Here is a 57,671-nt window from a genome sequence, read left to right on the forward strand (position 1 = left end):
CATTTAATCCTGCGCGGGTCAGTTCTTCAGCCATAAGCGAACCGGCCCATCCGAGGCCGATAATAACGGCATCAGCCTTAGGTCTGGTGTAATTCATAATTTGCCTTGTCGGGTTTACGCTTTCAGAAGTTCAATAATGCTGATTGGTTCGATATTCAGTTTCTGTCCTTTTAACGGCGCATAATCACGATAGTCGTAACGTGCACCAGGGAAACCAATCATTTTCCAGCCGACCATATTGCGGTTACCACCATAAATGGGGTCAGCGAGGAATCCTTCCATCACATTCGACAGAAACTGTCCAAATAAGACCTCTGAAGAAAAGGTTGGGTATTTGAATTCACCCGATTCCATTTTTTCCAGGTAACTATCCTGGGCGTCATGAGACAAAGCAGTAAAGGATTTGCCAAAAAGCGACAGGCAATGGTTATCCAGTTCCAGTAAGCCTTTGCGATAAATTTCCGCAGGTGTGTAGGGGGTCTGGGTACCTTGAGATGCGGTGCCCTTTTCGAAGGGTCCCTGATTATAACGCCAGCTCGCCTTACCATAATCTCCGGCGAGTTGATTATCGATGAAGACGACACAACCCGCCTCGGAGGCAGCGGGGCTCAGTTCATCGGCGGGTATCAGGCGGTCAAAGATTGCTGTGACCAGGTTGTATTCGCGTTCATTCAGATATAATCGCTTTGTTGGGTCTGCGGGTACCGGCAAGGCCGTTTCTTTAGCGCGCCACAGTTTCCCACCTTGCAATACATTATTATTTTCAGCTGCACCTGCTGGCTTAAATACAGATGCAGCGGTTCCTGTTCCTGCCAGAACTAAACCTGCTTTAATAAAACTTCTGCGTTCCATACGATGCTCCAGGCAAAAAGAGTCACCGACTACATGAACACGCTCACTGATAAAATATTCAGAAGAATGTATCTAATAGACAGTGTTATTTGATTTTGAATTGAGTAGATCGAGTATGACGGTGATAGATTATTGGGTAATGGTCTCCTGTTATTTTCGCCATTATATAAATAATGGCGAAAGCATGGTTTATTTTCTAAGATGCGAGCGGCGCAGGCATAATTCTCCTTTCTGCCACTCCCCCCCTTCATCAATCCGATCATCCAGTAACCGATTGATGGCTTCAGCGGTCTGGAGGTCGGCTCGCTGATTCCAGCTGGTTAATTCCCAGGTACTGGTGTGAGATTCATCAATATCATCAAATCCCACCACGCCAATATGCAGATCCGGACTGAAATCCCGTATGGCCTGGATGGCACCGAAAGCCAGTACATCGTTTTCGCAAAACAATGCATCGATACATTGATCTGCTGGCGTTTCATGCAGATATGCCATCATGCATTGATAAGCAAGATCGCGGTCGTAATGCCCGGCAACCAGCACAACCTCTAATGACTGACCTTGCGAAGCCAGACAAGCTTCATACCCCTCCATTCTTAACAGATGATTTGAAGCGGTATCAGGCCCTTTCATATAGCCATAGCGCTGGTAATTCTCACTGATAAGCACTTGTCCCAGCGCCTGGCCCGCTTTGAATCCATCATTGTTAACCACTTCAACGTCAGCACTATCGGTGTTTCGGAACACATGGATAGCCCGAATATGGTGAAGCGATTCGGCCACCACCAGCAACTCATCACTGACAATGGTGGCCAGATAAATGATGCCATCAACCTGCAGCTGACCGGCCATTTGCAGTACCGATTGATAATTTTCCGGGGACTCAATATTCAGCAGCAGCGTCATGTAGCCACGTTCGTTGAGTTGCTGAGTCACCTCTTTTAGCATGCGCAACGTATGCGGATTGCTGAACTCATCGGCTACTACGCCAATAATCTTTGTGCTGCGCTGCTTTAAGCCGCGTGCCAGCAGGTTTGGCCGAAACCCCAGCTGGTTCGCCGCTGTTAGTACGGCCTCTCTGGATTCAGGGGAAATGGAGGCATTTTCTTTGAAAGCCCGCAGTACCGTCCATTTCGAAACACCAGCCAGCCTGGCAACGTCATCTGCCGTCGGTTGCTGAAATTTTCTATCACCGCTTTTCGCTCTACTCATACTCAATACACTGTGTCCGGACGCGTCATGGCACACAGCATAAAGTATCCTCTCCATGCGCCCAACTGCTTAGAGGGAGTGTTTCAGTGATTTACTCATCCCACACAGTCTGTGCGTGAAGTTATGTTGCGATTATGTTTTCCTTTGCTACCGTTGGCAACACTCTTTGCCAACGGTAGCAAAAGGGTGAAAATTTGACGTGAATCACGTGATGGAAAAAAGATGAATACAATCAGCTGGTTAAAAACGTGGAGTGGTGGTGTTAATTATTGATTTTGCAATTGTTAAAAATTGTAACGCAGATGAAAAGACCTGACATGGCCCTCTATTTTGCCTGTACGCCATCTTGTGTACCTTTGCTGCGCATACGATGACCAGCGTGCTGCTGTTCCATTCACATCCCACCAGACAAATAGCCTCTCACCCCAGGCTTCCTGACCTGAAGTTTTAATAAATCATTATATTTCATGTTGTTATGTTTGATGTGAGGTGTTTTTAAGCCTTGACAGTTGTTATTAACTATACATAGATTATACAGGCATGGTGTAAAATGTAACATCCTTTCTCAAGTTGCATTACACACCCGTAACCCTGACATCGCGATCTGCTCAGGATCTGCACATCGTCAGCTGTTTCTAATCACATACAACTCATCGGACATCTCCATGGATGAAACACATAAAGTAAATGTCAGACCATCGCGACTTAGGGCGGTGTGTTTACTGGTATTCGGTCTTTTGTTGATTTTGGCAGGTGCAGTACTGGCAATGCTGGGCTTCAGGCTGACACGCCTGTCTGGCAGCCCGTATTATTTCGTCATGGGATTGATCTGGTTGATAACCGGACTGCTGACGGTGTTCAGAAGGCCAACCGGACTTTATCTTTACGCTTTGAGCTTCGTTGCCACCCTGGTTTGGGCGTTATGGGAATCCGGTCTGAACGGTTGGGCATTGGTTCCGCGTCTCGATTTAGCGCTGTTATTCCTGGTGATTGCTGTGGCGCTGATGCCTGGCCGCAAGGCTGATGGCACACGCGGCTACCGCCGCTATGGCATCGGTCTTATTGTGGTGACTATTGTCGGACTGGCGGTGGCTATTCCGCTGGCGCAAAAACCTTATGCTGTCGAAGCGGCCACCACGCCTGTAGGCACTTATTTTGACAACGCGACTCAGCCAGCTGCCCAGGACTGGCCAACTTACGGCGGCGGGCATGGTGCCCAGCGTTTCTCTACTCTGGAGCAAATCACCCCGGCTAACGTCAGCCAGCTACAGCGTGTCTGGGTTTATCATACCGGGGAGGCGCATACGCCGAACTTTGGCAATGAACTGACACCGATCAAAATAGGTGATGTGGTTTATGGCTGTACTATTCGCCATAAAGTCTTTGCGATTGACGCAGCAACCGGCAAACAGAAATGGATGTTTGATCCACAGACACCAGCCGAATTCTCGCCACCAAACTCAGCATGTCGCGGTGTTGCTTACTACAACAATCCGCAGGCAGCACCGAATCAGGCCTGTGGGCAGCGTATTATCGTTGGCACCCTGGATGCCAAACTGGCTGCTGTTGATGCGCGTACCGGTGAAATTTGCCAGGACTTTGGCGATCATGGCTTTGTTGATCTGATGCAGGGTTTAGGCAAATGGCCAGCGGGTATTGTTTCTGTGACTGCGGCTCCGACGGTGGTGCGAGGGGTGGTGGTCACGGGACAGCAGGTGATGGATGGTCAGCTCCGTCATGCGCCTTCGGGCGTGGTTCGTGGTTATGATGCGGTAACGGGCCAGCTGCGCTTTGCCTGGGATATGGAACAACCTGATGTCACGACCACGCCTCCTGACGGTAAAACCTACACGCCAGGCACGCCCAACATGTGGTCCACCGCCGTTGCCGATGAGAAGCTGGGGCTGATTTATTTACCGATGGCCAACTCGGCAGGTGACTACTATAGTTCGACGCGTACCCCTGAAGAACGTAAATATAGCTCCTCAATCACCGCGCTGGATGTCACCACAGGCAAACCCCGCTGGGTCTATCAGTTTGTGCGTAATGATGTGTGGGATTATGACACGCCAGCACAACCCAGCCTGGTTGATTTCCCGACCGAAAAAGGCCTGGTTCCTGCGTTGATAGAAACCACTAAACAGGGGGATCTGTGGGTGCTGGATCGCCGCACCGGTCAACCGCTGCATAAAGTGGAAGAGCAACCGGCACCGCAGGGTGGGGTGGAACCGGCGGAGCGAGTGAAAGCCCAGCCTCGTTCGCTCTATAGCCATACCCAGAAACCCGATCTGACCGAAAAAATGATGTGGGGTGTTTCACCCATCGATCAGCTGGTCTGCCGTATTCAGTATCGTGAAGCGAATTATCAGGGGATCTATACACCACCAAGTGCGGATAAACCCTGGATTGAATACCCTGGTAACAATGGTGGTTCGGATTGGGGCAGCATTTCTGTCGATGTGCATAACGGCGTTATCATTTCTAACTATAACGACCTGCCGAGCTATTCGAAGCTGGTTACACGAGCTGCGGATGATGCGATGGGCGTGTTCTGGATGGGTGACCCGCGCTACAAAAAACCACCACCGGGACGTAACCGTCCACAGGCGGGTCTGCCTTATGGTCAGGATGTAAACACCGGCTGGGTATCCAATATTGGTGTGATTTGTAAGCAACCGCCGTTTGGCATGATCAAAGCCATCGACCTGGCAACCGGTAAAACGCTATGGGATCGTCCGCTTGGCACCGCCGAACGTAATGGCCCATGGGGACTGCATTCCATGCTGCCGTTGCAAATCGGCCTGCCGAATAATGGCGGTGTTCTCACCACGCAAAGCGGCCTGGCGTTTGTGGGCGCGACCACGGATGACTATCTGCGCGCGATCGACGTGAAAACCGGTGAAACCCTGTGGAAGGCTGAACTGCCTGCCGGAGGACAAGCCACGCCGATGACCTATGAGGTCAATGGTCAGCAATTCCTTATCATCATGGCGGGAGGTCATCACGGCATGATGACCCCGGAAGGTGATGAGGTTATCGCTTACGCGCTGCCGAAAAAAGCGTAACTCAGCAGGCGGCATAAATGCCGCCTTAGTTGATACTAATCCTCTCTATCTTTGCATCCATTCAGCGCAATTTTTCCCAAAAAAATGTCAGTGCCATGCCCCCCGGCAGAGAGGGGTGACAAATTGAGCCAATGTTAAATTTTGGTTATATATCTGTCATATAACGATATTTCATAACTAATCACGGCAAAAAGGTTGCCAGAGCTGAATGAATGTGGAAATCTGTCCGTCTGGACATCCAAACATCTAGATGATGACAACGATAAATAGTAAACATGACGCAACTAACTTTAACTAATGAAATCGAGCAGACTGAATCACCAGGCTCAGCTGTTCACACCATCCGCAGCGCTTCCGATGTCAGCCAGTTAGTCAACAACTCCACCCAGGCGCGGAGCAATGCACGCATCATTGTTGCCATTGCGCTCGGCGGTATTTTCCTGGATGCCTACGATCTCGGTGCGCTGGCCTTCGGGGTAAAAGACATCACGCGTGAATTCGGTCTTGGCCCTAAAGGCATTGGTCTGGTGGTCTCCGCGATCACCATGGGTGCCATTGTCGGCGCGCTGATCGGCGGTTATCTGACGGATAAAATTGGCCGTTATCGTGTCTTTATGGCGGATATGTTTTTCTTTGTCTTTGCCGCTATTTTGGGCGCTTTGGCACCGAACGCTGAAGTGCTCGGCATCAGCCGTTTTATTATGGGGCTGGGTATCGGCATTGACCTCCCGGTGGCGATGGCATTTCTGGCTGAGTTTTCCAGGCTAAAAGGGCGTGGCAACAAGGCCGCCAGTATCGCGATGTGGTGTCCGACCTGGTACGCAGCCATCTCGGTTTCTTACCTGTTGGTGCTGGGCTTCTTCTACTGGCTGCCGGAAAGTCAGACTGCATCCCTGTGGCGCTACATTGTCGGATTTGGGGCGGTACCTGCGCTGGTGATTCTGACGATTCGTAAGCGTTATATGACGGAATCTCCGGTATGGGCTGCCAATCAGGGCGATCTGGAGCAGGCGGCGCAAATCCTGCGTGTTTCCTACAACATTCCGGCCGTGGCCGCTCCACAGACGGAAGCGGCAGGCTCATCAACCGCTATCAAACACAAAGCAAGCTGGAAGAATTACGGTTTACTGTTACGGGGCCACTACCTGCGACGGACCATCCTGACCAGCGTGATGTCCTTCGTATCTCCCTTTGCTTACGGTGCCATTGCCTTTGGGTTACCGATCATCGTTTCCACGTTGTTCCAGCAGTCGATGCTGACCACCATTTTAGTATCGCTGGCACTCAACCTGTTTTTCGCCTTTACCGGGGGACTGGCCGCTGTGAGGCTGGTGCCGCGTTTTGGTGCGCGGGCGATGAGTATTGCAGGATACGCATGTCAGTTAGTGGCCCTGCTGGGACTGGCGCTGGCGGGACGACCTGATGATGAACTGAAGGCGGCCCTGTGCTGTGCTTATCTGGCGCTGTTTCTGCTGGGGCAGGGGTTTGGACCGGGTGCACAAACCATGGTGTATGCCTCACTGAGCTATCCGGCATCAATACGCGGCGTTGGGGTGGGGCTGAATCAGACCATCACCCGTTTCGCCACCACTATCGCGCTGTTTTTATTCCCGCTGCTGACCGCAAGTCTGGACACCGGCCTGTTCTGGGTGATTGCCCTGTCGCCGGTGTTGGGCCTGCTGGCACTGTTTGCAATTCGCTGGGAGCCTGCTGGCTATGACATTGATGCTGAAGATTATGCCGATGTTGTGCAGCGTTAATACGATAATTATCCAGGAAAGAAAAAATGTCTTTTACTGAAATTCAGGTAGTACCAGGGCCAGCTAATTATTACTGCTTTCCGGGCGCAATCCGTGAATTAAACAACTTCTATAGCGAATCTGACTTACAACATGCGATGTGGTTGTATGGTGAACAAGCGTTACAGGCCGCGCAGGCCTGGTTGCCAGAGGCGTTTGCTGTTGAATCCGCCGGTAAAGCTTGTATCCGTGAGCATTGTAATGACCCGCTGATTCGCCGTCTGGCGGAGCAGGCCGGACCACGCTGTAAAGTGATCATTGGCGTCGGTGGTGGCACGGTGATGGACAGCGCGAAAGCGCTGGCAGCCCGCATGCAATTACCGGTGGTGCTGATTCCTACTATTGCAGCAACCTGCGCAGCCTGGACACCGCTTTCCGTCTGGTATAACCCCCAGGGGGAGAATATCGGCTATGAGATCTTCAAACAGGCGAACCATCTGATTTTAGTCGAGCCAGAGATCATTCTGCAAGCTCCGGCACCTTATCTGCTGGCCGGGATCGCCGATACGTTAGCCAAGTGGTATGAGGCCAGCGTTTTGGTGGGTAATTTCCAGGCGTCTGAGGTGCCTTATCTCGCGCGCACCGCACTCAATATGGCGCGCGGACTTAAGGAATTGCTGCTGAGTGACAGTGTAACGGTATTGGCCGATCTGCATAATGGATCATTAACCGAACGATTCATTGCTGTGGTGGATGCAATCATTGCCGGTGGCGGATTAATTGGCGGGTTGGGCGAACGTTTTACCCGCGTGGCGGCAGCCCATTCGGTACACAATGGTATGACGGTACTGCCGCAGACGCATAGCATTCTGCACGGTATCAAAGTGGCGTACGGGATTCTGGTTCAGGTCGCACTGATGAAGGACGAGCAGGAACTGCAAATGCTGCTGGGCTTCTATCGTCAGTTGAAATTGCCAACCAGCCTGCGCGAGCTGGGCATCGATATCTCAGACAAAGTACAGATTGATGCGATGATTGCGCATACCCTGCGTCCGAAAGAGACCATTCACCTGATGCCGGTTAAAGTCACTGCCGACGTGTTGTTCGAAGCTATGGAAACCGTTGAGCAGGCGGCTGAGACAGTCAGCGTAGAATAAATCTAAAATTAGCCGGTAGTTATTATGCTACCGGCCTTCGAACAGCTTCCCCTCTAAACTGAATTACCTTAATTAAATTATTATCGATATATTTTCTTCTTGTCTTCGGTTGTGATTGTTAATATTCTGATGGGGTGCCGTAACCCACCCAATATCCATAACAATCTGGCAGCAAATCACAAACAATCCGCATGCTTCAGTAGATAACCATCCGTAAACCCATCCCGGGCATTAATTTAATTTTGTGATCCACTTCAAATAAATTCTTCAAATAACATAAAAACAGAGAAAATAAATCACTTTGTTATGCAAATGCACATTGTCTTGTTCTCCCCGGAATCCTATCGTATTCATATCAAAAGATACCATTATTAAGTCAGGTCATCCTGCCAGATGAAATAGAGGGATATTTATCCGGAGTACAAATAATAAATTAAATCAGGTTGTGCGGGATCTGAGTCATTCATTATTTGCATTTTTGATCTTCTAACAAGTTTAAGGTGGTGTCACATGGCTCAATTAAATGAAATTGATGACATTTCGCATGACAGGAAAACCAATGTCAGATGGCATGTCGTTATTATTTTATTTATCATAACAGCAGTGAGTGTGGGGGATCGCTCAACGCTGGCAATTGCAGGTAAAGATATGACATCTGCTCTGGGTATCAACCCTGGTCAGATGGGATGGATATTCTCAGCGTTTGCATGGGCATACTGTCTGGCACAGATCCCCGGAGGCTGGTTACTTGACCGCTTTGGTTCGAAAAAGATTTACCTGGCTGGTTTGTGCCTGTGGTCAGTTTTTACCTTGTTGCAAGGCTGTGTGGAAATTTTCCATGGTCTCGGTGCCGTTGTTTGTTTCACCATTCTTCTCTTCCTTGTCGGTTTGTGTGAAGCACCGGTGATGCCGGGCAATAGCCGTTTTGTTGCTGCCTGGTTCCCATCTAAAGAACGTGCTACTGCCGCAGCAGTCTTTAATTCTGCGCAATATTTCGCGACCGCTATTTTCGCTCCGATAATGGGATGGCTGACACTCAATTATGGTTGGCAATCGATTTTTATCTTTATGGGCGTGTTGGGTATTGTGATTACGTTTACTGCGGCAAGAGTGATACATAATCCGCTGGACCACCCACGAGTTAATAGCGAAGAAATTGATTATATCCGTCAGGGTGGGGCATTGGTGGATATGGATCAAAGCAAAACCCAGAAAAAAAGCGGATTTGATTTAAGCGCATTAAAACAATTAATGACTAACCGCATGCTACTGGGCATTTATCTTGGTCAATATTGCATTAACGTTCTGACTTTCTTTTTTATTACATGGTTTCCGCTCTATCTGGCGATGGAGAAAGGGCTGAATATCAAAACAGTCGGATTTATTGCTGCCATCCCGGCGATTTGCGGTTTCCTGGGTGGGCTGATGGGAGGCATTATTTCGGACCGTATTTTGCGCATAACAAAGTCACTGTCTGTTGCACGCAAGACACCGATTGTACTCGGCATGTTGTTGTCAATGGTGATGGTGTTCTGTAACTATGTCGACTCGATTTATCTGGTTGTCTTGTTTATGTCTTTAGCGTTTCTGGGTAAAGGTATTGGCGCACTGGGATGGGCAGTGATGTCCGATACCGCACCAAAAGAGATGGCCGGTGTTGCCGGTGGCATTTTCAACTTGTGTGGTAACTTCGCTGGGATTGTTTCCCCGGTGGTTATTGGTTACATCGTCAAAGCGACAGGCCACTTTGAATGGGCGCTGGTATTCGTCGCCATTCATGCGCTGATCGCCATTTTCAGCTTTGTGGTGATTGTCGGTCCGATCAAACGGCTCGAACTTAAAAAAGTGCAGTAACACGATAACTGTCTCGACCACTTCAGGCAGCGAGTGCCGGCTGCCTGAAGCGAACATCTGAAATGCCGAACAGTCTCTTTTTTAAAGAAAATGAAAAGATTATGCGAGATCATTTCCTGATGGCGAAATTAGGAATAATCTCACCTTTCGCTTTCTTTGGATTTGTTCTCATGCTTTACATTGATGCAGTTGGGGGTAGTAAGTACCTGATCAAAATGGATTCAATCCTGTATGTTAAAGGCGAGGGTCACAAAACCTACGTCTACATCAACTACATGAAAGAACCCATTGTCAGTTCAACATCTTTTGACGAACTCGTCGCACAGATTGCTGTGAAGCGAAATGTTGTCTATTCAATGCCTCAGCACGAAAAAATCGCAGGAAAATACGAAGAGCCAATACAACTAGTGCACAGCCATCGAAATTGAGTTTCAGGTGTGATGGTTAGTTCAGGGTGACATCTTAATCAAGCCGCTGTAAAAGTGCGGGTAATGATAGTTATGTTAAATTTACTATCCGAAAGCGCACTTCATAACTCACCTCACCCGTAGCGGCGTGATTTATCGCGCATCGTCCAGCCATGATGACGTACAAACTGCACGATAAATCGCGCCGCTACGGTTTGTGCCAATCCAGACAACGCTACGGCAAAACTCCTTACCAAACTCCCTGCTCTTTTCTCAGATTTCACGTAGCATCGCCTGTACTGATTAAGAGCGTATAGTCTTTCCTGAAGAACACTCATGTTGCACATATACAAAGCATCTGCATATACATAAGCATAGGTGAAAGACTCTCTGTATTGAAGTCAACCAACCAAAGGACTTCAGCTGGAAGTCTGGGCGAAATAATTTATTCTGAATCTGTGCTGGCTGCCCTTATCTCCGTTTCGTGGTTACACTCCATGCTGCAATATGTCAATCTGGCCACAATTTTCTCTCGGTAAGTCTAATTCTGAGAATTTTTATGCGTCTTAACCTCTTTTAAACCGCCATCTTATTGCTAACCCTGATAAAGTCAGCAGCAGGAATGAAAATAAGGTGTTCGCTATTGCCACACAGGATAAAAATACTGATTTTATTAAATTACCCTCCTGTATTTCTTGCGTGTTTTTAAGATTATCGAAAGGTTGAAATGTTTGCTTTAAAGTGAATATTAAGGAGTTGGTGATGTTTTTCCAGTCTATCGGCAAATCAACAGCGACCGTGTGAGTTCTGATTAACGAGTAAATAATTGTGAAAAATGGAATTGATAACAGAAAGATAATCAATGGTCTGCGATAGTTGGTGCCGTAATCTGACAATAAATAATACATATTGCTGATACTGAATAACCTATGTAGCTTATTTTTCGTGTTAAGTAAGCTCTCTTGTTCCAGTGAAAAAAACATCCCCTCCATATCGCGGTTTCTTTGTGATTCCATGATGTATCTTAATGTTCGATAACAAGAGGCATCATGCTCACCTTTTCTGCTAACAAAATATTTCCTTATAGGGAACTGGCTTCCTTCGGAAATTTTTGCGCCAAACATCTGAGGCGCGGTATTGAAAACGGTATTAGTTAAAACCAGCTCATGTACGATATCCCGGTAGCGTAAACTTAACTCATTAACAATCGATTCCGTAATTACAACGTTGTAGATGGCGTTTTTCTCATCATTTTCTATAGTCGCTAATTGCAAGAATCCTACTGAACTATCATTTATGATCATATTTTCAATTGAAGACATAAATAAGGATAAACGCAATCTACTCAGATTGGATTTTATTATCTTTATATCTATAATTTCCGAGTTGGCCGGGAACGTTATCGAGGGGTGAAACCTTTCGTCGGTACTGGTCGTGCGGCAGTTTTCAAGATGAATTGAAATTTTTGCATGGATGTTGATGTTTGTTTCAGTGTAATCCTGAAAAATGCAATCATAAAAAAATAAATGCTCGTGTTCTTCCTCATCATCACTGTCAGTGTTCTCTGTGGCAATCTTCGGTGTTTTTTTATTTTTGGTGAATCTAATCTTATCAATAAAAGACACATGCTTAAATACTGCTGGCATTTTTCCCACGCAAACACATGAATTAAATATGCACTCTTCAATGTCTGGTGATAGTAAGCCTGGTGAAATACGCCTCCCTTCCTGCGAAATTTCAAAGTAATTACAAACAACCCCTCTTATTTTAACATTGCCTAATAATAAATCTTGTCTGCAATTTTTTAAAATAACGCTCCTGCCATTTTTCAATCCGGATAGCTCAGTTGGTGCTGTGAATTTACATTTCTCAAACTGCATTGAACTTACGGCGTCAGGTATATCCAAAACGTCAGTTAGAATAGTGTTATTTTTTAAAATTACAGCGATATCATCAAGACCAGATAACAATGATTTCACATCATTCCAGACGGCGTCTGTTATGTTATCTTCGATATGAAGTGCCCCGTCATTAAGTTGCATACAGAACCCCATTCGCAATCCGGCCTTTATCGCGTCAGGGTTAAGATTTCCACACCTTACTCAGGAAGTCTATGCCCCTGGATCCGGGTTCCGGCATAAATAGCCAGCAGGCTCCCCAACACGACCAGCAATAACCCTGCTTTAAACGATATGCTCATCGTCGTTCCCAGAATAAACAGTGAAGCAATATTGCCCACCACAGGGACACCTAAAGTGAAATTGGACATCACAAAACTACTGACTTTTCGGCCACAAGAGGTTGAGATAACGAAACATATTGACGTTGCAACCGGACCGATAAATACCAGTAAGCTGAAAATTGATGGGGTAAAGACTATGGCTTTCGGCTCTCCTTCAAAGATTAAAGCCAGAATAAACATTGGCACTGTGGCAAACAGCATTTGCCAGGGAGCCAAGGCAAGTGGGCTTTGTACCCAGTGATGGTGGCGAACATGAAAGATAACCACTGACCAGCACCCAGCGGCCAGCAACAACAATAGGCACCCCTTCAACACACCTGAGGTATGCCAGTCTATTTCGGAAGGAGAACATACCAGCGCTATCCCGACCAAACCGGTTAATAATGCGCAGAGTTGTGCCCAGCTGGGGACCTGGCGGAAAAACACCCCGGAGATAACCACCCCCCATAAGGGTGTGGTATAGGCTAATAACGCCGCGCGGCTGACGTCGGTATACTGCATTGCCACCAGTCCCAAAGCAGTAAAAGCCAACATTTGTAAACCCCCAACGCTAAGCAGAATCGGCAGGTCCTGTTTCGCTGGCAGCGTTAATCCTTTTTTGCAGGCAAGGAACAGAAATAAACAAAGACTGCCACTCAGAAAGCGGATCACACCTAACCATAATGGCGGAATCACATTTAACGCCATCTTCATCGCGGGCCAGCTGATTCCCCATAACAACACCATCAGCACTAACAGCAGCCAGGTCAACAGCGTTGGGTTCTCTGCTTTCATGAGTACACCGGGGTCATCAGGCTAATGGCATCCAGTGCCTGCTGCATATCCGCAATCAGGTCATCGCTGTTTTCAATCCCTACGGACAAACGGACCAGGTCAGCCGGGCAACGCGACTGATCGCCTTCGGTACTTTGGCGATGTTCAATTAAACTTTCTGTCGAACCCAGAGAGGTGGAATGGCGGATCGTGCGCGTGAGAGTGCTGATCAGACTCGCCGCAGTCACGCCTCCGTGTAAGCGAAAAGACAGCATTGCGCCATAAAACCCATTCATTTGCCGCTGAGCATTACTGTACCACGGGTCCCCCTCCAGGCCGGGATAGTGAACCTCGCGAACGGCAGGATGCTGCAACAGTGCCTGAGCCAGTTTTTCCGCATTGTCACAGGCGTGTCTGAAACGTAATGCCAGGGTTCGCATACCACGCAGCAGCATCCAGGCATCCAGCGTTTGCAGCACCGTACCAGAACTGGTGCGGAACCACATCATCAATTCCCACCATTCATCAACCTCTCGGGTAACAAGAAACCCGGCAGTTAAATCGCCGTGACCATTAAGATATTTGGTCGCGGAATGCAGGACAATATCGGCACCCAGTTGCAGTGGATTAATCGCCAACGGGGTTGAAACGGTGGCATCGACCACCAGTCGGGCCTGGTAACGGTGCACCAGCGCGGCAACCTGCGCGATATCGATCACTTTCCAGAGTGGATTCGTGGCGGTCTCTGCCCATACGACGTTGACCTGATGGCAGCGCAGCACCTGCTCAAGCGCTTCGTTGTCATTCAGATCAACGAATATCAGCTGGATTTGATGCTGCGTGCAGTAAGCCAGCATGATGTTGCGGAACTCGTAGTAACATTCTTCTTCCACAATCAGGCTGTCGCCGTGCTTTAGTGTCGAGAGGACTGCCCAGGCGGCAGAGACGCCGGAATTAAACAACGCAGCCTCAGCCCCGGATTCCAGTTTGGTCATCAGCTTTTCGGCCAGCCGGGAAGTCGAATTTCCACTGCGGGCATAATGTAGCGCACCCTGTCCGGGCAATATTTGAGAGGTTACCGCAGGTTGAATTGCGGGAACGAGGCCGCCATTGGCATCATCAGTAAAATGATCCAGCCCGGCTAATAACGTTTCAACATGTTCCATTGCACATTCACTTATTGTTAATCCAGCCGCACGTCAGGCCGTTGGTTGTTACTGATGGGAGGCAAGCATCAGTGAAAATGTGCAAAAATTAAATGGAAAAAAAACACGGCTGAGACGCATTAAAATTAATGCATGCCGGTTAAGGTTTTTCGTTACACTCTGGCTATGATTCGGGATAAATAATAGCAACCCGACATTTCAGGGTATTAACAGGAAGATATTGGGCGCTATGCAGAATTTAAAAAAGTTACCCCCATTGAACTGGTTGCGTTCTTTCGAATCAGCCGCGCGGTTGCAGAGTTTTACGCTGGCTGCGGACGAACTGCATATGACGCAGGGGGCGATCAGTCAGCACATCCGCAGTCTTGAGTCCCATTTTAAAACCAGTCTTTTTATTCGCCATGCGCGCAAAATCGAACTGACCGAGGAAGGCTTGTCCTACCTGACGGTGGTGCAGGCTGCGATTCAGCGCCTTGAGGTAGCAACCAATGAGATCTTTGGCGAAGGCCATCGGCGACAGATCAAAATTAAAGGCAGCATTGCCTTCTTTACCTACTGGCTCAATGCCCGCCGATTGGGCGAATTTAGTCAGGAAAACCCGGATATCAACCTGCAATTCAATACCGATATCTGGATGCGTGAGGAAGATATTAAAGCGGATATGGAAATTCGCTGGGGCAAAGGCCAGTGGACTGGCGTTAATGCCGTGCGACTTAGCTATGATACCCTTTTCCCGGTCTGTTCCCCGCGTGTGGCCGATTCGCTCCCTCTGCAACAGGTTAGCGATCTTAAACACCATCACCTGCTGCATGTCATGGGTTATCAGGAAGGATGGGGAGAATGGCTGAAATTTGCCGGAGCTACAGATATCAATGCTTCTGAAGGTGTTCAGTTTGATACTTACGCCTGTGTGCTGAATCTGGTTGAGTCTGGTTTTGGTGTTGCTCTGGGCCGTCTTTCTCTGGTGGAAGATCAGCTACGCACCGGAAAGCTCATCGCCCCCTTCTCTGCACGTTTACAAAGCAGCGAAGACTTTTATCTTATCTTTCCTCAAACGGGTTTTACTAACCCCTATGCCCGTCGTTTTGCCGAATGGCTGGTTAAGCATGCGGTAGGCGGTAAACTGACAGAATAATTATTAATAACCATTTCTTATTACAGGCGTCTGGTGTTTACCCGGCGCCGTCCATTGTTCTGATATTGTTATCTGACCGGGCATCAAACACTTTTGGTTAATATCACAATACCTGTGTGATAATTATTTCATATGAGCACCCGCTCATTCCCTGTTAAATCCAGACCTATTAAAAAAACGACCCTGAGACAGGAGATAAATGGTTTTAATAAAAATAGCGTCTGGTGAATGCTGCGGTCATTAAGAAAGGCCGTGGCAGAGTAATTCATTCCACTCCCTGTCATGGCGAAATTTTCCAACACCAGGGGTAATGATGAATAACCTTCAATCGCAAGATTTGACGCTTCATATCAATAATAAAATTGCTGAACTCGAACCGCATTTAATCGCTATTCGTCGTGATATTCATTCCTTTCCTGAATTGGGTTTTGACACAGTCAGAACTGCGGAAATTGTCAGGTCTGAACTGGAGAAAATGGGCTATCAACCGAAAACCGGCGTAGGACGAACCGGCGTTCAGTTAGATATTTCAGGGGGCGCGACTGGCCCGACGTTATTGTTACGCGCCGATATGGATGCACTGCCGATGCAGGAGCAAACGGGTTTATCCTATGCCAGCCAGATTGCCGGGAAAATGCATGCCTGCGGGCATGATCTGCATACGGCGACCCTGCTGGGCGTGGCGGCTACCCTGAAAGATCTCACGCCGCAGCTGAAAGGCAATGTGCGTCTGATTTTCCAGCCTGCTGAAGAGACCGCAGAAAGTGGCGCCGCTGCCATGATCGCCGATGGCGCAGCCGACGGTATCGATCTGGCCATCACGCTCCACAATAAACCAGAGTTGCAGGCGGGAAGGATCGCGCTGACGCGTGGTGCCAGTACCGCCTCCAGTGATGAATTTGATGTGACGGTGAAGGGGGTATCAACCCATGCCGCCCGCCCCCATATGGGCCGCGACCCCATTATCGCCGCCGTCGGTTTAATCACTCAATTGCAGACCATTATCTCGCGCGAGGCCGATCCGGCAGATTCTGCTGTGCTGACCATCGGCCACATAGAGGGGGGAAGCACTCATAACATCATTCCTGACAGCTGTATTTTTCAGGGCACGGTGCGCGCGCGCTCTGCGGAACGTCGGAACCAAATTGAGGCCGCATTCCGTCGCATCTGCACCGGGTTTGCCCAGGCAATGGACGTAGAAATTTCGCTGAATTATCAACGTGGTGTCCCGCCACTGATTAATGACGAACATCTTATCGATCAGGTCGAAGGCATCCTTTCACAACATTTTGGTGAGCGTATTGAAGCCACGCCGAAGTCCAGTTTTGGCGCTGAGGATTTTTCATACTTCACGGAGCGTGTACCGGGTTGCCAGATTGAGTTCGGTTCAGCGATTGACGGGCGTCATGACCATTTGCACAACTCCGATTATCAACCTGATGAAGCCTGTATCAAAGTGGGTGCCATTGCCCTGAGCCGCATCGCTGTTGATCTCCTTTCCTGAATTTCTTTTCACCGAGGGTAATGAAATGAATAAAAAGACTTTTTTACCGGGAATCTTGTGTGCGGCTCTGATGCTTGCTCTGCCGGTGATAAGCCAGGCTCAAACTGCCCCTCTGCGCATTGCTACTGAGGGTGCATTCCCCCCGTTTAACCAAACCACACCCAATGGAAAAATCATTGGGTTCGAACCGGACATGATTGCTGAAATCGCCAAACGCGCAGGTTTTAGCTACGAAATCATTGCCCAGAAATGGTCGGGGATTATTCCTGGGCTGATGGATGGGAAATATGACGCGGTAGTCGATTCCATCACCATCACACCGGCCAGAGCGCAGGCGATTAATTTCTCGCGCCCCTACACCAATAGTATCTCGGGTTTTGTCACGCTGAGAAAAGGGGCGATTCCCGTCCTGCCAGGTGCTGACACCGTGATCCCCGCCAGTGATGAAGCTGGTATGAATCAATCTCTGGCACAACTGAAAAAAGCCTTCGCTGGCAAAACCATTGCTGTGCAGGTCGCCACTATCCAGGCTGACTTCCTCAATAAGTATCTGGCTGATGTTGCCACCATTCGCACCTATCAGGCTGGCCCGGAAACCTATGCTGACCTCAGCAATGGTCGGGTTGATGCGGTGATGGCGTCGGTGACTAACATGGCGGCATTTGTTGATAAGCATAAGGAAAGCGCGACGATCACCGGTTACCGCTATTCCGGCGGCGTATTAGGTGTCGGCTCCGCCATTGGCTTACGGAAAGATGAAGGTGAGCTGAAAACCAAAATCGATGCTGCACTGAATTCGATGATCAAGGATGGCACCTTAAAAGCCCTTTCCCTCAAGTGGTTTGGCACTGATGTCACGCCGGCGGAATAAATGAGGTCACGGGTATGAATATCGACTGGCAACTGCTGGGGTTTAGTGACGAAGGCTGGGGGATGGCACTGCTGAAAGCGGCCGGCGTGACTTTTTCGGTGTCCCTGTGCGCCTTTGTACTGGGGATGCTGTTAGGCAGCCTGTTGTGCTGGATGCAACTGAGTGGGGATCGCTGGCAACATAAAATTGCCAACGGTTATGTCATTGTGATGCGCGGTGTGCCTGAACTACTGGTCATTTATCTGTTCTATTTCGGGGGGCGTCAGGTCGTTGCGTTTTTTGGCGAGGTTCTGGGGTTGGCTGGCCCCTTTGACGTCAATGGCTTTATCGCCGGGGCAATGGCGATTGGCCTGATCTCTGGAGCTTATCAAAGCGGCGTATTTCGCGGTGCCTGGTATGCCATCCCGAAGGGAACCGTTGAAGCAGCGGTGGTTACCGGTATGACGAAAATGATGATATTCCACCGTATTATTGTTCCCCAGGCATTGAAAACAGCGGTTCCAGCGCTGGGTAATCAGTGGCAGTCGGTGATTAAAGAGTCAGCGCTGGTTTCCGTTACCGGGTTGGTGGAAACCATGAACCAGGTTTCATCTGCTTCCGGCTCGACACAAATGCCCTTCTTTTTCTACGCCGTCGGCGCTGTTATTTATCTGATCATCACCGTTATATCAGATCAGGTATTTCGCAATATCGAGAAATTTTCTTTGCGCGGACAGAAAATTATCAGTCAACAAGGGTAATGCCGTGGACAGTTCATTTTTTTTCGAAACTTTTATCAGCCTGATGAAAGCCTTGCCTTTGACACTGAATCTCACCGTATTGTCGCTGGCAGGTGGCGGTTGTCTGGCATTATCGCTGAATTTATTACGTCTTACACGAGCAGGGGCCTGGTTCTATCGTGGTTACGTGTTTTTATTTCGCGGCACACCGTTATTAATTCAGATCTTTATGATTTATTACGGGCTGGGAAGCCTGACATTTATTCATGAAAGCGTGATGTGGCCGGTGCTGCGTTCGCCTTACTGGTGCGGGCTGATTGCACTGATCCTCAATGATGCCGCTTATACCTCGGAAATTCTGCGCGGCGGGTTGAATGCCGTCACCCATCAATCTACGGAGGCCGCCAAAGTCAGTGGCATGTCGGCCTTCCTGCGGCTGAGGCGTATAACCTTGCCAATTGCTGTGCGCCAGGCTTTACCGGCTTACAGTAATGAAATCATTTCCATGCTCAAATCGACCTCACTGGTCAGCACCATCAGTCTGATGGAGATGACAGGTATGGCGGATGCCATCGTGTCATCAACTTTCAGGGCGCTGGAAGTGTTCCTGATTGCCGCAATTATTTATTTGGTGATTTCAGTTGTGGTGAGTTATGCCATATCCCGTCTGGAAAAACACCTTTCACCGCAGAATTTCGGAGTACATTAATGGCTATCCCAACGATCATGCTCAGTAATATTAAAAAGAGCTATGGCAACCATGACGTTCTTCATAACGTCAGTCTGACGGCAAATGACGGGGATGTTATTTCACTGATTGGTGCCAGTGGTTCAGGAAAAAGTACCCTGTTGCGCTGTATTCCCTTTCTTGAAGTCCCCCAGGCCGGGGAAATTGCCATTGGCAATGATATCGTCACCATCAATAATCCTGACGAGTCGTTGAATCGCTGGCAGCGTAGAACTATCAAATCTATCCGCATGCAGTTAGGTTTTGTCTTTCAAAGTTTTAATCTGTGGCCACATAAGACGGTTTTGCAGAACATTATTGAAGCACCGGTGTTTGTGCAAAAACGAAATAAACAGGAATGCATTGATGAGGCGGAAGCATTGCTGCATAAGGTAGGAATGTATGAAAAGCGTCATGCCTGGTCATCCCAACTCTCCGGCGGCCAGCAACAGCGTGTCGCCATAGCGCGGGCGCTGGCACAACAACCGAAAGCGTTATTGTTTGATGAGCCAACCTCAGCTCTCGATCCCGAACTGGTGGGTGAAGTGTTGCGGGTGATACGTTCACTGGCGGAAGAAGGCCGCACCATGGTTATCGTGACCCATGAAATGGGTTTTGCACGTGAGGTGTCCAATAAGGCAGTGTTTCTCCATCAGGGAGTGATTGAAGAACAGGGGGCACCTGAGCAGGTCTTCCTCGATCCCATCTCAGACCGTTGTCGGGCTTTTACCAGCAGTCATTTTAAAAGAAACCCTTAATTGCCCAGGTTTCACCTTTCCTGTTCGGTTGAACAGGAAAGGTGAACAATTTAGTTACAACAGGCGTATAGCGCAACCAAAACACCCGACCTTCAACGCCGCTGATCGGATGCACGGAGTTAAGGCTGGAGAGCAAATAACTTAAAGTTTGTTGTAACTATAATCCCTGCCGGTTATCTCTTCGGTAAGGATAAGAAGAAATCCGCAATCACTTCGCTGGCGTTAATCTGATGGCTGGGTTGTCCGGTAATTCGCGGATGAAATGACAGGTTATTTCCAGGCCAGACGTGGCCTCCGCCCCTCACCGAAAGGACGGCCACCTTACCCACAGGTGGACAACTGAGGTAATCCGTACGCACGATTCTGGTGGGATCGGACATGACAACAGCGGGAAGCCTGACGGATTTAGACTCACCTGCACATCCGTTATGCCTGGCCCAAAAAGCCGCGGTTTCTGCAACGGATATCACCTGCCCCCCTTCCCCTCTGCCGCCAAAATCTTCCACCCATCCACCACTGTAGGGCATGATCGGGTCAGCCATTCCGTTGATCTGCATCACCGCAACCGGCTTTGCAGGCCGACAAGCCGGAGCCAGGTCCGCAGGAAGTGAACCCGCCACAGGCGCAATCGCGGCGATGCGGGATGAAAGATCACAGCCCAGGCGCTCAGTAAACAATGCTCCGTTGGATATGCCGGTTGCAAAGATCTGCCTGCGGTTGACGGCATAGTTACGCTGAATCTGGTCAAGCAAAGCCGCGACGAAACTGACATCATCCTGCGGATTTTTGATCGTTGTGCGACCATCATTCCAGTGTTTATCGATGCCATCCGGATAAATGACGATAAAGCGGTCCTGGTCGGCCACCGCATTGAATCCCGTCATTCTCTCCATTCCTGCTCCTCTCATTCCACCGCCATGAAAGGCCAGAATCACAGGAAATCCGCCAGCCGGAGGGGTGCCATCAGGCACATGGAGGGCAAAGGTTCTGGCCTGCCCTCCAACCAGTACCTCCTGCGAACCATCTGCCGCCAGCGTCGCGCCCGAAATAAAAACAGCAAGAACAACAACAATCCTGAAAATATTTCCCATCACCTTCATTTGCTTATCTACCCACTATTGGTCGGTTTAGATACCAGGATCCTGACGGGATGATGTTCATTGATTTTCCCTATCACCGCAATAGTTAGCATGATCACAATACCCGCATTTATTGTTAATGTGCTAATGGTTACTATAGTTATCATTATTCCCATCGAAAGCAATCATGCTTTCAACCATACAAACCAAGGAATAAGACCATGAAAACTATCAAAGCAATGACCATCGCCGCCGCTGCCGCTCTTTCTCTGATGTCAGCAGCAAGCTTCGCCCAGAGCATCTCTGTTACCGCCGATACTCTGGACGGTGCCGAAGCTCAGGTTGCCGCTCAGGCCGCACAGCATGGTGACCAGTATAAAATTACCGAAGCCAACACCAACAACCGTGTGCATATGACCGCTGAACTGTACAAATAACAGATGGTCGCAAAAGGAAGTGCCGGAAGAGGTCGCCCCCAGGGGCGGCCTTTTTCGCTTATGGAATGTGTAGGTTGCCAATAAATGATGGGACATTGCACAGCAGTGTGCTGTGCAACTCAAGCTAACCTCTCATGAAAATCCAGCCCGTAGAAACATACCTACATTATATGATTGCTGTATGTTTTTTTATCCCTCATGGTTTTACCCTATGAGAGCAAACCATCCGCCCATCCGGACCGCGCGTTAATAGCCCCGCCAGCCGGGCAGCGAATGCCGCAAACGCCTGTTCATCACATCCCTGTCGGGTCATAAACTGAGTACCCACGCGCAGGGCAAACTTCCCGGGTACCTGCGGATCGTTGCAGGTGCCGACCAGCACGCCTTGCCGGGCCAACCTGTCGATGACCGCATTCGGCGGTAAATCGTCACTCATCGGCACCAGTAACTGGTGAGTAGCGATTTGTCCCGCGGTTGCCGCCGTTACCGTCACTCCCAGCCCGGCCAGCGCCCCAGCCATCGCCAGCGTATTGCGGCAAATTTGCTGCGCATAATGCGCCCCCTCTTCACGCGCTTCGCGCAGGGTGACCAGCAGAGACGGCAGGCATCCGGCGTCGGCATTGGCGATAAATCGCTGCCCAATAAGTTGCGCTAATTGTTTCCCTTGCCCGGCATCGCGCCCGGCAATGATGCTATGCGGGCGTCCCGGCAGCGTTTTGTAGGTGGAGCTGGTCAGTATATCAACGCCCAGCGCCAGCGGGTTGGGAAACACGCCGCCGGTAATCAGGCCCAGCACATGGGATGCATCGAACACCGTCACAGCGCCCACCTCGCGGGCCGCAGCGACCACCGGCTCCACGTCATCCGGTTTGATCATCACCGAGCGCCCCAGCATCACCATCGTTGGTCGTAGCAGCCGTACCTGGTCTGCCGCCGCTGCCGCGTCGAGGCAACAATTGTTCACCTCGAACGGCAGATCCGTCACACGCAGACCAGCCAGCGCCGGGGTTCCATCACGCCGCTGGCTGAGATGGCCACCGTGGGCCGCAGCCGGTGCCAGCAATAAATCGCCCGGCTTTGTGAAGGTGTGGAATACCGCCAGATTGGCGGTGGTGCAATTGGGCAGGCGCGTCTCGGCCCAGGTGGAACCAAGCAATCCATTGATTTCCTGGGTTAGCGCGACTTCCAGTGCCGAAACCAGCCCGGTGTCCGGTTGCTCTTTGTCAAAGGCCGGCCCCATCGCCGGATAAGCGCTGAGTCCTGGCGCATAGGCAGCCATTGCAGCCGGACTGGGCAGGTTGGCTCCAGCGTAGAGCACGATACGGTCGTGTTGCAGCACCTCAGTCCGCGCCGCTGCTGCGCGTAACAACGCGTCAGGATCGTTAGCAGACGAGGTGAAATCATGAGTATCAGGTACAGTCATCAGAACATCCGTCAAAGTGAAATGTCGTGCTAGCGCACAATGGAAATGCGCTTTTGCAGATAGCGCACGCCGCACGAAGCGCCGTAAGAGATCAGGAAATAAACCGCCGCCGCAAACAGATACATCTCCAGCAGGCGGCCGTCACGCTGCGCCACTTTCGCGGCGGCACCGAGAAAGTCGGTGATCGACAGCACGTAAACCAGCGAGGTGTCCTGAAACAGGATGATGGTTTGTGTCAGGAACAGCGGCAGCATGTTGCGCATCGCCTGCGGCAGTACCACGTAAAACAGAGATTGTGCCGGAGTGAGACCCAGCGCCAGCGCTGCATTGCTTTGCCCACGCGGCAGCGACTGGATCCCGGAGCGGACGATCTCGCAGAAATAGCAGGCTTCGAATAAGGTAAAAGTCACCACCGATGACCAGAACGGATCCACCCGGACCGGAAACGAGGAGCCGGTCAGCCATTGCAGCAGATAAGGCACCAGGAAATAGAACCAGAAAATCACCAGCACCAGCGGCAACGAACGCATCAGGTTGACGTATCCTGTTGCGATCATTGCCAGCAGCGGGTAGCGGCACAGGCGCATAATCGCCAGACCGGTGCCAAATACGATACCGATCACCGTGGCACAGAGGGTCAGGCTGAGGGTGAAGCGCATACCGGTCAAAATCAGATAAGGCAGCGCGCTGATAATGCTTTGAACGTCAAATCCTGACAGCATAACCTATCCTTTTTTTCCATAACCCGGCAGCGCAGCCCGCTTTTCTATGCCGCGCATCGTGAAGACGATGGTCATATTGAGCATCAGATACAGCAAGGTGGCGACGCTGAACGCCTCGAAGACCTGAAAGGTGTTTTCCTGCATGGCTCGGGCGCTGCCGGTCAGCTCAATCAGGCCAATAGCCAGCGCCACTGAAGTGTTTTTGGTACAGCTGAGGAATTCGGAGGTAATGGCCGGTGTCACGATGCGATATGCCACCGGCAGCAAGACATAGAGATAGGTCTGGGGCAGCGTCAGTCCCAGCGCCTGCCCGGCCATACGTTGGCCTTTGGACAGGCTCTCCAGCCCGGCACGCAACACTTCCGCCATACGCGCCCCGTGATAACAGCCCAGGCACAGCACCGCAGTATAGAACTGAGCGTCAGGCAGTTGCTTGAGCCAGTCTCCGGCCTCCTTTGGTAAGGCTTCCGGCAACACGAAGTACCACAGAAACATCTGCATCAGCAGCGGAATGTTACGGAATACCTCGACGAAGGCACTGCCGCCCCGGTTCAGCCAGGGTGACGGCACATTGCGCAGCACGCCAGCCAGCGAACCGAGCAGCAGCGCAATTGCGAAAGCGCCAACCGCCGTAGCCGCCGTCCACCCCAGCCCCATCACCAGCGTTTCCCAGTAAGTATGAGCACCGTCCAGCGACACATCGAAAAAGGCAGCCCAGTTCCAGTGGTAGTTCATGTATTTATCCTGCCCGCGTCTCGTGGCTTAGCGATACAACTCTGGATTCGGATCGTCGGTCGGATTAGCGATAGCTTTCGTCAACTGCGCCGACATCGGGAAGTTCATGTTGACGTTCATTGGCGCGATCGGCTGGGTAAACCATTTGGCATAAATGGCGTTAATCGCCCCGCTTTTATACAGCCCCTCGATGGCGGAATTCACCAGCGCTTTGAACTGTGGATCGTCGCGGCGCAGCATGATGCCATAAGGTTCTACGGATAAAGGCTGATCTGAGATCTGATAGTCGTCAGGTGATTTGGCGGTGGCGCGAGCCCCTGCCAGGGAAACATCATCAAAGATAAAGGCAGCTGCGCGACCGGTTTCCAGCGTCAGCATCCCTTCCCCCAGATCTTTCGCCATCAGGATGCGCATCCCCAGATGTTGGGCATTATTCGCCTCGTTGATGATCTTCACGCTGGTAGTGCCCGACAGCGTGACTACCGTTTTGCCTTTCAGCTCAGCCATGTCTGCCACCGGCGCGGATTTTTTCGACATGATGCGGACTGCGGCGACGAAGTAAGTCGTGGAGAACGTCACCTGCTTTTGTCGTTCAGCGTTGTTGGTAGTGGTGCCACACTCCATGTCGATGGTGCCATTGGCCAGCAACGGGATGCGCGTCGCACCGGTCACCGCCATGGTATCAACCTTGAGGTCAGGCTTGTTCAGCCGGGTTTTCACCGCATCCACCACCGCACCGCAGATATCCATCGCGTAGCCGATCGGCTTCTGGTTGTCGTCGTAATAGGAAAAAGGCACAGCGCCATCACGATGCCCGACGGAAATCTGTCCGCTGTCGGCAATCTTCTTCAATGTTCCGTTGAGTTCTTCACCGGCAACCGGCAAAGCAGACAATCCCAGGGTGATAACGGTTAACAGGGGCAGATATCGTTTCATGATCTCTCCGTGGTAAGCCAAATACTGCAATCAAATGAAAATTCGGCTGTTCCCACCTGGCAGCAGGAACAGAAGACGACAGCGCTGAAGGCCAGAATGATGCGTTGGCGAGGATCCCGTCAACGGAAATTAATAATGTATAATGAATTCATATTGCACAAAGGCAGCCAAAAGCCGCTGCGTCAGCAGCAAAAGAAAGCAAAAAAGGGGATAACGGCGAGGGAACCCCGCCGTAAATCGTCAGTCAGCCGCAGGTCGGCTGGCGTTCATCGCGTTGCGCACTGCGTTGGCGGTACTCATTACGTGCTGACGCATGGTTTGCGCCAGACGGGCGGATTCGCGCGCGCGCAGGCAGATCATGATCTCCTCATGTTCCTGCATCGCCAGCCGCCAGTCACCAGGCAACTGGCGCACGGTATGGCGAATATTACGGATGCGCTGCTCCAGGTTGCGGTAGAGCGCCAGCAGGGATTGATTACGGGCGGCAGCGAACAACGCAAGATGGATTTCCCGATTCAGCCGGGCGTATTCCAGTTTGTCCTGCTGCTGGTAAGTATGCAGCATAGCGGCGTGCAGCTGTTCGATAGCGATAAGCTCGTCATCAGTTATTTTCTCGCAGGCTAATTCACAGGCCAGCCCTTCCAGGCTGGCGATGATGGGAAACAGCTCGTACAGTTCTTCATCGGTCAGCATCGCTACGCGTGCACCGCGCTGCGGCAGCAGAACCAGCATCCCCTCGGTTGCCAGCACCTTGAGCGCCTCCCGCAACGGCGTGCGGGAAATGCCAAACCGTTCACAAAGATCTTTCTCCGGTATTCTGTCGCCCGGCTCCAGCTCACCGCTGACGATCATCTCCCGGATGGCATCGGCTATTTCACTGTGCAACGTGGTGCGTGAAATAGGCATTCCCTTATTCATAGATGGTTGCCCCGAGCGCATAGGACAGTTTTCTGGCTTCTTCGATTAACAACTGCTGGCTGTCGGGATTAGCCGGATCGAAGCGAATGATCGGGCCGGAAATGCCCAATGCACCCGCCAGCTGGTTATCGTGCTTAAAAATGGGAACCGACATCGAGGCAGTCAGGCTGGTCGGCAGGTTACTCCCCGCGCCAGTAGAGGTGAACACGCCCTGCGCGTAAGACCAGCCTTCCGGTATCCCCTGCTCAAAATGGCGTAAGGCTGTCGCTGCGGAGGTATCGTCCATCGGCAACAAGGTGCCGACAGGGACGCTGGAGCGAATATGTTGCGGCGAATCTTTCCGATACAGACACAGACGAAAATCCCCTTCACGCACAAAGAAGGAGCTGCTTTCCACTGTCACTTCCGTCAGTTTATTCAGCACCGGCATGACGTGTTCGCGCAGGTTGAAAGTTCGCTCGTAAGTACAACCTAATTGATAGGCGCGGGAACCCAGTTCATAGCAACCATCAACCCGCTTGGACACGTAGCGCTCCGCCTCCAGCGACAGCATGTAACGCATGATGACGCTTTTAAACAAACCTGTCGCTTCTTCCAGTTCTCCCAGCGTCATGCCACCGGGGTGATCAACAAAGGCATCTAAGATGGCCAGGGTACGCTTAACCGCTTTGACGGAACGATCGATATCGGTAGTTTTCTGCCTTGCCATAATTTCCTGTCAGGTAAACAAAAGCCGTTATTCAATGAAAAGTAATGTACTAGCATTAACATACCCTGCCAATCAGCTCACTGCCTGAGAAATACAATTCAACATTGTCCAGCATACGTTTCTGCTGCGCGGCTTGTGCATAATGGGTATTGGCAGCGATATGCGGTGTCAGAATCACGTTTTGCGTAGCGCGTAAGCGGGCGGAAACGGCGGGTTCGGATTCATAAACATCCAGAGCGGCCCCCGCCAGCTGGCCGTTGTCCAGCGCATTACATAGCGCGGTTTCATCCACCAGCATTCCACGCGCAATGTTGATCAAATACCCGTGCGGACCCAATCGCTGAAGAATATTGTCGTTGATGGCGTGATAGTTTTCTTCGCTGCCGCGGGTGGCGACCACCAGAATATCAGCCCAGTCAGCCAGGGCTTCCAGGCTCGCCAGATACTGATAAGGCACCGGCTTGCGACTGCGGCTGTGATAGCCGATGGACATATTAAATGCCTCCCCCAGACGGGCGATGCGGCTGCCAATTTCCCCCAGCCCGTAGATGCCAAGTCGGCAATCCTGTAATCCGGGCACGAGGTGATAACGTTCGACGCTGTTGCCTTTCCACAGACCGGTACGCAGAAAACGGTCACCCGCTAAAATATGCCGCGATCCGGCTAAAATCAGCCCCATGGCGAACTCCGCCACGCTGCTGGCATTGGTTCCGGCGGCATTGGTCAGGGCGATGCCTCGCTGTTTCAGATACTCGCAATCAACAAACTCCACCCCGGAGCCATAGCAACTCACCAGCTGCAACTTTGGCAATGCATCGATCAGTGCCTTATCGGTTTTAATGCTGCTCATGGTCAGCAGAACCTCGGCTGACTCCGCTCCTTCCGGCAAATCGCTGCCATCCAGACGGGTTAATGGGCCAACGAGGTGATAATGTTCACGTAACTGCTTAACCAACTCGTCCGGCAGCGTGCGCGCCATCAATATTGTTTTTTTCATCTGTTGTTCTTTCATTGCGTCGTTATAGGAAGGTGTTATTTCCACTTCAGAAGCCCCCACTGCCCGGCAAGCAAAACAGCCAGTGCTGCCGCCATCACCATAAAAGTCAGGGTGATATTGCCCACCGAGGCCAGCATGCCGACCAACAGGTTGCCGAGCGGCATGGTGCCCTGAAATGACATGCTGTAGAGGCCAACCACCCCGCCGCGCAACTCGGGCGGGCTGCGGTGTTGCAGGGTGGAATTGATCATGGTGGAGAAAAACGTCAGGGATAACCCCAGCAACAGAAAGCACAGGCAGGTCAGCAGCGGCTGATGGGACAAGGCGATGCCGCCCAGTGCCACAACCCCGCTCCAGGGTGCAACCTGCAACCATTGCAGTAGCTGCTGGTGTGACACCCGGCTGGAGATAAACACCGCCGAGCAGAGCGAGCCGACACCCGCGCTACTGAAAAACCAGCCGGTGTAGCGTGCGGTATCATGGAAACTCTGCGCCGCCAGTACCGGGATCAGCGACTGATAAGAACCGGCGAAGATCCCGACAAAGGCCAGCATCGGTAAAAAGCGCAGCGCAAAGCTATCCTGGGTGACGAAACGCAGCGCGTTGCGCATCCCTCCGGCGCGGCGTTGACTGTGTTCCGTTTCCACCACCTGAATGGTACGTACCGCGCAGAACATGGTCGTCAGCCCGCACAGAGAGATGACGAATCCCCCGACGGCTCCCACATGGTTAAAGCTATAGGCGGCCAGCGCTGGGCCAAACATCCGCCCGATGTTGAATACCATGGTGTTCATGGCAACGGCGTTATACATCAGGGATTTGTCGTGCAGGCTGCTGGTCAGCAGCAGTTGTCGGGTTGGCAGCTCCATTGAGGAGATGCACCCGGCGACTGCCGCCACCAGCAGCACGAAAGTCGGGCTGATGAAACCAAAGATCACACTGGCGAGCAGCAACGTGGTGATGGTCATCGAGAAACACAGGATGCGCATCATGATGGTTTTCACCCGTGCTGGCGTCAGACGGCTGCCAAACAGCAACGGAACCACCAGAGACGGACAGTACAACAGGAAGTTCAGCACCCCGAGCAGCCAGGGTGAATGACTCATCTGCCATAACAGTAAATTCAGGGTGACGTTTTGCGTCCATAAACCGAGGATTGATGCGGCCTGCCCCATTAAATACCTGCGGGTCATCGGTTCTTTAAACACAGGAAAAGTCGTGGTCAGCATCGTGAATCGGCCAAAAGATGTTCAGGTTGCAATGTGGCCCGGGTGGAAGCCCGGGCAGTGGCTTAGTGCAGGCTGCGGCAGAAACGCTGGATACGCATGCAGGCTTCCTGCAGTTGCTCCATCGACGCGGCGTACGAGAGACGGAAATTCGGTGCCAGGCCGAATGCGTCGCCGTGCACCAGCGCCACACCTTCACTTTCCAGCAGGGCTTCGGTGAAGTCTTTATCGCTGCGGATAACGCGTCCGGATGGTGTGGTTTTATTCAGCACACCGGCACAGGAGGGATAGACGTAAAACGCCCCTGCAGGCACCTGGCACGTCAGGCCAGGGGCCGCATTCAGTGCCTCAACCACATAATTGCGGCGCATAACAAAGCTGGCGCGCCACTCATTAAGGAAATCCTGCGGACCATTCAGTGCGGCAACGGCAGCCCATTGGGAAATAGAAGAGACACCAGAGGTGATTTGTCCCTGGATCGTTTCCATCGCTTTGATAAGCGTTGCAGGTCCGGCACCGTAACCGACACGCCATCCGGTCATGGCATAGGCTTTCGATACGCCGTTGATCACCAGAGAACGATCCATCAGCGCGGGTTCAACCTGCGGGAAAGTGTAAAACTGATTGTCGTCATAAATCAGTTGTTCGTAGATATCGTCACACATCACCCAGACATGCGGATGGCGCAGCAGAACATCAGACAGCGCACGCAGTTCCTCCAGGGAATACACCGCGCCCGTGGGGTTGGAAGGTGAGTTGAACAACAGCCACTTGGTTTTCGGCGTGATCGCCTGCTCCAGCGCTTCCGCTGAGAGTTTGAACCCCTGCGCTTCACTGACCGCGACGGTGACCGGCGAGCCGCCCGCCAGCGAGACCATTTCCGGGTAAGACACCCAGTAAGGGGCGGGAATAATCACCTCGTCACCTGCGTTCAGCGTCGCCATCAGCGCATTGGAGATAATCTGTTTGGCACCATTGGAGACGATGATTTGTTTAACGGTATATTCCAGCTGGTTGTCGCGTTTAAATTTGGCAACCACCGCTTCGCGCAGCGCAGGAATACCGGCGATCGGCGGGTACTTTGTTTCGCCCTGCGTCATCGCCTGCAATGCCGCCTGCTTGATGTGCTCCGGGGTATCGAAGTCCGGTTCCCCGGAACTCAGGGCGATAACATCCTTCCCCTGCGCTTTCATATCACGCGCCAGCTGGCTGGCCGCGTTGCTGGCGGAAGGTTTAATCCGGGAGAGGGTATTGGATAAAATGGTCATTCTTATTGGTCCTGTCAGTGGCGAATATCGGCGACAAATTTTTGCGCACGCGGATGTTGGGGATGATGGAAAAAGTCTTCTGGCTTAGCTCGTTCAAGGATTTCACCGCGATCCATGAAGATCACCCGGTCGGCCACTTCCCGGGCAAACCCCATTTCGTGGGTGACACACACCATGGTCATACCTTCCTTGCCGAGTTGCTTCATGACCTGCAGGACTTCGCCGACCATTTCCGGGTCGAGCGCACTGGTCGGCTCGTCGAACAGCATGACCGGAGGTTTCATCGCCAGGGCACGGGCGATGGCGACACGCTGTTGCTGTCCACCCGAGAGCTGATGGGGATAAGCATGCAGTTTCGCCGAGAGGCCGACTTTCTCCAGCAAGGCCATGGAAACCGCATCGGCTTCCCGTTTGTTACTCTTGCGCACCCGGCGCTGCGCCAGTGTGACGTTCTGCAACACGGTGAGGTTGGCAAACAGGTTGAACTGCTGGAAAACGAAACCGATGTTGCTGCGAAACTGGTTGAGGTCGGTGTTTTGCGCACGGCTGTCTACACCGTTGACCAGAATCCGTCCTTGCTGAATCTCTTCCAGCCGGTTGATGGTGCGGATCAGGGTTGATTTGCCAGACCCGGATGGACCGCAAACCACCACCACTTCGCCTTTTTCCACCACCTCGTTGACGTTGTTGAGGACTTTATTGGGTCCATACCACTTCTCAACGTTTTCAATTCTTAACATCTGCCTTCTCCTGCAGGTTAACTTAGTGTTTTTTCTTTAGAACGCTTTCAAGTTTTCCAACCAGCTGCGTCAGCGAAAAACAGATAATGAAATAAATAATTGCCAGCACGCCAAATACCTGGAGCGGTTTGGTTAACTCCAGCGTGTTGATTTGATAAGCGGAGTAGGTTAATTCGGCAACACCAATAACATAACCCAGTGAGGTATTTTTAATCAGGTTGATAAACTGATTCAGAATACTGGGGATCATATTAAATAATGCCTGCGGCAAAATAATTTCAAACATAGTTCGGGTATAACTGATCCCCAGGGTACGGGCAGCTTCAGTTTGTCCCTTTGGAATCGCATTAATACCGGCCCTGACCACTTCCCCTAAAAATGCCATTTCGTAAATAATCAACGCCACCGTCAGCGTCTTCACGCCCGAGATAGAATGGCCGGAAATTAACGGCACTGCAAAATAAGACCAGAACACCAGCATCAATACCGGCAGGCCGCGAATCACGCTGGAAAATAATGTTACCGGTACATAGATGATTTTATGTTTGCTGGTGCGGGCAATGCCGATCAATATCGCCAGCGGGAAGGCGCAGATTAAACCCGCCGCCGCAATCAGCAACGTCAGGGCTAATCCGCCCAGCGGGCCGTCGGGATAACCCCCCACCAGAATCAGGTCGCGATAGTTCACCACGATTGAAAGCATATCGTTCATCTTAGCGGCTCCCGGCGTGGTAAATGAAACGATCGTAAGCAAAGCCGACGCCAACGATCAGTAACGAACCCAGCAAATAAATCACCGAGACAATGGCGAACGCTTCAAAGGTCCTGAAGGTTTCATTTTCAATCTGTTTGGCCGCGTAGGTGAGCTCTGCAACGCTGATCGCCATTGCCAGGCTGGTGGCTTTGTACAATGCCAGTGACTGATTAATGAGTGGCGGAACAGAGACGCGAATCGACTGCGGTAAAATCACATCCCGCATGGCCTGGGCAAAAGTTAGCCCCAGCGCCCGGCAGGCTTCCATCTGGCCGCTGGCAATGGAGCGCAAGCCACTGCGCAGATCTTCAGACATAAATGCCGCGGTATTCAGCGTCAGTGCCACATAGGCAAAGAAGAATTCACTGCCGTGCTCATTGACCCACTGAGACAATATATCGGGTAACACCGCCGACAGACCAAAATACCACAACAGCAACTGAACCAGTACCGGCACATTACGGTGATATTCGACATAAATAACGACAAACCAGCGCAGGGGGGCAATACCTGATATACGCATCGCGGTCAGAAATAATGCCAGAATAAAGCTGGAGATCAGACATAAAGCAAAAAGGCTTAATGTTGTTTCCAGACCTGTTATCAGCCACTGCAAATAAGCACCCTGCAGCAGTGAAAGTGGATCAAAACTTACCATTGCAACTCAGCTCCTTAACGCAGTGAGATCCGTAATAATCAATAATCATCATGATGAGATAACTGCGTATAGAGGTTGATATTCGTTTCTTGCAAAACAGGCGTAATGATTACCGCACCGGAATCAGATGCGGCATTATCATCATCTATTTTTCGGCGATTTATTCTGTACTGAGTTTGATTTGCTCGATCGGTTCTAATTTATGTTTCCGCGGCATATTATAGACGGTGCCCTTACCCAGCCATTTATTCCAGATGGCATCCAGTTTGCCTTCCTGCTCCATTTTTTCCAGTGCGCTGTTAACCGCCGCCAGAAATTCAGGTTCGCCTTTTCTGACGCCCAGCGCGTTGGGTTCCCAGCCAATCGGCTGATCGATGAAGGTATATTTCCCTTTCCCGGCCTGCAGATAACGGATGCCGGAGGTTTGTGCGAATGCCTGCCCGCTGATTTTCCGTTGCTGAAGTGCCAAAAATGCTGACGGGGAATCGTGATAGGTAACGACGCCGATTTTCGGGAAAGATTTGCGCAACCAATATTCAGAAGTGGACCCGGAAGTCATGCCGACACGTTTATCGTCCAAATCCGCCAGGGATTTATCGCCATCGCTGACCGGCACCAGCACTTTCAGGGGTACCTGGAAATGTGAGGAAGTGAAATCAATCTGTTTTGCCCTTTCTGCTGTGTAACCGAGTGCGGCGGAAAGGATATCAACCCGGCCAATCTGTAATTCCGGAATGCGTGCTTCCACTGACAGGGTTTTCTGCACCATTTTCACGCCGAGTTGATCGGCCAGTGCCTGACAAACATCAACATCAAATCCGACAACTTTACGGGTTTTGGCATCGGTAAACCCCATTGGCTCGGTGGTGGAGAGCGTGCCGCACACCATCTCACCGTGTGCTTTGATGTCCGCCAGTTCGTTAGCAGATGCGGTGCCACTGACTCCAGACAGTCCGAGTACGGCGCTGGCCAGCACAACGGCGCTGAGGGTTTTTCTTTGCCAGGTACAGCTGATTGCATTTTTAGCCACAGGGAGATCCTCATAGAAGCGAAACGACGCCAGACGTATGTCCAGGCCTGCTTAACCCACACTCACTCAAAACAAAGTGCATTTTCATAATGCCATTATGATTTTGATAATGCATAAAGAATGCCATCTTGTGACATTAAGGTCAGGAATATGTTTATTGATTATTTATCAGAATGTTGTGTGATATTTTCAATGATACCTGGACATACTGACGGGTATCTCTCAGGGAAAGGATCGCAGAAAATAGTGAGATCCAGCGCACTATTTTAGGGATGAGGATGCTCCATAACAGGGCCAGTAAGATATTCAGGCATGGCTGGCATTATTAAAGATAAAAAAAAGCCGGGCAAAGATGCCCGGCTTGTTAAGTAATGATGATCAGAACGACACACCCAGTCTGACCTGTCCATAGTAGCCGCCGGATTCCGCGCCGTGCAGCGCATCAGACCAGCCACCCTGCACACCCAGCGTCACGTTCTGACGGATGCGTGCGTCCAGACCCCCGTTGATCCCAACCCCGGTACCCGACAGGTTGCTCCTGAACGATGCTTCCGATCCCGCCACACCCGGCACCGATGCCGTCACGCCGCTGTGGCCGCCGTAGCTCTGCGTTATCGATGGCGTAACCCACCAGCTCAACTTCGCCTTCGCATCCTGCGACGAGCCAACCTTCAGACCTGCACGGACCGACTGGCGATGGCTGTTGGACCAGCTGAGTGATGCTGCTTCATCCTGTGCGTCATCCACGCTGAGGCCCTGCACTGTGTACTGCAACTGCGGTTCCAGTGACAGGTTTGATCCGACGCTGAACGCCTGTCCGACTTCTGCCGAGGCCAGCCAGCCGGTGCCATCGGTTGACAACCGCGTACCGTCGTTCGAGTTGGTAGACAGGCTGTGATGACTCGCCTGCAGCACCCCGTCAACATGCAAACCTGCATGGCTGTGGCCCGACAGATACACGCCACCGGTATAAGAGGTGTCGCGATCGGTACCCGCCGCGTGGCTGCCGCCGTCACGCCAGACATCGCTGCGCATCAGGCCGGTGGCACCGTACAGCCCTGCCCGCCAATCGGCATTGGCGCCGTCAAGCTGCCAGAGATCCCCACCCAATTGCAGGAAACTATACGCGCTGCTGCTTTCCGGCACGCTGCCGCCTGTCAGGCTGCCGCTGTCAGCATGGCGCAGATGGCCCGCCACCAGACGGCCCCAGACCCGGCTGTCCGGCGCGTAATGGAAGCGCGTATCCGCCGAGCCTGCCACCAGGCGATCGAAATCGAGTGACAGCGAAGGCAGCGCCGCATAGCTCCACATGCCGTCACGGTAGTTGGTGGTACCGCTGACCGGCGTAGTGTCACTGCTACCTTCATCCGGCGTGGTGCTACCGGTATCCGTCGCAGGCGTTTGCGTCAGCTGTGAAGTCAGGTACCAGCTCTGGTCAGCGTTGCGATACAGGCTGTAGGAATACGCACCCGCCACCAGCGGCTGGTTCAGGGTAAACGCGCCGACATCGGTCGTGCCCCCGTTAATGGCCTGGATCACCGCGATACCATTGCCGGTGGTCTGGGCACCCAGCCCACCCCGGTTCAGCACCAGCAGGCCGGTGCTACCGGTAGCCTGGCCGCCATCAATAACGACTTTATCGATCGGTGAGCTGCTGTCGCCCGCCACGGTATAGAGGGTGATGGTGCCGCCATTTCCGACCAGGTTGGTCACAGTCAGCGTATACGGGGTAAAGGCTCCCTGCGACGGTACAAATACGATGCTGCCTGCATTCGTCAGGGTATCGACCAGTGAGTCACCGGTGATATTCCAGCTACTGCTCTGGTCAATGTTCACGTCAGTCGGGTCGATGATACCGGTCAGGGTGGTGCTGTTGACCAGCGACAGCGAGGTACCGGACTGCGCGACAATGTCCGTGGTAGCCTGCAGGCCGTCCATGATCAGTGCGCCGTCATTGAGGTTAACCTGCGACTGGCTGAAAGTGCCGCCCAGCGTAAGCGTACCGGAACCGTTCTTGGTGAGCTGCCCACTGCCGGTGATATCGGTATTCAGCGCTGCGCTGGTGCTGGTGTCATAGGTGGTGACACCGTCGTTGACGAAGCTGCTGTTTGCCAGTGTCAGCACGCCACCATCCGCAATATTCAGCAGACCGCCCGCCGCCACCGTAGTGTCAGTGGCGGTACCACCACTGCTGACTGACAGAAGCCCGCCATCGTTAATGATAGAACTCGAGGCAATACCGCCGTTAAATACCGCAAGCGTACCGCCAGAGTTAACGGTGGTTGAGGTGGCACTGCCCGAGACATCCTGCTCACCGCCGGCGTTAACGACGGTGCCGGTAGTGGTGCCGCTCACTGTCACGGACTGCACGCCACCAGAATTCACCGTGGTGCCGGTAGTACTGCCGTTGACGAACTCCCAGCCACCCTGGTTAATCACCGTCCCGATCGATGAATCGCCAGATTTGACGTTCAGAAAGCCGTTGTTCTCCAGCAACACGTTTTGTGCCTGACCACCGCTGATGGAAAATGCCCCCAGCGCGTTGGTACCCGCAAGAGCAGCACCGGTACTGGTAACCAGCACCGCGCCGGATGCCAGCGTCAGACCGGTGGCGCTGGCACCATCATTGGCATACAGCGTGCCCCCGGAGTTGACTGTGGCACCGGACGCCGTGCCGCCGCTGTTGATGTTCATGTAGCCGTTATTGGTCACGGTAGTCCAGTTCGCCGTGCCGCCGTTGTAAACATACTCCGCGCCGCCAGACGTCACCGTGGTTGAGTTGGCTGTCCCATAGATACCCTGAGCCGCGCCGCTACCTATCTGCGTACCGGTCGCCGTGCCGCTACTGTAAACATATTGGGCACCGCCTGAATTCAGCGTGGTTGACGTCGCTTCACCAAACACCTGCTGAGTTCCCCCCGACACCGTGGCCGCGACGGCTTCACCGCCAGCATATATCGCCTGGTAGCCACCTGAGTTCAGCACAGCTGAAGTGCTTGAAGTACCTGAATTGACGTATTCGATACCGCCAGAATTGATCTGGGTCGCATTGGTTGAGCCGCCACTGTAGAGGAACACTCTTCCGCCATTATTAATCGTGGCGGAAGTGACACTACCCAAGGTATTAATCTGTCCACCCGAATTCACCACGGTATCCATCGCCGCCCCGCCGCTGTAGACGTACTGATTACCGCCCTCAACGGTGGTTGCACTGGCGCTGCCGCCGCTCTCAACATATTGTGTGCCGCGGGAATTTACGATGGCAGAAGTGGCACTGCCATAAACTTCCTGAATCCCCCCGGAATTCAGGATAGTGCCGGCAGCCACGCCACCTGCGCTGACGTATTGCACCCCGTTCAGGTTCACCGTAGTCCCTGTCGCCGTCCCTGTTACCGTTTCCTGTCCGCCATTAAGGACAGAAGAGGAGGCTGAGCCGCCGGCAAGGATTATCTGGCTGCCATTGCTGGTTACGGTAGTACCGAGGGCCGTTCCGCCGCTGGCAACTAACGCCGCTCCCGCTGAGCCAACGGTGGTGTTTGTCGCACTGGTGCCAGACAGAACAGATAATACGCCCCCCTTCTCCAGCAGAAGATTATTTGCCACGCCACCACTGATAGAAAAGGCCCCCAGGCTGTTGATGCCGTAGATCGTGGTGCTGGTGTCGGCGGTTAATGATCCCCCGGACAGCTGAGTGATATCGGTCACCACAGCGCTAACCACTGCACTTAAGTATCCACCCGAGTTGAGCACGACGGCACTGGCTGAGCCGCCAGCAATATTCGCCCGTCCGCCTGAGTTAATCGTAATACCGGAGGCCGTTGCACCCGGATTCAGCCCGATGCTTCCTCCGCTATTCAGCGTCGTTAAGAAAACAGAGCCCCCTGAATAGACATACTGCCTCCCCCCGCTGTTGACCGTTGTGCCTGAAGCCAGGCCACCACTGCTGACGTACTGGAAAGACCCGCTGTTGCTGATGGTGGTCGCTACCGCAGAACCTCCGGCATAAATCACCTGATTACCGTTATTGGTGATGGCCGTTGAGGTTGCTACAGCACCGCTACTGACATATTCATAAGCATTGTTGGTCACGGTGAGGCTGCTCGAGCTATCACCACTGTAAAGCGTTATCGAGGATCCGGCTCCCGTAAGGGTTCCGCCCCAAACCACCGCTCCTGCTGGCAGCGACGCCACACCACTCCCCAGCAGCAGGACCGCACATGCCGCTTTCTTCACCGCCAGCGGCGGACGTCCACCACTTCCGGCACGCTCTGACGCCACCACCCATGCCTGACGCGCCGCGCTCCAGACAATTCTGTAAGCTTTATTCATTGCCCTGTCTCTCTTGTTTTAGTGTTTGCAGGTGAACGCATCACCTTGTGTGTAGTTTTTATTGCGTGATTCACTGCCCATGCAGCTGTGCATGGAGCCGGTCAGTCACGCCACAGACCTGTTTTCCGGTAATCAGACGGGTGCATTCGAACTGCCGATCGGTTCCCTTGTGACGGGGGCACCAGAAAAAATCCTGGTGGTCGAAAGTTTCATGCAGGCTGTCCCAGCAGCCGCTGCAACCATGGCTGCTGAACACCCGCCAGGGTGTGTAAAATTCGGCCCCTGGCAGGCTGAAACCGCTGATCAGCACCACCGGTATCTGCGCCGCCCAGGCGAGCCAGGACAGGCCGCTGGCCAGGCCGATAAAAAAACTGGCGTGCCGAAGCAGGTCTACCCGTTTCTGCAAAGGCAGATTGCCGGTGAAGTCTTCAGCGCCGTAAGGGATGTGGTTCCAGACAAAACCGCGCCCGGTACGGGCCTCACGGTCGATACACAGCACCCGGTAGCCGAGCGCCTTCAGATGTGCCACCACCTCCGCCCAGCCGTGTCCGTTATTCCAGAACTTGGCCTGGGAAGTAGACTGAACAGCGATGCAGACGTATGGCTCGGTAATGGTGCGCGCGGCGCTCAGGTTGAGGCGTGGAGCCTCCTCCCGTGGGTCAACGCCGAGGATGTGTCCGGCAATGCGGTGAAAACCTGTCTGGCGGAAGTCGATTGGCTGGTGCGTATCGTTGCCGCCGAAAAACAGGCCGATGCGATAAGTAGCATACGGGGCGCGCTGCACCACAGCGTCCGGCGCGGAGAAGCGAATGTGCGGATACTGCCCTTCCAGCAGGCTGATGATGTTCGGTGCCATCGCACACTCAAGCCGGCAACCGTGCAGCAGGCGGAAACGTTCCGCGTAGTGGAACCAGCCAAGCAGATCGCCCAGCGTGCCGGTGGGGAAGGAAATCAGCACCTCCCGGTCCTTCAGGGACAGGGTTTCATCCAGCAGCGGAGCCACTTCATCGCCACGCCAGACCTGAATGCGGAAACGGACAAAATACTTTTTGGCAGATGTAACCCAGCCAGCACCGGACTCACAGCTGAACAGGACGTTGCCTGAGTCATCGTCCAGTAAGGCAACGCGCCAGCGCCCCGCGGGCAACAGTATCCTGGCCCCATCATTAAAGTCGTAGAAGATGCCTGCTGGCCCCTTAATGGAGGGACGGTCTGGCGGAAGAACGAATGGATAAGCGACGGGCGCTGCGGTATGAACTGGCGCAGACGCAGTAATATCAACAGCCGGGATAATTTCAGTCATGGCAGGCCCCCGCTGTGTTTAACCTGCAACCAGCGAACCTGCCACTCTGACGGGTAAGTCATTCCTCTCACACGCACTCCACGATGCTCTTAAAATAAGAACATTCTTAATTTCACGACGACATGGAGGGGTTATCGGAGGGATTGGGGTTTTCAGTAGGCCTGCACAATAAAAATAGTTTGCACACTAAGGTAAGCGCCATCGCGATAGCGTTTTAAAGAGAATTTTTCCTGCTATGCGGCGCTGTGGTTTTATTAAAAAAAGAAAAGCAACCTTATCTGAAGCCCCTCCTAAACATCGCGAAAACGCAGAGAAAATGTGCAGAAACTACCACAACGTTTCGTTAGATGATTCAGAGCAGAACTCTCTGAATCATCTCATCACTCCATATCGATTAAGCAAGAAGGGCTTGCCTGGTTTTTTTATTCTTTTTAGAAGGCGGTGAGCTGCTCGGGGATGATTCAGCTGGTGCTTGTCTTTCCGGTTCTTTTTCCTCCACTGGTGTGGGCTCAGGAGCCGTAACCAATCCACCCCAGCCACTTTCAGTTAATTCATTAACAATACCGGTACCGATAGTATTTATCTGCTGAAAAGCAGCCAGATAATCTTCAAGAGCATCTGCATAAATCCCCCTTTCACATTGTTCCAACACAGAAAACAATAAATCCTCATATTCTTCTTCAACGCCGCTTTCTAACAACTTAATTGTTTTGTCCCAGAGTTTATGTAAGTCTTTAACAAGGGCAGGACGTGATATGTTATCAGAGGCCTCTCGACGAAGTTTACCTTCACCGATCATTGAAGAGATATCATGACCAGCGGGGCGTGCCATACTTGCGGCATCACCACTTGCCCCTTTAATAGCGGAATCAGCCATAGCGCGAACAAAAAAACCATCAGTAGCGACATCAGATGTACCAGGTAAAGGTGCAATACGAACCTGACGTGATTCCCATTCTGCAGTCTTAACCGCATTACTTTCATTTGCTACGGCAAGCATATCGGCAGCTAATCTATTTAAACTCCTTACAACTTCAGGTTCAGGTCTGTGTAGTTTGGCTGTGGAAATGATATCAGCAGAGACTTTAGATTTTACGAAATGTTTACGATAAGCCACGAACGCATTATTTTGTCTCTCATAGCTTTTATTATCTGCCAGTTGCGATTCCCGTAGCATTTCAGATGTAATCTCCCGATGCCCAAATTCATCTCTACTTAAACTCTGAGCAACTCTCTCAGCGTCACTTCTTATCTTAGCAAATGACGCAATCTTTCTATGCTTAACATCCATTAACCTGCCGCTTTCTAAAATTTCACTGGATTTTTTATAAAATGCCAGTGGCAGGTGATCTCGTAATTTTCCTTCTCGCGCCGCCGTGATTTTGGGAAAAACAGAACGATCATAAACGCTAGCGACGCGATCATAAAAATCACTTTTCTCTGAATTCGCACGTTCGATACTGGGTACACAAGAACGTTTAGACATAGAATCAACTAAATCAGAACGAGTTGCCTCATCTTTTTGTGCGAGTTGCTCCATTAACCGTGTCAACCTCACACCCGCCGGTTTCAGCATTAGCTGGGGAATAACCGCCATGATAAATTCTTTAGTTTGTGGCGGAAATAACGCTTCACAAATCCGTTTGGCGGGAACAGCGCCTTCTTTTAATAAATCAAGCAAATCATTTGCCAGATCTTCCAGAAGTAATCCGCAGCTGGTTACTGACTGGCCACTGAGAATACCCTCCGCCAGACGTTTCGCCACATCTGCTTCATCCAGCCACTGCAGAAAAGTATCTGGACCTAATTCTTTGGCTTTTTTCAGTGCTTTCTGCATATCTTCTGTGGTGGTTGATTCCTTCTGGGGATCAAGGTTATCAAGGGCTTCTCTTACTGGTGGAGGTAATTTCTTAGTGAGTTCTTTTTCAGGATCTTCGTGTTCTAGTTCACTGTAAACCGATTCAGGTAACATTTGATGTTTACTTCCTTCAACAACTGCATTAACCCACTCCGGATTATTTGCAAATACCCAGTCCACATTAGTACGTATTGCTTTGCCTTTATTGGTCCATTCATCCATCTTTTTTATGAATGTCTCTGTATACTCACTGGCTTTACATACAATATTTGCCCAAGGGTCTACTACCCAGCAATTATCATAATCGGAAAAGTGAATGCTATCTTTAGCATAAGGAGAAGGTTTACCGACAAGCGTAAAGGCATGGGTACCTTTCTTGTCAACTTGATATTGCCTTGAATATCCACCACTCTGATTTATGATTTGATCAGCAATCCCTGACATCTCACCACAATTTCCTGCACCTAACTTCATTGCCAGAGTTGTATCAGGATAAAAAGGTGGCATACGATTATGTCCCGAGACTCTATCTAAGCCGCACCAGGCTTTCTTTTTGTGATCAACAGCCTTATCAATATCAAACCAAGCTTTTATTATCCTGGCGATGCTATTAGGATCATTTATACGCATTTTATTTTCGCTTTTTGTTCCTACCTGTTTAAATCGCTCTCTAATGATTGTATTTGCACTTTCCGCAAAATATTTATTCTTGTTAAATCCTGATCTCTCAAGATGCCTATAATCAGGAATTGATGGAAGTGTATAAATCTCTTCAGATTCGTTTCTTTCAACCGGTGGACCATCTAATAATCTCTGCAGATTTTGTATATGGCGCGCCTCTGCAATATTGCTATCCATCGATTGAGGGGGATGATTAAGGGAATTGGGAATGTTGTGGTTGCCAGCATGGACCGGGTCAAAGAAATCGTTAAGCGTTGAATTGTAAAAATTACTATTCCCTATCCCACTATCTTGCAATGATTTGACCACCCCATCCATAAACTGTAATTTTTCGTCTGGAGTCAATTGATTGTTATTGGTGACAAATGATATAAAGTTATTTTCATTTTGGCCATTTAAATATTTTTCAACGCCTGCATCTGTCCACTGATTTTTCAATCCCGAGGTTACCGCCTGGCTAATATCCATTTCACCGAATTCAATACCTGAAAAGTCGATGGGTGATCCGGGAGTAAAATTTTTAACAACTTCCCCGAGAGCATCAAACCTCTCAGTCATGATTGTTTCACGCTCATAATCACCAAGGTGATCCGGTACAGGTTGCCTTAAAAACTGCAGCGCATCACTACCTGAAGAACTGGAAGGTGTAGTGCTTGCCTGATGGGTGGATGTTGAAGCCACGTTCTCCGCGTGGCTATATGTTGGAGTATTGTTAAGTATCGGATTCATGTCATTTCACCTTAAATTAAATTTGGTAAAATCTATCTGAATCACTTTTTATGACTTCCGTTTTTCTTCAGAAGTTTATAGTTTTCGCCTGAAGTTAGAATTATCTTTAAATACTTAAAACACGCCCTCCCGCTAATAAATTGCATTCATCATCATGATGTTCAGTTTTATCTCCAGGCGGCCATGTTGTTCCTGATACTTAGTCTGATTACACAATTGCATTTCACGGCGCGGTCACATCCACTGCATTCAATCCGCCATTGATGCGGAAAGCGACCCGTTGCGGATGGTTCACCGAAACCAGATATTCAATCGGCTGACGCTGGTTGTCATAAATCACACCCCGGTACACCAGCGCCGGGCTTTCTGGTTTCGCCTGCAACAACAGATGGTCCTCTTCACTCATTGCGGCAGCGCGGAGGGTCCCTTCATCATAAACATCATGAATAGCGTAACGTTCCGCCAGCAGACGATAGAGGGAGCCTTCTTTTTCTAACATCTCTGCACTTAAATCCGCGACACGCGCTCGCGGTAAGTAACTGGTTTCAATACAGAAGGGATGACCATCGGCCAGACGCAGGCGTTTGATCATCACTAAGTCATCCCCTTCTGCAATCTGCAGCAAGCGTGCAATGCGCGCGCTGGCCGGAGAAATGTGAAAGAAGATCAACTGGCTGCTGGGCACGGCACCATTGAGTTCGAGAATTTTACTGATCCCCAGTGCCGGTTGCAGCGGACGTTCAATGGCGGTATCGACCAGCCAGGTCCCCTGATTTCCGCGCCGTTCCAGCACATCTTCATCAATTAATTCTGCCAGTAGCTTGCGCACCGTCATCCGGCTGATCCCCAGCATCTCGCTCAACTCGCGTTCTGCCGGGATCTGATCACCGCTGTTGAAATCGGGTGAATTTAGTATTTCGAGTAAGCGTTTGCGCGCATCAAGATAACTTCTGCGCGGCCTTCTGGTCTGCTTTTCTGGACTGTTCATGGTCTGTTTTGTTCTGGTGTCAGTAAAAAGAATTTAAAAACCAATCATTTGATTTAGAAAATAAAAATGATTGATAAGCTTGTAATTTGATAAATAAGCATAACATACCACGATAATTTTTTTACGCCTTTGCGGCGAATTGTTGTTGCTATATACATCAAATTGCGTGTAAATCAATCTATATGGTCTGTTTTTAGGTATAAATACAACACCAGGGAAACAATAATGAAAATAAAAAAAACCATCTCCGTAATAGCCGCAACAATAACCTTATTTGGTTGTGTCCACACGGCGATGGCCGCAGATCCACTGCGTTTAGGCATCGACCCCACTTTCCCGCCATTTGAATCGAAAAATGCCAGTGGTCAACTTGTCGGTTTCGATATTGACCTTGGTAATGCGATTTGCGCGGAAATGAAGGTGCAATGCTCGTGGGTGCAGAACAGCTTTGATGGGCTGATTCCGGCACTACAGGCAAAAAAATTTGATGCCATCCTTTCTTCTCTTTCGATCACCGACGAACGCAAAAAAGCCATCGCTTTCAGCGACAAACTGTTCAACACCCCTGCCTTCCTGATTACCGCCAAAGGCAGTTCGCTGACCCCCACGGCACAGTCGCTGAAGGGCAAACGTATCGGGGTGCAGCAGGGTTCGGTGTTTGAAAACTACGCCAACAAATACTGGCGCAACGCCGGTGTGGAAGTGATTGCCTATCCGGATGCGGAATCGGTGTATGCCGATCTGACCAACGGTCGCCTTGATGGCACCCTCGACGATGCCGTGGTGGTCACCGAAGCCCTGCTCAGTAAACCCCAGGGTAAAAACTTCGCGCTGGTGCAACCGCAGGTGAAGGATGACGAGATCTTCGGCCCCGGCACCGGTATCGGCCTGCGCCAGAGTGACACCGCGTTACAGGCTCGTTTCAACCAGGCCATCGCCACCATTCGTGCCAATGGCACCTACGACCGCTTAGCTAAGAAATACTTTGATTTCAATATTTACGGTGATTAATTCCATGCAGACCCAATCGATTATTTCCTCCCTGATGAGCGGCCATTTTCAGCATAAACCGGTGCGTCAGGTGTTCCTTGTGGCCTGCGGGGGTTCGCTGGTAGATATGTACCCGGCGCATTATTTCCTGAATGAGCAAGGTGAAAACCTGCGCTCGTGGATGATGACAGCCAATGAATTTGTCTATGCCACCCCTCACGCATTAGGTGAGTCGTCAATCGTTATCGTCTGTTCACATGGCGGCAATACGCCGGAATCGGTCGCTGCCGCCCAGCTGGCGAAAACGCGCGGAGCCGCCACCATCACCCTGACGCACAATGCCGAAGCGCAACTGCTGCAATGGGCCGACCATAACCTGCTGTATAAATGGGGTGATGACACGCTGGTCACTGAAAACCCGATGGCGCTGATCCTCAGCCTGTGCGTTGATGTGCTGCGTCAGGTGGAAGACTACGCCGGATGGCATGATTTCCAGCAGAGCTTTGGTCAGATCGATCAGGTGATTCGCCGGGCCCGCAGCCAGGTCGCCGCCCGCTGCGCCGACTTCGCGCAACAATATCAGCATGAATCGCTGTTTTATGTGCTCTCCAGTGGCGCCTCATACGGACACGCCTATGGTTTTGCTATTTGTTCCCTGATGGAAATGCAGCGTCTCGATGCCGCTTCAATTCACAGCGGGGAATTCTTTCATGGTCCGTTTGAAGTCACCGATAATCACGTTCCCTTTATTCTGTTGATGAATGAAGGCCGCACCCGTGGTTTAGATCAGCGTGTGCTGGGATTCCTCAATCGTTACAACGACAAAACCGTGGTGGTGGATGCCCGCGAGCTGGGTCTGGATACCCTGCCGGTGTCAGTAGTGGACTACTTTAACCCGGTGCTGTTTTACAGCATCATGTGCGACTATCGTGCGGCGCTGGCTGATATTCGCCAGCATCCGCTCTCAACCCGTCGCTATATGGGCGTAGTGGAATACTAAGGATCGCGGGCAATGAAAGTGATTGGCGTAGGCGACAACGTTGTCGATAAATATGAGCACCGCCGCGTGCGCTATCCGGGTGGCAACGCACTCAATTTCAGCGTGTATGCGGCGATGCTGGATGCCTCTGCTGCTTATCTGGGTATCTTCGGCAACGATGCGGCAGCAGACCATGTGATGCGGACGCTGGCAAAACGGGATATTGATACGCGTTATTGCCGGAAGGTTGAAGGCGAAAATGGCTATGCGCGCCTGACCATCGAGCAAGGCGAACGGGTGTTTCTCGATTCTAATCTTGGCGGCGTTCGCCAGACGGAATCGATGGATTTCGTGCTGCAACATCGCGCCTGGCTGGCGGATTTCGCGCTGATCCACACCAGTAGCTACAGCTATATCGACGCGCAATTGCCTGAGCTGGCAAAGCTTCCCGGCTGGCTGACCTATGATTTTTCCGATGACTTCGTCATTGAGCAGGCATTGCCATTATGTCGCTGGCTCGACGCGGCCTTTTTCTCCTGTGCCGGATGGTCGCTGACAGCCACGCGCGACCTGCTGATGCAGGCGGTGCAGGCCGGTAGCCGCTATGCCGTCGCCACGCGGGGTGCAGAGGGGGCCATACTGTTCGACGGAGAAAACTGGTATCAGCAGCAACCAGACGCAGTCACCCCGGTGGATACCTTAGGGGCCGGTGATGCCTTTATCACCGCCTTTCTGCTGAGCCTGCGCGCTCAGGGAAATATCCCGGCAGCGTTACAGGCCGGGGCGCATTTCGCAGCGAAAATTTGCCTGTTAGAGGGAGCCTTCGGGGAAGGCGAATCTTACTGAATTAATGCTGGTGATATGCCAGCGTTTGCCATCACCCCGCAGGGTCGTGATACTTAGCGGGGCGATATCAATCAACTGAAAAGCACTGACCGGTGCACCCAGCAGACCAATAACCATTGCCCGAATCACCGCAGCTGACACGATGGCGCACTGCGGTTGACGCCCGGCAACGCTACCAGACAACCATGCGCCGGTGCGCGCGACCAGTTGTGCCACATCCTCTCCGCCAGGTGCGGCCCCGCCTGCTAACCAGCGATGAAAATCCTCACCATGCTGCGTGATCACTTCTTTGATCGGCATCCCCGCCCAAAGCCCACAGGCCGGTTCGGCCAGTGCCTGCACGCTCCGCCCCGCTAACCCCAGCGCCAGTGCCGTTTGCTGCGCCGCTAATTCCGGTGCCAGCCATATCTGGCTGGCTGGTTCGATGCATCCCTGCATCTGTTGCGCGGTCAGACGGGAAGTTTCGCTCAGCGCATCATCAGCGGGAAAACGTGAGTGGCGATTTGCCAGGGTTTCCCCCTGGCAAATCAGTTGCAGAACAGCGACCATCAATATCCTGCCGTCGCGTAGCGGTGACGGGGATTCTGCACGGTCTTTTCGGCAAACACGCCAAACAGCAGCCCGGTGGCGCACCACAGGGTCAGCTGCGTGCCGAACGAACTCAGACGGAAACGCCAGAGCACATCGGCAGAGAAGCCATGCGGGACCTCATTTATCGCTGGCATCAGCAGGCAGGCCACGATCAGCATCGCCAGCCCGGCCAACAGGCCCCACAACGCCGCATTCCAGCTTCCCAGCCGCGCCCGCAGCTGATGCGCGCTCCAGGCAGCGGTGACCACAATCACGGCGGAGACCAGCAGCATTACGAAGTAGAGCATCGTTCGGTAGCCAATGGTCGATGCATCACCCACCGCCGGTGGATTAGGTGGATATTTAAGCCCCGGCATCAGGCTCATGATCAGAAATCCCCCCAGCGCCAGCGCCAGAGCCAGTGCTCTCGCCCCGGCCGGACCGGTGCGCTGCCAGCATAATGACCAGACCAGTGCCAGCGCACCGCCCATCGCCGCACTAAACAGGATCATCCCGCTCAGCAGACCTGCACCGGACTGCGTACCGCGACTGAAAACTTCACCATCAGCATCATGATCATGGTGATGCTCACTCCCGGCGCTACTGTGCTGTGCTGCGAGGGTTTCTTCGAATGAAATCGCCCGATCAACCTGCGGTTCACCAAAGAAATGGGCAAAACTGAAGGCGATGATGCCAGCGAGGATCCCTGCCATCATCCCGTTTAACAGAAGTTTTCCGGTCATGGTGATGTCCTTAGTGGCAGGGGAAACCCAGCAGATGCCGCGCATCATGAAAATATTCATGGATCTGATTGCCGGAGAACACCGCAGTGGCCCCCTGCTCAGCACCAATAAAATACACCGCCAGCAGCACCATCAGCGTAATAAAAGCCGCCCAGGGTAATACGCTATTGAACGGGATCGGGGCCTGACCTGCATGAATATCATTAACGGTACGTTCCATTTTTCTTCCTCATATCTGGCTGATAATAATCAATTCAGGGATTGGCGCGCGCCACTGCCGGGCTGACCGCCACCGGGACGCGCAGCACCGGGTGGTGATGGTCATGGTCATGCGCGGGCGGGCAGACAGCGCTGGATAGCGTCACCGGCATACCATGCGGAGTATTGAGATACGCCTGCCGCCATTCATCGGTGCGGCGGGCAATATCGGCCTGCCCGGTCAATTGCAGCAACAGCAGCATGTGCTCGGTGGCGGCGACCCACTGACGGTAATAAGCATCATTAACGCTTTCATGTTCCTGTATTGGGTGCGCTTTGATTTCGGTGCTGAACACATCCACCCACTCTTTCCAGCTGAACTTGCCGGCCTGATGCAGACAAACGATCAGGGAAAACACCTGTGCCTGCCATGGATGCTCAAACGGCGCGTTTTCCGCATCATGGTCCGTAAAGGATGTACTCATAACGCCTCCAGATAGTCGTCCCACAGATCGATACGCACCGTGTCTTTCGACGGCGCGTTATCACCCCACAACTCGGTGGCGGCAAAGCTGACGCTGTACACGTGCTGCGGATGTTCACCCAAGCCGTGAGCAACGGTGTCCGGGGTAACAAAGACACCGTGATCAATCACGATGGTGCCGATTTTGTCGCGCACATAGCGTGGCAGGCGGGTATGTCCGCCGGGATTGATGTTTTTCGCCCGGACGCGATCACCCACCCGGAAACTGGCGGGTACATCAACATCAACGCGCGCCGAGGCACCGGTGGTGACCACCGCCTGTACCATTTCCTGGCGCAACACCGGTGTTTCCGCCGATGCGATAACGGGCTTGACCGCCCCAGACAACTCATCAAGGGTGATCACCCCCTTCTCCAGCAGCAGCGTTTCGAAAGCGTGCATCCAGTGTTCGTAATAACTTTCTTCGAGATAGTGCGCCGGATTCATGCGCTCTATCGCATGGCGGAACATATCCACATTGAAGTGACCACCGACAAACAGCGAGGCAAAAAAGGAAAAGGCGCGTCGCTCCCATTCATGATGAAAAGGAGGTTCGTTTTCTTCGGTAACAACAGCACCCATACCGTGCATACCGCCCAGATCATGTATCCCGTTCATAGCGTCTCCTGAAAAGAAGGGTTTAGTTACCCGGTTGCAACGCCACGCCCGTGCCGATCATGGCATCGCGCGTGACCAGCGAGGCGAGCTGTGCTTCACTCCAGCCCTCGGTTCCGGCCGGTCTTTCCGGCAGTACCAGATAACGCAGCTCGGCGCTGCTATCCCAGACGCGGATTTCCCGATCTTCACTGATGTGCAGGCCAAACTCAGCCAGCACACTTCTCGGCTCAATCACGATGCGCGAGCGATAAGGTGCGGATTTGTACCAGGCAGGCGGCAGTCCCAGCGTCGGCCACGGGTAGCAAGAGCACAGGGTACAGACCGTGACGTTATGAACATCGGCGGTATTCTCCACCACCATCATGTCTTCCCCCTGCACCCCGGAAAAACCCAGCTCAGCAATGGCCTCAGTGCCATGCGCCAGCAGACGGGCCTTGTAATCCGGGTCGCTCCAGGCTTTCGCCACCACCCGCGCGCCATTGCGGGGTCCAATGCGGTGTTCGTAGGTGTCGATAAGTTCATCCAGCGCGACGGGATCAATCAGCCCCTTTTCCGTCAGCAGCGACTCGAGCGCTTTCACGCGTAGCGCGATTTCCGCAGGCGGCTCGGTGTGGTCGTGATCATGTTCCATGGTGTTTCTCCGGGAAAGTAAAGGTGAGTACTGTGATGACATCTGCTTCCAGTCACTGCTCGCTTCAAACGCAGCAGAGGGCTGATTACTGACCTGAACATAACGCGACTGCACAACACCTACCTGGTTGAGAAGGACAGTCACCTGGTCAGGAAGGACAGCATCAGAAAACGCGGGCATAACGCAGGTTCAGGCGGAAATCCTCTTCCGCGCCATTTTCCACGCGCAGGTCCCGACCTAGCTGAATCTGGAACTGGTCGCGCGGGGTGACAAATTTGGTGGCGGTGATGCGTACATTGGTGGTCTGCGCCGGGTTGTCCTGTTTCTCACCGTCAACGGTGGTTGCACCGCCCCAGGTCTGACCGAACCCCAGACCGAGCGCCAGCGTCGGATCAGGCATATAACGCCCCATAATCTGCGCTGCCCAGGCGTTGTCCTGCTGCAAACGGGATGAGGCGGTTCCATAGTCGTTATTGTTGCCGTACCAGATGGCGTCACCGACCACATCCAGCGCCCATTTTTCCGTGAAGAACTTGACCCAGGCGGCCTGCAAATCCACCTTCCAGCGGTTCTCTCCCAGATTCAGGGCGTCGTTATGGTCATAGTTACCGGTGGGAACGTAGAGATAAGGGGCGAAACCAAACACATCGCCGCCTTCGCTGAGTTTCACCTTTAACGGCACGGTCAGAATTAAGTCGCCAGTGCCATTGGCGGAACCGAGCGCCGCAGCATCACCACCACCGGAGATGCGGCCAAATGGCAACAGGAACTGTGGATCGAGGGTAGCGGATTCGCTGATCTGCACGGTATGCAGCAGACGCAGCATGCCGATATCGGAGGTCAGGTTGTAATCCGAGCTGACTTTGTCACCGCGCGAGTGCGCCGAGCCGGTTGAAGCGTGCTGGTAATAAAGCAGCCCTACCGTGGTGCCGTCGGGAAATTGACTGTAGTCGCCGGGTGCCACTTCCACGGCGAGCGCAGGTAAAGAAGCCAGCAGGGTGGCAGGCAGGAAAAAGCGTAATGCGTGCATAAGGTAAACCCCAGAAAGTGATCGATGGATGAGATTTCGTCGTGTTTTCAGCGCAGTGCGTCACGCAGCATCCCGGTCTGGGGATGGCAGTTGATGTATTCAAAGGTCTGATAACGGGCGTCAGAGACCGACACTTCGTGGTAGAGCCGTAGTTTTTGCAGTCCGGTCACCACACGGAAAAAGGTGGTGAAGATACGCAGGTGGGTGGGATGGGATTCTGCCCAGCGTTCAAGCCGGTCCAGGGATCGCCAGAAACCAATGTCGTAGGCAATATCCAGCAGGTTGCCGTCTTTATCGACGTTGCGCACAAAGCGATTGCTATAACAGCCAAGTGGCTGCCCTTCGTCGCGCAGAAAATCCATACCTGCCTGTAACGGCGGCAACATTTCCGTGAAGTACAGCTGACGCTCCTGTTCGTCGGCCTCCACCCAGTCCTGGCCGGAGCGGATCAGCGTAATGTTGTCATGGCCCTGCACCACCACCCGACCTCCGGCAGCGGGATCGCCGGCAATCACCCGCAGCTCCCCGTCCGGTTGCAGCCAATCATTTTGCGAGGCCGGAATGCGATCGCGCACCGATCCCCAGTAGCCGTGCTCCTGAATCTCACCGCTGAGGTTATCCATCACTGCGCCGACACCAGGCAGATCCTCTTTAAAGGCGTACAGGGTTTCGAACTGTTCGGCGCGCGGGGCAATAATCTCGCGGAAATAACCGAGGCCTTCGTGCAAACGATCATCAGCGGACCACCACTGGTCGATTTCCGGCTGACGGATCCAGCGACAGTACGCCGCCGGATCGCGCCAGTAGCCCACCACGATAAAGTTACCGTAACCCTGGTTATCAACATGGAAGGTGATGTCATGATTGCCCGGTCCGTTATCGAGGCTGAAGCTGGCAACGATGTGCTGCATGGCGCTGACGGCTGATGCCCGCTGTTCTTCACGAAACTGCACGCCCAGATACGCCATCACCACCTGAGTCAGGCTGGCATCGGCCCGGCCAACGAACATCGGGAAAGGCGGTTGATAGTCGTCATGAACCCGACGGGACAAGGTGCGCGGACATTTCAGGTGTTTATCAATGGCAGATTCCATACAGACTCCCAGGTAAATAGTTTTCAGCGATGGGTTAATTCGCCATTGATACTAAGGAGATTTTTTCTGGCTTCCTGGCTTAGTCGGACAATCACCTGGCTGGAAAGGACAACCCTGATGACGCAGGTGATGATGGAATGAAACGGTGCAGCGTTGCCCGCCAATAGTGCGTCTGCGCCGCGGCAGCGCCACTGAATAGTCAAATTATCCCGCCAATTCATATCGCCATCGTCATGGCGTAAAAATTGCTTTCAGTTTGAAACCATCAATCCTGATGCGCAGTTTTCATATGAGGTGTCGCTGTGAACAGTCATTCCACACCCAGGGATATCCGCTATTCCACCGAACATGTTGCCGTGCCTCAGCGCTTTGAATACTGGAATGATGTCATTCTGCGTCACTGCATTCCTTCAGATGGTAAGCCGCTGGCGGAGGGGCGTTTTGAGGGTGAGCTTGCGGTGCGGGAGGTCGGTCTGATCGATGTCTGCACCCTCACCTCGACGCTGCACTACTGGGAGCGTAAGTCACAGCATCTGCGCACCGGACCGGAAGACGACCTGTGGCTGGGTTATATCCAGGGTGGCTATGGTCAACTGGAACAAGGGGGACGTAAAGCCAGCCTCGCGGCGGGGAATCTGGTGCTGTACGATGCCGCGCAGACCTTTCGTTTTAGCATTGGCGGCAAAAATAACCATCTGATTCGCATCCCGCGCCATCTGCTGACCGGGAAAGTACCTGCCAGCGTGGGTTTCACCGCCACCATCCTTGATGATACCCGCCCGGGGATTATCCCGTTGCGGGAGATGATTTATCAGACGGTGCAGACGCCGGTGCTGATGAATAACCCTGATGTAGCTGGCCGCTTTTCGCAAACGCTGCTGGATCTGCTGGTGCTCAGTCTTGAGCTTCAGGATCACGCCAACGCGGCGTCTGAGCGCGATCTGTACGCCAGAATGCGCAACTACATTAGCCGAAACCTGACCAATCCTGAGCTGAGCGTAGAAAGTATGGCGCTGGCACATCACGTCTCCGTGCGTACCGTGGCCCGGACCTTTGCCCGTAAACAGAAGACACCCGCCGCCGTCATCTGGCAGGAAAGATTACAGGCCAGCCGCGATGCACTGGAGCAGGGCCGGGTAACCAGTGTCTCTCAGGCGGCACTCGACTATGGATTCTCTGATTTTTCTCACTTTAGCCACGCGTTCCGTAAAGCCTTTGGTGTCACACCTAACTCGGTTCTGAAGCAAAGTGTGCAGGTTTTTATCCCCTCGCCGGATAAATCCTGATGTTCTGCAACGGAACCAAGGGGTTCCGTTGCGGTTATTTGTCTTAATTTTAGCTCTAATTGTCATGCTATTGTTAAAACAAAGGCACATTACACCAGGTGTGATACGATATATTTTCACCGGGATATCCAGCTAACATTTGGTTTGTTTAATGATGCAGGAAGAAATAGAACAATATATCGCAGTCATTCTGCAAGAATGGCGTCCATTACGTGCAGCACTTCCGCAAGATGTTATCGCTATTTTACGTCAGATTGCGGAAACGCAGTCCGATAATCTTGCTCACCGCTTTTATGAAACATTGCTCAAAGATCCGGCTATTTCCAGGCATTTGTCTTATGAACTTGTTGAGGAGCGACTCAGTAGTTCACTGTCGAAATGGGTTAAGGCCATTCTGACCGAAGATGAAAGCCAATTTGAAAACCTGGCGCAGCTGCAATACCACGTCGGCGGCGTACATGCCCGTATTGGTATTCCGGTTGAATTTGTTCAGCGCGGTGCCCGGCAGCTAAAATACGGTATTTTTGCTTATGTTGCCCAGCATGATATACCGTATCCCCTCAGTTTACAGGTGATGCACTATGCCGCGATGGCAATTGATATTGCCATCGAAATGATGAGCCATGCCTATGCGATGTCCCATTATCGGGCCACGCGTAATGAAGAGGCTTATCGTATGCATGTACTGATGAATAATGCCTGGCAGGAACAGGGCAAACAGCAATCTGCCCTTTCCAGCTGGGAAAACTCGGTTATCTATAATCTGGTGAGTGGCGTATCGCAAACGGAACAACTGCTGAATATTTCCGAATCTAACTTTGGCCTGTGGTTCCGCCATAAATGCGTACGCCAGTTTGGTGAAAACCCCCAGATTCAACAGATGCGCCAGCTGATGGCGAAGATTGATGCAACCATGGCGGGCATTGATTTAACCACGGCCATACCGGTAGAAAAATTGCAGGAACTGTTGCGTGTTATCCACGCTAACTGTCAGAAAATTAATACCTATATGGAGATGTTATTTAACGACGTCTCTCATATGCAGGATGGTAAAGATGCGCTGACTAATTTACTCAATAAACGTTACCTGCCGATTATTTTAAAACATGAAGTCAGCCTGGCAATGGAAAACCGTTTACCGTTGAGTGTCGCCATCATTGACGTGGACTTCTTTAAAAAGGTGAATGATGAATGGGGACATTCGGTTGGTGATCGCGCATTAACGCATATCGCTAACCTGTTGAGTGATAATATTCGTGCCAGCGATTATTTATTCCGCTATGGCGGTGAAGAGTTTTTGATTGTGCTGGTTGAGGCTGGTCAGTCGGAAACTTATACGTTATTAGAACGGATTCGCCGCATTGTCAACAATACGCCTTTTGAAACCGTGTCCGGAAAAACAATCACTCTCACGGTCAGTATTGGTTATACATTACATAGCGGTCACCCGGATTATAATTTATTACTGAATAAGGCCGATACTGCGTTATATGAAGCCAAACGCGGTGGCAGAAACCGTATTGTTCAGCAATAAACTTGCGTATTTGCACACATTCGTAGCGGCGCGATTTATCGCGCTGTTACAAATAGCGCTGTAATGATTGCCGCAACATGACAATTTCGTCATCCTGGCCGGATTCACTCTTAAAACTGGCCCCTTTAAGTTTTCCTTAAGAAATGCATGGCTAAACTCCAGTGATACACCTGGAGGTGATAACCGTGATATTAACCACTTTTTCATTGCTCAAAGAAAAGACCCGTTATATGCAGGCGTTTATTGCTAACCCCCGCGCCTTTGGCTCGATTGCTCCCTCTTCACCCTCCCTTTGTCGCAGAATGTCGGATGCGGTGGATTGGGAGCAGGCGCACCATGTCGCAGAGCTGGGTGCCGGGGACGGCGTTCTGACGCGCCATTTATTAAACCGTATGCACTCCAGCGCCACTCTGTCAGCTTATGAAATCAATCCCCGGCTGGCGCTGAAGCTCTCCTCGCTAAACGATAACCGCCTGACCGTGTTCACGGATTCTGCAGAACAGGTCGAACAGGGATGCGATGCCATTTTTTCCTGTTTACCCTTACTGTCGCTGCCGGAACCGCTGCGCCATCGCATCCTGCAACGTGTGGTCGCCTCGCTGAATCCCGGCGGCGTATTTATTCAGTTCCAGTACACCTCGCTGTCAGAACCGTTGCTTTCCGGCTACTTCCACTGGACGCGCACCAGAGTGATGCGCAACCTGCCCCCGGCGTTGGTCTATCGCTGCCAGAGCGTCGGTGTCTGTGCTGCCTGAGGCCATTTATGACGACTTGTTCTTACGCGCACCAGGACGGGTCAGCGCATTGCTGATCTCATACAGCTTGCTCATGCTGGTCATGGTGGCAACCGGTGCTGCGGCGGCCAGCCCCAGCACCAGGATTTCCAGGCAGATCATCGGCGTGGCATGTACTGGCATTTTGTCAGCCGAACGACTGCGCGGAATCTCAATCATCACATCGGCATGCTGCGCGAAAATGCTGTCGGGCGTGGCGGTTAGCAGCACAATTTTCATCCCCAGCCGCTGAGCTTCTGCCAGAGTCACCAGCCCTTCCGGGTGCGCACTGCTCTGCACCAGCATAATCAGCACATCCGCGTGGCGCATATCAGCGATCTGTTCACTCAGCGAAATGCCGGTGCGGTTAAGCACGTACGAAGGGGTGCCATTGCGTTTGAACAGCCGCGCGGTGTAATCCGCCAGGATGGCGGATGCGCCAATACCGAAAATCGCCACCCGCTCCGCCTGCTGCAACAGCCCGATGGCCTGCTGAATGGCCTGACGATTGTCCGGTGCCGCCAGCATCTCGCAACTGATGCGATAACTGTCGAGCACGAAATCGATGCTGCCCCGCGCATCCTGCGAGAGTTCATTGACGGTCACCGCCACTCGCGCCGGTGAACGGCGGGTGACCCCCAGATATTCGGCAATCACAATCTTCAGATCCCGGAAGCCAGAAAAACCCAGCGCCTGGATGGCGCGGATCACCGTGGCGTCAGAAGTCTGGGTATCAATCGCAATCTCCAGCGCGGTTTTATCCAGCACGGCACTGCGATGCTGGTGAATGTACTGTGCGACTTTTAACAGCCGGGGAGTTAACAGATGCTTATTGGCGTGGAAGCGTTCGCCATAGAGATCATAGGGTTTTTTACTGATTTTGGGATTGGACTCAGTCACCGGAGTTAAACACCTTATAAATTATACAGTTAATCAGCCTTTTCTCATTTATTGTCACGTTTTCAGGCTAACTTTCGGGCCGTTTTGCTTAATAGTAAAGCCTGAACAGGCCCGCTAAGTAAAGAATGGTCGATGGTTATTTAGTCAGCCGTAGCGTCGCATTCGCTCATTATTCTTCTGAATATTAAGAATACCTTAATTTATGACTTAATAAATTCAACGCAATAATCCATCAAAAGTGTCGTCGCTAATCCCTTCCTGCCAGAGAAATGTAGTGTAATGAGGGAAAATATTATTATGCTACATCAACTACTACATTTACAACATATCATAATGATTTTAAATCATATTATTTACTACATTATATTTGTCATTATCAGGAAATAATGTTTTTTCCTGCGTGAAAATCTCCATTTTTTATTTAGGTGAATGATTTATTTTCCCTGAAATAACAAGAAATGGTTGTAAATGAAAATCAATCTCATTAGTATCCAGCTTTCAAAATAATTCTCTTTGATGCGGATTTAGTTAAATGAAGTATCTTTCTTTCTTTTCACCAGCGGTAAAATATACGCTCTCTGGGTCACAGGTCTTACTGGCATCAACGCTTCTCTATGGTCATTCTGCCGCAGCCGCAGAAACCACCCAGGATCAAACCCTGACAGTGACAGCCGATCAGTCTTCTACCAGCAACACCGGCAGTTATAACCAGGATGATGCGGCGGCAACGCTCAGAACCAATACGCCGCGTAATGAAACGCCACAGTCAATCAGCGTGGTGACACCCCAGGTAATGAAGGATTACCAGGTCACCAGCCTGAACGATGCCATGAAGTTTGTCAGTGGCGTGACCCAGGGCAACACACTGGGCGGCACCGAGGATGGCTTCGTGAAGCGTGGATTCGGTTCCAACACCGACGGCTCGATCTTTATCGACGGCGTGCGCAGCAACCAGGGACTGACCATGGACTCCAGCATCGACCATGTGGAAGTGCTGAAGGGTTCTTCCTCCCTGCTGTACGGCATCCTTAACCCAGGCGGCATCATCAACCTGGTGAGTAAAAAGCCGCAGTATGAATGGAACACCCATATCAGCGGCGAGTCCAGCAGCTATGGCGGCGGCACCGGCATGGTGGATATCACCGGCCCGCTGGGTAATGGCTTTGCCTTCCGCATGGTGGCGGAACGCCAGCGCGAAGATTACTGGCGCAATTTCGGCGTGAATGAACACACCCTGCTGGCCCCTTCACTGAGCTGGTATGGCGAGCGTGCCAC

52 protein-coding genes (2 of these 52 only partly in view) are annotated in these 57,671 nt (G+C 51.9%); 19 read left to right on the forward strand and 33 right to left on the reverse strand.

The window, feature by feature from the left end; genetic code table 11:
• The 3 genes from RCF31_RS27600 to RCF31_RS27610 form a co-directional block, all read right to left on the reverse strand.
• A protein-coding gene (locus tag RCF31_RS27600) for a GMC family oxidoreductase (protein WP_416414588.1) crosses the window boundary here: on the reverse strand, positions 1 to 97 show its beginning. 1,676 nt of this gene lie to the left of the window's left edge; 97 of the gene's 1,773 nt are visible here — the first part of the coding sequence; its start codon is at positions 95 to 97; its stop codon lies beyond the left edge, outside the window.
• 17 nt (positions 98 to 114) lie between these two features.
• Entirely contained in the window at positions 115 to 852 is a 738-nt protein-coding gene (locus RCF31_RS27605) for a gluconate 2-dehydrogenase subunit 3 family protein (protein WP_416414589.1), read from the reverse strand.
• A 189-nt stretch (positions 853 to 1,041) separates the two neighbouring features.
• The gene (locus tag RCF31_RS27610) at positions 1,042 to 2,064 is read right to left on the reverse strand and encodes a LacI family DNA-binding transcriptional regulator (RefSeq protein ID WP_299454001.1); all 1,023 of its coding nucleotides are present in this window, start codon (positions 2,062 to 2,064) and stop codon (positions 1,042 to 1,044) included.
• 665 nt (positions 2,065 to 2,729) lie between these two features.
• On the opposite strand from RCF31_RS27610, the gene RCF31_RS27615 reads away from it, so the two are divergent.
• The 5 genes from RCF31_RS27615 (at position 2,730) to RCF31_RS27635 (ending at position 10,307) form a co-directional block, all read left to right on the forward strand.
• On the forward strand, positions 2,730 to 5,129 hold the full coding sequence (locus RCF31_RS27615; protein ID WP_416414590.1) for a membrane-bound PQQ-dependent dehydrogenase, glucose/quinate/shikimate family: 2,400 nt from the start codon (positions 2,730 to 2,732) through the stop codon (positions 5,127 to 5,129).
• Positions 5,130 to 5,404: 275 nt separating this feature from the next.
• The gene (locus tag RCF31_RS27620) at positions 5,405 to 6,889 is read left to right on the forward strand and encodes an MFS transporter (RefSeq protein WP_299453999.1); all 1,485 of its coding nucleotides are present in this window, start codon (positions 5,405 to 5,407) and stop codon (positions 6,887 to 6,889) included.
• Between the two features lie 26 nt (positions 6,890 to 6,915).
• Positions 6,916 to 8,025, forward strand: coding sequence for an oxidoreductase (locus tag RCF31_RS27625; RefSeq protein WP_416414591.1), 1,110 nt, complete (start codon positions 6,916 to 6,918; stop codon positions 8,023 to 8,025).
• Positions 8,026 to 8,535: 510 nt separating this feature from the next.
• Entirely contained in the window at positions 8,536 to 9,879 is a 1,344-nt protein-coding gene (locus RCF31_RS27630) for an MFS transporter (protein ID WP_299453994.1), read from the forward strand.
• Between the two features lie 62 nt (positions 9,880 to 9,941).
• Positions 9,942 to 10,307 (forward strand): hypothetical protein, encoded by a 366-nt coding sequence (locus RCF31_RS27635; protein WP_416414592.1) that lies wholly within the window; start codon positions 9,942 to 9,944, stop codon positions 10,305 to 10,307.
• Positions 10,308 to 10,852: 545 nt separating this feature from the next.
• Here the strand turns inward: RCF31_RS27635 and RCF31_RS27640 are convergent.
• Genes RCF31_RS27640 through RCF31_RS27650 form a run of 3 tightly spaced genes read right to left on the reverse strand, consistent with a single transcriptional unit; the run spans position 10,853 to position 14,447 of the window.
• Positions 10,853 to 12,328 (reverse strand): hypothetical protein, encoded by a 1,476-nt coding sequence (locus RCF31_RS27640; RefSeq protein WP_416414593.1) that lies wholly within the window; start codon positions 12,326 to 12,328, stop codon positions 10,853 to 10,855.
• Between the two features lie 56 nt (positions 12,329 to 12,384).
• Positions 12,385 to 13,302, reverse strand: a complete 918-nt coding sequence (locus tag RCF31_RS27645; RefSeq protein WP_416414594.1) for a DMT family transporter — start codon at positions 13,300 to 13,302, stop codon at positions 12,385 to 12,387.
• A complete protein-coding gene (locus RCF31_RS27650; protein ID WP_416414595.1) occupies positions 13,299 to 14,447 on the reverse strand; it encodes a trans-sulfuration enzyme family protein in 1,149 nt (382 codons plus the stop codon). Before RCF31_RS27650 ends, RCF31_RS27645 begins: the two co-directional genes overlap by 4 nt.
• 229 nt (positions 14,448 to 14,676) lie before the next feature.
• Here RCF31_RS27650 and RCF31_RS27655 point away from each other — a divergent pair, with 229 nt between their 5' ends.
• From RCF31_RS27655 to RCF31_RS27680, 6 genes are all read left to right on the forward strand, one after another.
• Entirely contained in the window at positions 14,677 to 15,582 is a 906-nt protein-coding gene (locus RCF31_RS27655; RefSeq protein ID WP_416414596.1) for a LysR substrate-binding domain-containing protein, read from the forward strand.
• 313 nt (positions 15,583 to 15,895) lie between these two features.
• Positions 15,896 to 17,086, forward strand: coding sequence for a M20 metallopeptidase family protein (locus RCF31_RS27660; RefSeq protein ID WP_416414597.1), 1,191 nt, complete (start codon positions 15,896 to 15,898; stop codon positions 17,084 to 17,086).
• 25 nt (positions 17,087 to 17,111) lie between these two features.
• Positions 17,112 to 17,957 (forward strand): transporter substrate-binding domain-containing protein, encoded by an 846-nt coding sequence (locus tag RCF31_RS27665; RefSeq protein ID WP_416414598.1) that lies wholly within the window; start codon positions 17,112 to 17,114, stop codon positions 17,955 to 17,957.
• Positions 17,958 to 17,971: 14 nt separating this feature from the next.
• Positions 17,972 to 18,697, forward strand: a complete 726-nt coding sequence (locus RCF31_RS27670; RefSeq protein ID WP_416414599.1) for an ABC transporter permease — start codon at positions 17,972 to 17,974, stop codon at positions 18,695 to 18,697.
• Positions 18,698 to 18,740: 43 nt separating this feature from the next.
• The gene (locus RCF31_RS27675) at positions 18,741 to 19,385 is read left to right on the forward strand and encodes an ABC transporter permease (protein ID WP_416414848.1); all 645 of its coding nucleotides are present in this window, start codon (positions 18,741 to 18,743) and stop codon (positions 19,383 to 19,385) included.
• Entirely contained in the window at positions 19,385 to 20,161 is a 777-nt protein-coding gene (locus tag RCF31_RS27680; RefSeq protein WP_416414600.1) for an ABC transporter ATP-binding protein, read from the forward strand. Before RCF31_RS27675 ends, RCF31_RS27680 begins: the two co-directional genes overlap by 1 nt.
• Positions 20,162 to 20,334: 173 nt before the next feature.
• On the opposite strand, the gene RCF31_RS27685 is transcribed toward RCF31_RS27680, so the two are convergent.
• The gene (locus RCF31_RS27685; RefSeq protein ID WP_416414601.1) at positions 20,335 to 21,261 is read right to left on the reverse strand and encodes an alpha/beta hydrolase family esterase; all 927 of its coding nucleotides are present in this window, start codon (positions 21,259 to 21,261) and stop codon (positions 20,335 to 20,337) included.
• A gap of 200 nt (positions 21,262 to 21,461) precedes the next feature.
• Between RCF31_RS27685 and RCF31_RS27690 the strand changes: the two genes are divergently transcribed.
• Positions 21,462 to 21,677, forward strand: a complete 216-nt coding sequence (locus RCF31_RS27690; protein ID WP_084872098.1) for a YdgH/BhsA/McbA-like domain containing protein — start codon at positions 21,462 to 21,464, stop codon at positions 21,675 to 21,677.
• A gap of 196 nt (positions 21,678 to 21,873) precedes the next feature.
• On the opposite strand, the gene RCF31_RS27695 is transcribed toward RCF31_RS27690, so the two are convergent.
• From RCF31_RS27695 to RCF31_RS27775, 17 genes are all read right to left on the reverse strand, one after another.
• Entirely contained in the window at positions 21,874 to 23,100 is a 1,227-nt protein-coding gene (locus tag RCF31_RS27695) for a glycine hydroxymethyltransferase (RefSeq protein WP_416414602.1), read from the reverse strand.
• Positions 23,101 to 23,129: 29 nt separating this feature from the next.
• The gene (locus RCF31_RS27700; protein WP_367187761.1) at positions 23,130 to 23,822 is read right to left on the reverse strand and encodes an amino acid ABC transporter permease; all 693 of its coding nucleotides are present in this window, start codon (positions 23,820 to 23,822) and stop codon (positions 23,130 to 23,132) included.
• Positions 23,823 to 23,825: 3 nt separating this feature from the next.
• Positions 23,826 to 24,557 carry an amino acid ABC transporter permease gene (locus RCF31_RS27705; RefSeq protein ID WP_416414603.1) on the reverse strand — a complete coding sequence of 244 codons (732 nt, stop codon included), beginning with the start codon at positions 24,555 to 24,557 and terminating at the stop codon, positions 23,826 to 23,828.
• Positions 24,558 to 24,584: 27 nt separating this feature from the next.
• Positions 24,585 to 25,493: a transporter substrate-binding domain-containing protein gene (locus RCF31_RS27710; protein ID WP_416414604.1), complete on the reverse strand. Its 909-nt coding sequence runs from the start codon at positions 25,491 to 25,493 to the stop codon at positions 24,585 to 24,587.
• A 240-nt stretch (positions 25,494 to 25,733) separates the two neighbouring features.
• On the reverse strand, positions 25,734 to 26,411 hold the full coding sequence (locus RCF31_RS27715; RefSeq protein ID WP_416414605.1) for a GntR family transcriptional regulator: 678 nt from the start codon (positions 26,409 to 26,411) through the stop codon (positions 25,734 to 25,736).
• Positions 26,404 to 27,120, reverse strand: coding sequence for an IclR family transcriptional regulator (locus tag RCF31_RS27720; protein ID WP_299453942.1), 717 nt, complete (start codon positions 27,118 to 27,120; stop codon positions 26,404 to 26,406). Before RCF31_RS27720 ends, RCF31_RS27715 begins: the two co-directional genes overlap by 8 nt.
• A gap of 55 nt (positions 27,121 to 27,175) precedes the next feature.
• On the reverse strand, positions 27,176 to 28,117 hold the full coding sequence (locus tag RCF31_RS27725; RefSeq protein ID WP_416414606.1) for a 2-hydroxyacid dehydrogenase: 942 nt from the start codon (positions 28,115 to 28,117) through the stop codon (positions 27,176 to 27,178).
• A gap of 35 nt (positions 28,118 to 28,152) precedes the next feature.
• Positions 28,153 to 29,292 carry an MFS transporter gene (locus RCF31_RS27730; protein WP_416414607.1) on the reverse strand — a complete coding sequence of 380 codons (1,140 nt, stop codon included), beginning with the start codon at positions 29,290 to 29,292 and terminating at the stop codon, positions 28,153 to 28,155.
• 116 nt (positions 29,293 to 29,408) lie between these two features.
• The gene (locus tag RCF31_RS27735; RefSeq protein WP_416414608.1) at positions 29,409 to 30,611 is read right to left on the reverse strand and encodes a pyridoxal phosphate-dependent aminotransferase; all 1,203 of its coding nucleotides are present in this window, start codon (positions 30,609 to 30,611) and stop codon (positions 29,409 to 29,411) included.
• 14 nt (positions 30,612 to 30,625) lie between these two features.
• Positions 30,626 to 31,351: an amino acid ABC transporter ATP-binding protein gene (locus RCF31_RS27740; RefSeq protein WP_084879590.1), complete on the reverse strand. Its 726-nt coding sequence runs from the start codon at positions 31,349 to 31,351 to the stop codon at positions 30,626 to 30,628.
• 22 nt (positions 31,352 to 31,373) lie between these two features.
• On the reverse strand, positions 31,374 to 32,054 hold the full coding sequence (locus tag RCF31_RS27745) for an amino acid ABC transporter permease (RefSeq protein ID WP_416414849.1): 681 nt from the start codon (positions 32,052 to 32,054) through the stop codon (positions 31,374 to 31,376).
• Between the two features lie 10 nt (positions 32,055 to 32,064).
• The gene (locus tag RCF31_RS27750) at positions 32,065 to 32,763 is read right to left on the reverse strand and encodes an amino acid ABC transporter permease (RefSeq protein WP_299453929.1); all 699 of its coding nucleotides are present in this window, start codon (positions 32,761 to 32,763) and stop codon (positions 32,065 to 32,067) included.
• Between the two features lie 160 nt (positions 32,764 to 32,923).
• Positions 32,924 to 33,793 (reverse strand): transporter substrate-binding domain-containing protein, encoded by an 870-nt coding sequence (locus tag RCF31_RS27755; protein WP_416414609.1) that lies wholly within the window; start codon positions 33,791 to 33,793, stop codon positions 32,924 to 32,926.
• Positions 33,794 to 34,171: 378 nt separating this feature from the next.
• The gene (locus RCF31_RS27760) at positions 34,172 to 38,122 is read right to left on the reverse strand and encodes an AIDA repeat-containing protein (RefSeq protein ID WP_416414610.1); all 3,951 of its coding nucleotides are present in this window, start codon (positions 38,120 to 38,122) and stop codon (positions 34,172 to 34,174) included.
• Between the two features lie 70 nt (positions 38,123 to 38,192).
• Positions 38,193 to 39,425, reverse strand: a complete 1,233-nt coding sequence (locus tag RCF31_RS27765; protein ID WP_299453921.1) for an autotransporter strand-loop-strand O-heptosyltransferase — start codon at positions 39,423 to 39,425, stop codon at positions 38,193 to 38,195.
• 394 nt (positions 39,426 to 39,819) lie between these two features.
• Positions 39,820 to 42,693: a hypothetical protein gene (locus tag RCF31_RS27770; RefSeq protein WP_416414611.1), complete on the reverse strand. Its 2,874-nt coding sequence runs from the start codon at positions 42,691 to 42,693 to the stop codon at positions 39,820 to 39,822.
• 223 nt (positions 42,694 to 42,916) lie between these two features.
• Positions 42,917 to 43,609 carry a GntR family transcriptional regulator gene (locus tag RCF31_RS27775; protein ID WP_416414850.1) on the reverse strand — a complete coding sequence of 231 codons (693 nt, stop codon included), beginning with the start codon at positions 43,607 to 43,609 and terminating at the stop codon, positions 42,917 to 42,919.
• A 303-nt stretch (positions 43,610 to 43,912) separates the two neighbouring features.
• On the opposite strand from RCF31_RS27775, the gene RCF31_RS27780 reads away from it, so the two are divergent.
• The 3 genes from RCF31_RS27780 to RCF31_RS27790 are packed head-to-tail and all read left to right on the forward strand — an operon-like array spanning position 43,913 to position 46,496.
• Positions 43,913 to 44,692, forward strand: a complete 780-nt coding sequence (locus RCF31_RS27780; protein ID WP_416414851.1) for an ABC transporter substrate-binding protein — start codon at positions 43,913 to 43,915, stop codon at positions 44,690 to 44,692.
• Between the two features lie 4 nt (positions 44,693 to 44,696).
• Positions 44,697 to 45,671, forward strand: a complete 975-nt coding sequence (locus tag RCF31_RS27785; RefSeq protein ID WP_416414612.1) for an SIS domain-containing protein — start codon at positions 44,697 to 44,699, stop codon at positions 45,669 to 45,671.
• Between the two features lie 12 nt (positions 45,672 to 45,683).
• A complete protein-coding gene (locus RCF31_RS27790) occupies positions 45,684 to 46,496 on the forward strand; it encodes a PfkB family carbohydrate kinase (protein WP_416414613.1) in 813 nt (270 codons plus the stop codon).
• Here the strand turns inward: RCF31_RS27790 and RCF31_RS27795 are convergent.
• The 8 genes from RCF31_RS27795 to RCF31_RS27830 form a co-directional block, all read right to left on the reverse strand.
• Positions 46,461 to 47,045 carry a histidine phosphatase family protein gene (locus tag RCF31_RS27795; RefSeq protein ID WP_416414614.1) on the reverse strand — a complete coding sequence of 195 codons (585 nt, stop codon included), beginning with the start codon at positions 47,043 to 47,045 and terminating at the stop codon, positions 46,461 to 46,463. The genes RCF31_RS27790 and RCF31_RS27795 overlap by 36 nt on opposite strands.
• Positions 47,045 to 47,809, reverse strand: coding sequence for a CbtA family protein (locus RCF31_RS27800; RefSeq protein ID WP_416414615.1), 765 nt, complete (start codon positions 47,807 to 47,809; stop codon positions 47,045 to 47,047). Before RCF31_RS27800 ends, RCF31_RS27795 begins: the two co-directional genes overlap by 1 nt.
• Positions 47,810 to 47,819: 10 nt before the next feature.
• A complete protein-coding gene (locus RCF31_RS27805; protein WP_084879573.1) occupies positions 47,820 to 48,029 on the reverse strand; it encodes a CbtB domain-containing protein in 210 nt (69 codons plus the stop codon).
• Between the two features lie 34 nt (positions 48,030 to 48,063).
• Positions 48,064 to 48,492 carry a nitrile hydratase accessory protein gene (locus tag RCF31_RS27810; RefSeq protein ID WP_299453904.1) on the reverse strand — a complete coding sequence of 143 codons (429 nt, stop codon included), beginning with the start codon at positions 48,490 to 48,492 and terminating at the stop codon, positions 48,064 to 48,066.
• Entirely contained in the window at positions 48,489 to 49,148 is a 660-nt protein-coding gene (gene nthB, locus RCF31_RS27815) for a nitrile hydratase subunit beta (RefSeq protein WP_084879571.1), read from the reverse strand. The genes RCF31_RS27810 and nthB overlap by 4 nt, the downstream gene beginning before the upstream one ends.
• Positions 49,149 to 49,170: 22 nt before the next feature.
• Complete coding sequence (gene nthA / locus RCF31_RS27820; protein WP_416414616.1) at positions 49,171 to 49,779, reverse strand: nitrile hydratase subunit alpha; 609 nt, start codon at positions 49,777 to 49,779, stop codon at positions 49,171 to 49,173.
• A gap of 163 nt (positions 49,780 to 49,942) precedes the next feature.
• The gene (locus RCF31_RS27825; RefSeq protein WP_416414617.1) at positions 49,943 to 50,809 is read right to left on the reverse strand and encodes a transporter; all 867 of its coding nucleotides are present in this window, start codon (positions 50,807 to 50,809) and stop codon (positions 49,943 to 49,945) included.
• Between the two features lie 47 nt (positions 50,810 to 50,856).
• Positions 50,857 to 51,903 (reverse strand): phenylacetaldoxime dehydratase family protein, encoded by a 1,047-nt coding sequence (locus tag RCF31_RS27830; RefSeq protein ID WP_416414619.1) that lies wholly within the window; start codon positions 51,901 to 51,903, stop codon positions 50,857 to 50,859.
• A 302-nt stretch (positions 51,904 to 52,205) separates the two neighbouring features.
• Between RCF31_RS27830 and RCF31_RS27835 the strand changes: the two genes are divergently transcribed.
• The 3 genes from RCF31_RS27835 (at position 52,206) to RCF31_RS27845 (ending at position 55,478) form a co-directional block, all read left to right on the forward strand.
• Positions 52,206 to 53,189 carry a helix-turn-helix domain-containing protein gene (locus RCF31_RS27835; RefSeq protein WP_416414620.1) on the forward strand — a complete coding sequence of 328 codons (984 nt, stop codon included), beginning with the start codon at positions 52,206 to 52,208 and terminating at the stop codon, positions 53,187 to 53,189.
• Between the two features lie 154 nt (positions 53,190 to 53,343).
• Positions 53,344 to 54,723 (forward strand): diguanylate cyclase, encoded by a 1,380-nt coding sequence (locus RCF31_RS27840; RefSeq protein ID WP_299454593.1) that lies wholly within the window; start codon positions 53,344 to 53,346, stop codon positions 54,721 to 54,723.
• A 188-nt stretch (positions 54,724 to 54,911) separates the two neighbouring features.
• Positions 54,912 to 55,478 carry a class I SAM-dependent methyltransferase gene (locus RCF31_RS27845; RefSeq protein ID WP_299454590.1) on the forward strand — a complete coding sequence of 189 codons (567 nt, stop codon included), beginning with the start codon at positions 54,912 to 54,914 and terminating at the stop codon, positions 55,476 to 55,478.
• A gap of 6 nt (positions 55,479 to 55,484) precedes the next feature.
• Here the strand turns inward: RCF31_RS27845 and RCF31_RS27850 are convergent, their stop codons facing one another.
• On the reverse strand, positions 55,485 to 56,396 hold the full coding sequence (locus tag RCF31_RS27850; RefSeq protein WP_416414621.1) for a MurR/RpiR family transcriptional regulator: 912 nt from the start codon (positions 56,394 to 56,396) through the stop codon (positions 55,485 to 55,487).
• A 532-nt stretch (positions 56,397 to 56,928) separates the two neighbouring features.
• Between RCF31_RS27850 and RCF31_RS27855 the strand changes: the two genes are divergently transcribed.
• Positions 56,929 to 57,671 carry the beginning of a TonB-dependent siderophore receptor gene (locus RCF31_RS27855; RefSeq protein WP_416414623.1) on the forward strand. 1,399 nt of this gene lie beyond the right edge of the window, so the window shows 743 of its 2,142 coding nt (coding positions 1–743); it begins with the start codon at positions 56,929 to 56,931; its stop codon lies off the right edge, out of view.

It is taken from the genome of Pantoea sp. App145 (genome assembly GCF_047947045.1).
Taxonomy (GTDB): Bacteria; Pseudomonadota; Gammaproteobacteria; order Enterobacterales; family Enterobacteriaceae; genus Pantoea.

Bases quoted from the DNA above. Each gene is read 5' to 3' on its own strand.
- RCF31_RS27605 (WP_416414589.1), bottom strand. From the start codon at position 852: ATGGAACGCAGAAGTTTTATTAAAGCAGGTTTAGTTCTGGCAGGAACA.
- RCF31_RS27610 (WP_299454001.1), bottom strand. From the start codon at position 2,064: ATGAGTAGAGCGAAAAGCGGTGATAGAAAATTTCAGCAACCGACGGCA.
- RCF31_RS27615 (WP_416414590.1), top strand. From the start codon at position 2,730: ATGGATGAAACACATAAAGTAAATGTCAGACCATCGCGACTTAGGGCG.
- RCF31_RS27620 (WP_299453999.1), top strand. From the start codon at position 5,405: ATGACGCAACTAACTTTAACTAATGAAATCGAGCAGACTGAATCACCA.
- RCF31_RS27625 (WP_416414591.1), top strand. From the start codon at position 6,916: ATGTCTTTTACTGAAATTCAGGTAGTACCAGGGCCAGCTAATTATTAC.
- RCF31_RS27630 (WP_299453994.1), top strand. From the start codon at position 8,536: ATGGCTCAATTAAATGAAATTGATGACATTTCGCATGACAGGAAAACC.
- RCF31_RS27635 (WP_416414592.1), top strand. From the start codon at position 9,942: ATGCCGAACAGTCTCTTTTTTAAAGAAAATGAAAAGATTATGCGAGAT.
- RCF31_RS27640 (WP_416414593.1), bottom strand. From the start codon at position 12,328: ATGCAACTTAATGACGGGGCACTTCATATCGAAGATAACATAACAGAC.
- RCF31_RS27645 (WP_416414594.1), bottom strand. From the start codon at position 13,302: ATGAAAGCAGAGAACCCAACGCTGTTGACCTGGCTGCTGTTAGTGCTG.
- RCF31_RS27650 (WP_416414595.1), bottom strand. From the start codon at position 14,447: ATGGAACATGTTGAAACGTTATTAGCCGGGCTGGATCATTTTACTGAT.
- RCF31_RS27655 (WP_416414596.1), top strand. From the start codon at position 14,677: ATGCAGAATTTAAAAAAGTTACCCCCATTGAACTGGTTGCGTTCTTTC.
- RCF31_RS27660 (WP_416414597.1), top strand. From the start codon at position 15,896: ATGAATAACCTTCAATCGCAAGATTTGACGCTTCATATCAATAATAAA.
- RCF31_RS27665 (WP_416414598.1), top strand. From the start codon at position 17,112: ATGAATAAAAAGACTTTTTTACCGGGAATCTTGTGTGCGGCTCTGATG.
- RCF31_RS27670 (WP_416414599.1), top strand. From the start codon at position 17,972: ATGAATATCGACTGGCAACTGCTGGGGTTTAGTGACGAAGGCTGGGGG.
- RCF31_RS27675 (WP_416414848.1), top strand. From the start codon at position 18,741: ATGAAAGCCTTGCCTTTGACACTGAATCTCACCGTATTGTCGCTGGCA.
- RCF31_RS27680 (WP_416414600.1), top strand. From the start codon at position 19,385: ATGGCTATCCCAACGATCATGCTCAGTAATATTAAAAAGAGCTATGGC.
- RCF31_RS27685 (WP_416414601.1), bottom strand. From the start codon at position 21,261: ATGAAGGTGATGGGAAATATTTTCAGGATTGTTGTTGTTCTTGCTGTT.
- RCF31_RS27690 (WP_084872098.1), top strand. From the start codon at position 21,462: ATGAAAACTATCAAAGCAATGACCATCGCCGCCGCTGCCGCTCTTTCT.
- RCF31_RS27695 (WP_416414602.1), bottom strand. From the start codon at position 23,100: ATGACTGTACCTGATACTCATGATTTCACCTCGTCTGCTAACGATCCT.
- RCF31_RS27700 (WP_367187761.1), bottom strand. From the start codon at position 23,822: ATGCTGTCAGGATTTGACGTTCAAAGCATTATCAGCGCGCTGCCTTAT.
- RCF31_RS27705 (WP_416414603.1), bottom strand. From the start codon at position 24,557: ATGAACTACCACTGGAACTGGGCTGCCTTTTTCGATGTGTCGCTGGAC.
- RCF31_RS27710 (WP_416414604.1), bottom strand. From the start codon at position 25,493: ATGAAACGATATCTGCCCCTGTTAACCGTTATCACCCTGGGATTGTCT.
- RCF31_RS27715 (WP_416414605.1), bottom strand. From the start codon at position 26,411: ATGAATAAGGGAATGCCTATTTCACGCACCACGTTGCACAGTGAAATA.
- RCF31_RS27720 (WP_299453942.1), bottom strand. From the start codon at position 27,120: ATGGCAAGGCAGAAAACTACCGATATCGATCGTTCCGTCAAAGCGGTT.
- RCF31_RS27725 (WP_416414606.1), bottom strand. From the start codon at position 28,117: ATGAAAAAAACAATATTGATGGCGCGCACGCTGCCGGACGAGTTGGTT.
- RCF31_RS27730 (WP_416414607.1), bottom strand. From the start codon at position 29,292: ATGGGGCAGGCCGCATCAATCCTCGGTTTATGGACGCAAAACGTCACC.
- RCF31_RS27735 (WP_416414608.1), bottom strand. From the start codon at position 30,611: ATGACCATTTTATCCAATACCCTCTCCCGGATTAAACCTTCCGCCAGC.
- RCF31_RS27740 (WP_084879590.1), bottom strand. From the start codon at position 31,351: ATGTTAAGAATTGAAAACGTTGAGAAGTGGTATGGACCCAATAAAGTC.
- RCF31_RS27745 (WP_416414849.1), bottom strand. From the start codon at position 32,054: ATGCTTTCAATCGTGGTGAACTATCGCGACCTGATTCTGGTGGGGGGT.
- RCF31_RS27750 (WP_299453929.1), bottom strand. From the start codon at position 32,763: ATGGTAAGTTTTGATCCACTTTCACTGCTGCAGGGTGCTTATTTGCAG.
- RCF31_RS27760 (WP_416414610.1), bottom strand. From the start codon at position 38,122: ATGAATAAAGCTTACAGAATTGTCTGGAGCGCGGCGCGTCAGGCATGG.
- RCF31_RS27765 (WP_299453921.1), bottom strand. From the start codon at position 39,425: ATGACTGAAATTATCCCGGCTGTTGATATTACTGCGTCTGCGCCAGTT.
- RCF31_RS27770 (WP_416414611.1), bottom strand. From the start codon at position 42,693: ATGAATCCGATACTTAACAATACTCCAACATATAGCCACGCGGAGAAC.
- RCF31_RS27785 (WP_416414612.1), top strand. From the start codon at position 44,697: ATGCAGACCCAATCGATTATTTCCTCCCTGATGAGCGGCCATTTTCAG.
- RCF31_RS27790 (WP_416414613.1), top strand. From the start codon at position 45,684: ATGAAAGTGATTGGCGTAGGCGACAACGTTGTCGATAAATATGAGCAC.
- RCF31_RS27795 (WP_416414614.1), bottom strand. From the start codon at position 47,045: ATGGTCGCTGTTCTGCAACTGATTTGCCAGGGGGAAACCCTGGCAAAT.
- RCF31_RS27800 (WP_416414615.1), bottom strand. From the start codon at position 47,809: ATGACCGGAAAACTTCTGTTAAACGGGATGATGGCAGGGATCCTCGCT.
- RCF31_RS27805 (WP_084879573.1), bottom strand. From the start codon at position 48,029: ATGGAACGTACCGTTAATGATATTCATGCAGGTCAGGCCCCGATCCCG.
- RCF31_RS27810 (WP_299453904.1), bottom strand. From the start codon at position 48,492: ATGAGTACATCCTTTACGGACCATGATGCGGAAAACGCGCCGTTTGAG.
- nthB (WP_084879571.1), bottom strand. From the start codon at position 49,148: ATGAACGGGATACATGATCTGGGCGGTATGCACGGTATGGGTGCTGTT.
- nthA (WP_416414616.1), bottom strand. From the start codon at position 49,779: ATGGAACATGATCACGACCACACCGAGCCGCCTGCGGAAATCGCGCTA.
- RCF31_RS27825 (WP_416414617.1), bottom strand. From the start codon at position 50,809: ATGCACGCATTACGCTTTTTCCTGCCTGCCACCCTGCTGGCTTCTTTA.
- RCF31_RS27830 (WP_416414619.1), bottom strand. From the start codon at position 51,903: ATGGAATCTGCCATTGATAAACACCTGAAATGTCCGCGCACCTTGTCC.
- RCF31_RS27840 (WP_299454593.1), top strand. From the start codon at position 53,344: ATGCAGGAAGAAATAGAACAATATATCGCAGTCATTCTGCAAGAATGG.